The organism is Arthrobacter sp. MYb227 (assembly GCF_002975435.1).
Taxonomy (GTDB): domain Bacteria; phylum Actinomycetota; class Actinomycetes; order Actinomycetales; family Micrococcaceae; genus Paeniglutamicibacter.
In genome coordinates this window covers 632,859-689,031 of the sequence record NZ_PCPT01000002.1, presented here as the reverse complement: position 1 = coordinate 689,031, position 56,173 = coordinate 632,859, and the positions used below count along the sequence as shown (strand labels likewise).

The window sequence follows — 56,173 nt, the reverse complement described above, 5'->3', positions numbered from 1 at the left end:
TTAAGACTCGACGATGGCCGCAGGTTCTTGTCCAAGACCGTTGTTTCAACCGTCGATCCCCAAACCAATGCGGACCTGCTTTCAGCAGAATTGGACACGGCCGATCTCGAAGAAATAGCCCAGAACTGGAAGCTCGACCCGACAGGTCCATTCATCTCTCACTATGGCATCAAAGGCATTCCGCATGAGGATCTAAATCCGGCGACGAATGCTTTTCTTCACATCATCGGATTCGATGACGAACACGAGGTAACGGATCACTTCATGACGGCCGAACGCGGTGAGCTTCCGAGTAGGGTTGCCGGGCATGTCTCTTTCACTTCCCTCCACGACCCGTTTCAAGCCTCCCCCGGCCCCTACGGGCCTCTACACACGCTGCGGTTCGAGACTCATGCCCCGTTAGAACATCCTTCTGGCCAGTCATGGACCCGCAAGCGCGTTGAGTACCGCCAGCAGATATGGGAGATGCTCAAGCAGACATTCGCCCCGCTGGCCGACGTGACGTTGTTGTTCCAATTCGCAGACAGCCCCGCTGACATCTCCAAGCGCTTCCCTACTGCTCGGAACGGCTCAGTACGACAGGGGTCCCTGGCGGCAGAGCAGACTTTCACCCAGCGTCCGGCTCCGGCTTGGTCCAGCACTCGGACTCCGGTCAAGGGTTTTTACGTCGGTGGTGGATCGGTCCATCCTGGCATCTCTGGTTCTCTTGGCAGCGGCTATTTGGTCGCAGGCACCGTGGCCGAGGACATTGGTCTTGAACGTTGGTGGTCCGCACCCGAGCTCTGATGCCCGACCGCTAAACAGCACCGAGTAGTTGTCTGTGTTCCCCCCACCCGGCTGGTTTGATTGGCACTTCGACTGGCATTGCCGCCTAGAGTCGTTCCAATCAAACCAGCCGTCTTGGTTCATGAGCGTCTTTATCCTCAATCCGAAAGTTTTACAACAACTTCATCGAATCCTGCGCCAGCCACTGATCGACCTTGGCGACGGACCACCGAACGAAATTTTCTCTCTTTGCTCATCCAAAAGAACAGTGATTTCGGTGGATTTCAGCATGGAAAAAATCGTCAACGCCGTTGAGCAAACGAGGACCATAGGCTGCTGACGGCTTGAACAGGCCAGACCATGCTCGTTGGACCTGTGGATCATCGTCCACGTGGCATGTACATCGGCGGCTGGCAGCGGTAAGACACTTCCCGTTACAGACCTAATGCCTAGGCCGAGGCCAGTGCGGCGGTTGGTGCGGTACGTGAGGCACGCACCGCCGGCAACACCCCGGCCAGTGCCCCCACGGCAATGGTGACCAATACCCCGGCGAACAACACCGCCGGCGGAATCGAGACGGCCCAGCCATTGGAGCGTGCCGCGATCGCGGTGACCAGCCAGCCCAGGAGCGTTCCGGCTAATCCGCCCAGGGCCGAGAGCAGCATCGCTTCAAAGAGGAACTGCAGCCTGATGTGTCGGCGCGTGGCACCTAGGGCGCGGCGCAAACCGATCTCGCTGCGGCGTTCAAGTACCGAAATGACCATGGTATTTGCCACCCCGATCCCGCCGACCAGCAGCGCGATGGAGCCCACGCCCACCAGTAGCCCGGTGAAGGCCTGGTCCACGGTGTTCTTTGCTGCCAATGCGTCGGATGGACGCGAGACCTTGACCGAGGTGGGCGCCTGCGGGTTAATCGTTGGCGGCAGTAGCTCGCGCACCGCCGCCACGCGCTCCTCGGAGGAGCGTTCAAAGATCATCGTTGGGGTACCGGTGTAACCCAGCAGGTCGCGGGCTATCGGTTCCCCCACCAGCGCGACCGAATCAAGTTCCGGGGCCAAGGGGGTGGAATCAAGGATGCCCACCACGGTGAATTGTTGCCCACCGAGCCACACCATGGATCCGGCACGCTGGATGCCCAAGCGTTCGGCGGTGGTGCGTCCCAGCACCGTGGTTGGGAACTTGGAGGTGGCCTCGTTGAACCAGCTGCCGTGCATGAGATTGGCACCGGTGGCCGTGAGCAGGTCGCCATCGGCCACCGCAACGCTCAACCCGCCGGTGCGTGAGGCATCGATCTGGTCATTGCGGTAAATGTTCACACCATCAATGGCGCCGATCGAACCCACGTGCTCCACACCGGGGATGCGGCGAATATTGGCTACCGATTCCTTGGGCAGGTCAACGTCTTGCCCGAGCATGTCGGTACCACCGGAGACAGTGAGCATATTTGTGCCCAGCACCGAGAGTTTCTCCTTGACCAATGCCTGGCTGGAGGTGGAAATGCCGATCACGGCGATCATCGCGGCAATACCAATGGCGATGCCCAGCGAGGAAAGTACCGCGCGCATGGGCCGGGCACGGAGCCCGTGGAAGCCTAGGGAAAGCAGGTCCCCGGAGCGGAGCTTTGAACGTTTTAGCTGGCCCATGAGGCTTCCTTCCGTTGATCGGCGAGTATCTGTCCGTCACTAATGCGGACCTGGCGTGGCATTTGTTGGGCAAGCTCGTTATCGTGCGTGATTACCACAACAGCGGTGCCCGCGGCATTGAGTTCACGCAGGATGGCCACCACCTCGGCACCGGATGCGGTATCGAGGCTACCGGTGGGCTCATCGGCCAGGATTAGCCGTGGATTGCCCACCACGGCGCGGGCGATGGCCACGCGCTGGCGCTCGCCGCCGGAGAGCTGGCGCGGGTGATGCCCCATGCGGTGTCCCAGTCCCACGCGCTTGAGTGCCACTTCGGCACGTTCCTTGCGTTCGCGCGGCGGAATACCGGTGTACAGCAGACCGGTCGCAACGTTATCCAACGCGCTGACGCCGTCGGAAAGGTGGAATTGCTGGAAGATAAAGCCAATGGTGTGGGCGCGCAGGGCCGAAAGCTGCGCGTCATCAAGCGTGGCGAGGTCGTGCCCGGCAATATAAGCCTCCCCGGAGCTGGCTTGGTCCAGTGAGCCAATGATGTTGAGCATCGTTGATTTACCGGAACCGGAGGTGCCCACGATGGCCAGCATTTCACCTTCCTCGATGACCAGGTCGATGCCGGCCAGTGCGGTGGTTGGTGGGGAACCATAGGTTCGAGTGACCCCGCGTAGTTCAATAATGGGCGCACTCACTTGGCGACCACCACGGTGTCCCCGGCTTTCAGATCCGACTCGAGTACCTCAACCAGGCCGTTGGCGAAGACGCCGGTCTTCAGCGGAACCAGCGTGATCGTTTCTCCCTCACTCACCTCGACGGCAAATCCACCACCTGGCTGAGCAAGCAGCGCAGAAACTGGAACCTGGATGACATCTTTGGCCTTGGTCTGCTTGAATTCCACACCGACCGGCATATCTTGTAGCGCCGCCGCTGCTTCCGGCTTATCGAGTACTACGGTGACCGGGATCTTAGCTCCGCCACCCTCCTCTTCAACCGGGGCGCCTACAGAAGAAATCGTGCCCGGTTCGTTGATGCCGCCGGGCAGCGAAACACTGACCTTGGCACCCTTCTTCGCCAGCGAACGAGCAGAGGTATCAAGTTTCACGCCAACTTCCTTGTTTACTCCTGTCACGGAAATGATTTCACCGCTGGCGGCCGAACCGGACTTGGCTTTGACGCCCTGAATGCGTACGTCGTTGGGAGCGAAGATGATCCGGCCGTGTTCAATGACCCCGTCCTGCTTCAGACCCACGGACTTCTGCCAGTACTTGATGGCGGTTTTGGTGGCAGGGGTGAATTTTGTATCTGCGGTGAGCTTGAAGAACCCAAGGGATTTCAAGGATTTTTCTAGCTGCAAGACGTCATTGCCGTTGCTCATGCCCTCGGAGAAGGCACGCCAGGCCGGCAACTTGCCGCGCATCAGCGTCACTGGTTTGTCATCGATGCGGAAGAGTTCGTCGCCGACCGAGACCACGGTGCCGCTGCCACGGGTAGAGGTGACGATGCCTTCCAGGGTCGTACCCATGTCTCGGGATGCTCCATGGCCCAGGTTGCCTTGGACTCGCACCGTTTCCACCAGGTCCCCACGTTTCGCTTGGGTACGTTCAATGTTTAAGGGAGTGGGTCCGTCGGCTTCGCTAGCTGGCGGCTGGACCAGCACGATGATGCCGGCGACAAGTGCCGCGCTGGCTAGTCCTAAACCGGAAATCAGGAGTGTGCGTTTGGTTTTGCGTGGACGGGTCATGGTTGTTTCGTCGTTTTCAATACTCATGTTGTTCTCGCTCACTTACCATTTACCTGGCTGTTGGCCTTCTGCTCACACTTGTCAAAAACGGCCATGTCGGTTTCCGGGCCGAAGGCACCGGTGGCCGAGGGCTGGCCCTTGACCGGGTCCGGGACGTCGTATCCGGCTTCACGCATGCAGGATGCGAAGGCCAGCTGTGAATCAAACATTTCCTGCTCGCTCGGCTGGTTTGCATCCACCGGTGGATCGCCAATCTCTTGTGCGCACTTCGCGTAGGCCGCATCGAAGGCCACCATGTCGTACTGGGACATATCTACCGAGCTGGTCATGCCGCCTGGTGCGTCGTTCGGGCCGGTGAGGGGGAAACCGGCAGTCAGCATGCAGTCATCGGTTTTCTGGCGCCAGTCCATCATCGAGAGCTGATGATTGTCGGTCTTCAATTCGGTGCTCTGCGGCTGTGCCGGGGAGCAGGCCGTCAGGCCCAGCACCAGGGCGATCCCGGTGAAAGCAGTGAGCCGGCGGGCAATGGAGCGTTTCTTCATGGTGCTGTCCTAACGTTCGAGGTGTGGGGGTCTTGAACCACTTGGGAACCATCACATCAGAAGCAAGGTTTAAGGAAGGTAAAGATCGATATTTACCTTTTTCCAACCCGATCCCTGATTGACTGGTAGGTGGCAGCTAGCAGCCACACCATGAAGGGAATAGGAATAAACACGTGCGCGTCCTAATCGTTGAAGACGAGGAGTTTTTGGCCGAGGCAATCCAAGATCGGTTGGCCATGGAATCTATCTCCGCGCAGGTGGTCGGTGACGGCGATTCGGCGCTGGAAATACTCATTGAGCAAGACTTTGATGTGGTGCTGCTTGATCGAGATATTCCTGAGGTGCACGGCGATGAGGTGTGCCGCCGATTGGCCGCCGATCCGCAGGGACCTGCCGTATTGATGCTCACCGCCGCCGGAGATTTGGAGGAGCGCGTGGCGGGTTTGGAGCTGGGTGCCGATGATTACATGTCTAAACCCTTCGAATTTGCAGAGTTGATCGCCCGGCTGCGGGCTCTGTCGCGCAGGAAATTTACCACGCTGCCACCGGTGCTAGAACGCGGCGGGATCCGGGTTGATTCGGCACGCCGTGAAGTTAGCCGTGATGGAATTCCCATCGTCCTGACACCCAAGGAATTTACGGTACTGGAATTGCTGATGCAGGCAGGAGGCGAGGCCCTGAGCGCCGAAACGCTGCTGGAGCGAGCCTGGGATGCGAATGCTAATCCTTTCACTCACGCCGTGAAGGTCACCATTAGCACGCTGCGTCGCAAGCTCGGCGATCCCAGCCCGATCAGAACTATTTCGGGTGCTGGTTATGTCTTTGTCTAAAACCCTCGAAGAGCAGTCCGGACTCCCCAGTATCCGTAAATACCGGGCCACGGTGCGAACGCGTCTTGCCCTCACATACTCCGCGCTACTCACCGGTTCGGGAATTGTTTTGCTCGGCTTGGTCTACGCATTCATGCGTTTTGTACCCACCTATGATCTGGCACCTTCGGTGACCCCAGCTGCCACAAGTATCCCCGGCCCAACGCACGGGTTAGAAACTCCGGAGACTTTATTCCCCGATGAAGGAGTGCCAGCTACCCCTTCGGGGCCCGCTTCAGAACTATTGGTGACTTCGACGGACCAATTGCTGAACCTGTTCTTGATGGTTTCCTTGGTGGTCTTGTCGATTTTAACGATCGTCGGGATAGCCGTGGGTTGGGCCGTGGCCGGGCGGGTACTCAAGCCTTTGACTTACATCAATACGGCAGTGCGTTCGGCAACTCAGGGAGATCTGAGCCAACGTATTGGCTTGGAAGGCCCTAGGGACGAGATTTCCGAACTTGCGGCAAACTTCGACACCATGCTCGAACGACTCGAACGTTCCTTTGCCGCATCCAAACGATTTGCTTCAAATGCTTCTCACGAATTGAGCACACCGCTGGCTACCAGCAGGGCCATGCTTGATGTGGCACTTGCCCAGCAGGAGGACCCTGCGGTGCGCAAGGTGTTGGGACGCTTGCAGATCATGAATGAGCGCAGCATTGAAATTACCGCGGCATTACTGGAACTTGCACGTGTGGATTCGGCGAGCACAGCCGCACAGGTCATTGACCTAGCAGAATCTGCTCGCGAGGTGGCAAGAACTTGCCAGGCCGAGGCCGCTGAGCGTGGTGTGAAGATTCAGCTCTTGCTGGAGCCCTCCCGGGTGAGTGGTGATCCGGTATTAATCCGCCAATTGCTTAGCAATCTGGTGCAGAACGCGATTCGGCATAATCTGCCTCAGGGCGGACAACTGAGCATCCAAACGTCAACCAATGTCCAGGGGCAGGCCAATCTGCGGGTAACCAATACCGGTGCGTTGTTAGAACCAACGGTGGTACAGAATCTTACCGAGCCGTTTTATCGGGCCGCAGGGCGCACCTCAGCCTCGGGAACGAAAGGCCACGGGCTGGGATTGTCGATCGTCGCCGCCATTGTGGAACGGCACCAAGGGACTCTTGAACTACGTGCCGTGCCGACCGGAGGGTTGAGTGTTTCGGTTAGTTTTCCCAGCGTTTCACCGGAATCGGTCTAAACTCTCTGACTCCGGATCCGAGGTGCCTCACGATACGCCCAGCGTGATTATGCCGCCTTGGAAGTAACGAACCTACATGTTCATTTCGATCTTTGCGTCCTTGCGCAGTTTTTCAACATAGCTTTTGACAACCGAAGCTTCCTTTTGCAGTTTGAGTTGTTGGCTCAGCTCGGCTTTGATCTCATCAAAGCCGGGAATGTTTTTGGCTGTGGCCGGGTCCTTTTCAGCCTGCTTCTTGACCGTATCGTAGGCAGCTTTCAGGTCCTTTTCATCAGGCGTGAAATCCCCGACCTCCGTGGCAATCAGACGTTCAACTTCAAGCTGGGTGCGTAGCTGTGCGCGCACCGCCGTTTCGTCGAGCCCCTGCTTGGCCATAGCCTCCAAGAAGCCCTTGGTATCTAGCTTGTTGGACTTGGCAACATCGGCGAGCGCCTTCTCCTGATCTTTGGCCGTGGCAAAGATCTTTTTCTTGGCTGCCTGTTGGATCAGCAGCTCGGTGTTGACCAGGCCTTCGGCGGTCTGCTGACGTAGCTGTGCCTGGTCTAGGGTTTGTCCTGCCATTTGGGCTTGCAGTGCGATCTGCTGGAATTGGCCTTCATAGATGCGCGTGAAGTCTGCTTTGGTGATCTTTTCACCGTTGACGATGGCAACGATGTCAGGCACGTCGCCGAGATCGGGCTTGGGAAGCTGTCCACTGGGATTCGCAGCACTTGGGTCAGCGCTTGGATCGCTTGTCGTCGCGCTGGGGCCTGCCGATGAAGAGCTCGCCGCATCCGGCGCCTTATCATTTTGAGCACTGCAGGCGCTGGTGAGCGTCAAGGCGGCAACGATTGCCAAGGACGCGATCCACTTTTTATTCAAAACTTTTCTCCACACTTTTGCTTAGATCCTTGTGAACACTAACAGGTTCCGCTGTTTGCAAGCTGTGCGAGGGCTAGCTGCCCTTTGACGTAACGAAGCAATCACATATTGCACCGTTGGCTAGGCATCGGCGATACAAACCGAAATACTCATCTCATGAGGATCATCAGCAGAAGTGCAGGTCTTGGTGCAATTTGTATTGGCTTAGTGCTTGTTTCTGCAGCATGCGCTCAAGGACCGGCGAGTTCGGGAGATTCCCAACCATGCCCTCCACCTCAATATTCGCTCGGATCCAGCTCCGTAAGTGCCGGTGGGGAACTGAAAATTTCGGCGCAGGACGCCACCTGCGATCCGCGCTACGGGCAGGATGCACAGATTCAGCTCCAGCTGCTTGATTCTGCAAATCAGGTACTCGAGACCAAACTCGCCCCCATGGCCGATGCCGGCTCCTTCGATTACACCTTGAAGCTTCCGGCATCGTTGAAGCCAGGAACTTATGGAATTTCGGCAACCCCGCACAATCTTGATTGGTGCGATGACACCGGGGTCAATAACCGCATTGAGAACCCCAGCTTTGGGACTACCGGACTGGTGATGGTGCGCGCATCGTGCATGATGCCGTTGGAACAGTTCACGCTCACCAAGTAATCGCTGCCTGAGTAGGTACGAACCTATGAACTGGTGCGTCACGCAGCGAAAAGTGTAAGCATCGCGTAGGGGTTTGCCAGTAGCGCGTGAGGATTTCGTAAGGATCGGGTGCACGAGTCATCCGCGGGTATCTGATGGAAATGTCATCATCATTTCTTCATCGGAGGGACGGCATCACCGTCATGCTCGACATCATTTTTCTATTGACAGTTCTTGCCATTTTTGGCATCCTGGGCCTCACGCTGCAGGCGGTGGAAAAGCTGTGATCGTTTTTGAGATCATCGCCGCCGCGTTGGCAATTGCGGGCATCACCTACCTGTTGCTTGCTTTGTTGAAACCCGAGCGATTCTAATGTGGTTTTTCATCGCGCAGGTGGCATCGCTGGGGCTTGTGCTCGCAGTGTTGTATCGCCCGCTAGGCGACTACATGGCCCGGATCTACACCACAAGAAAGGATCTGAAAGTCGAGCGCGGCATCTACCGGCTCATCGGCGTAGATCCGGCATCATCCCAAACATGGCAGGCCTATGCACGTGCAGTGCTTGGCTTCTCACTGGTGGGGGTCTTGCTGCTCTATGGGCTGCAACGACTCCAAGAATGGCTGCCTCTTGCGTTGGGTCTTGGCCCGGTCGCCCCGGGGATCGCCTTCAATACAGCCGTCTCCTTCGTGACAAACACCAACTGGCAGTCCTATGCCGGTGAATCAACGATGGGCTACCTGGTACAGGCGGCGGGGCTCGGTGTACAAAACTTTGCCTCGGCAGCCGTCGGGCTGGCCGTGGCAGTCACCTTGATTCGGGCCTTGGCCGCGCGCCGTGCGGCAACCCTTGGAAACTTTTGGGTGGATTTGATCCGCGGGATCGTCCGGTTGCTGCTACCGCTATCAATCGTTGCCGCGGTGCTCCTGCTGGCGTCCGGGGTGATCCAAAACTTCAACGAATTCACCCACATCACCACGCTAGTGGGTGGAACCCAAAGCATTCCCGGTGGACCGGTTGCATCTCAGGAGGCAATCAAGCTGTTGGGTACAAATGGTGGAGGGTTCTTCAATGTAAATTCCGCTCATCCCTTTGAGAACCCCACACCGCTGAGCAACCTGTTTGAATGCGTGCTGATGCTGGTAATCCCCTTCTCACTGACCCGTACGTTCGGGGTGATTGTGGGGAACAAAAAGCAGGGCTACACGATCCTTGCCGTGATGGCCGGGCTGTTCTTGATCTCGCTCACCGCACTTACCCTGCTCGAATATGCGGGTGCTGGAAGCGGTCCACAGGGCGCCGGCGCCGCCATGGAGGGCAAGGAGATGCGTTTTGGCATCGGCGGATCCACACTCTTTGGAACTTCAAGCACGCTGACATCCACCGGGGCAGTAAATTCAATGTTTGATTCGTTCACAGCACTGGGCGGGATGTTGCCGCTGCTGAACATGATGCTCGGTGAGGTGGCGCCGGGCGGCGTTGGTTCCGGGCTCTACGGAATGCTTGTCCTTGCCATCATCACCGTGTTCATCGCCGGCCTGCTGGTGGGGCGTACTCCCGAGTACCTTGGCAAGAAGATCGGGGCGCGGGAGATCAAACTCGTCTCGCTCTACCTGCTCATCACCCCCACGCTGATCCTTTCATTCACGGCGCTGAGCTTTGCTATCGCGCCGGTGCGTGCCGAGATTGAATCGGTGTCAATGCTGAATCCCGGACCGCACGGTTTCTCCGAGGTGCTTTATGCCTTTACCTCGGCGGCAAACAACAACGGATCTGCCTTCGCAGGGCTAAGCGCCAACACCCCGTGGCTCAACACCACGCTGGGCATCACCATGTTGCTGGGTAGGTTCCTGCCGATGCTCATGGTTCTAGCCTTGGCCGGGGCGCTTGCGGCCCAGGACCGCATCCCGGTCACCGCCGGAACGCTGCCAACTCACAAACCCCAGTTCTCGGTGCTGCTGGGCAGCATCACGCTCATCGTCACCGCGTTGACGTTCTTCCCGGTCCTGGTTTTGGGACCACTAGCCGAAGGGCTCCGCTAAGTCATCATGTCTATTCTCATTAAAGATGCAACAGAACCTCCTACGGGTTCCGCTCCTCACGGCCACGAGCACACTCCGCGCAGTAGTGCACTGAGTCTGGCTCAAGTCAGGGCAGCGGTCCCCGGTGCCTTCAAGAAACTTGATCCACGGCTGATGTGGCATTCCCCGGTGATGTTCATAGTGCTCATTGGCGCGTTGCTGACCACCGCGTTGGCCGTTGCAGAGCCCTTCCTCGCCGCATCTTCCGGCGCCGAAAATTCGGCGGAGCCCGCCGGTTTTACCGCGGCGGTTGCCGGCTGGCTGTGGCTGACTGTGCTTTTTGCAAACCTTGCCGAGTCTGTTGCGGAGGGCCGCGGCAAGGCTCAGGCTGCATCGTTGCGGGCTTCGCGAACTTCAACCATGGCGACAGTGCTGCAAGGCTATGACCCAAGCAACGATCCCACCGGCAACAAGCTGGCAACAACACAAATCCCTTCAACCGACCTGCGCATCGGAGATTACGTACGGATCATCGCCGGTGAACTGGTGCCGGGCGACGGTGAAATCGTCAATGGCATCGCAGCCATCGACGAATCGGCAATCACCGGAGAATCTGCCCCGGTGATCCGTGAATCCGGTGGCGATCGATCGGCTGTCACAGGAGGTACAAAGGTGATCTCCGATGCCATCATCGTGCGGATCACCACGGCCGTGGGAGATTCACTGGTTGACCGGATGATCAAGTTGGTCGAGGGTGCCCAGCGTCAAAAGACCCCCAACGAGATTGCGCTAAATATCTTACTTGCCACGCTCTCGATCATTTTTGTGGTTATAGTGCTTGCCTTGAATCCGATTGCCGCATACTCAAACGCCCAGGTGTCCCTGCCGGTACTCATTGCGCTGCTGGTCTGCCTGATCCCGACAACCATTGGTGCGTTGCTTTCGGCGATCGGCATTGCTGGCATGGACAGGCTGATCCAACACAATGTGCTGGCGTTATCCGGGCGGGCGGTGGAGGCGGCCGGAGATATCACCACGCTGCTGCTTGATAAGACCGGCACCATTACCTATGGCAATCGGCAGGCAGCCGAGTTCCATCCGCTTTCCGGGGTGACCCAAACCCAGTTGGCACGGGCCGCTGCCGATGCTTCGGTTGCCGATGCAACACCGGAAGGCCAATCGATTCTCACCCTCGCTTCTTCCTTGGGTGTGCAGGCCGATCGGAACCCTGACGGAGTGAGCGTGGAATTCACCGCGCAAACACGCATGAGCGGCATCGACTTCACCGACGGAAGCTCGCTGCGCAAGGGCACCGGTTCCGCGATCCTGGCCTGGGTGGCAGAGTCTGCGCCGCTTGAGTCCGGGCGCCAGCAGGAACTAGGGACGATCATCGAGAAGATCTCTACAGTCGGTGGCACCCCGCTGGTGGTCGCCACCCGCACCGCAGATAGTGCCTCGGTGCTGGGCGTCGTCTACCTGAAGGATGTGGTCAAGCAGGGTCTCAAGGAGCGCTTTGCGCAACTACGTGCCATGGGCATTCGTACCGTGATGATCACCGGGGATAATCCGCGCACCGCCGCCGCGATTGCCGCCGAGGCGGGCGTGGATGATTTTCTGGCCGAGGCCACCCCGGAAGACAAGATGGAGTTGATCAAGGCCGAGCAGGCAGGCGGCAACTTGGTGGCTATGACCGGCGATGGCACAAACGATGCCCCGGCGTTGGCGCAGGCCGATGTTGGAATGGCGATGAATTCGGGTACCTCCGCGGCGAAGGAGGCCGGGAACATGGTTGATCTGGATTCGGATCCAACCAAGCTGATCGACGTGGTGCGCATCGGCAAACAATTGCTGATCACCCGTGGCGCGCTGACAACGTTCTCGATCGCCAACGACGTTGCCAAGTACTTCGCGATCATCCCGGCAATGTTCTCGATAGCTTTCCCAGGTCTGGCGGTGCTTAACATTATGGGGCTTTCCACCCCGGCCTCCGCAATCCTTTCGGCGGTGATTTTCAATGCGCTGGTGATCGTCTTTTTGATTCCCTTGGCACTGCGCGGGGTGAAATACCATCCGCGTTCGGCCGCCGCAACGCTTAACCGCAACCTGCTGATTTACGGTCTGGGTGGAGTCATTGTTCCGTTTATCGGAATCAAGCTCATCGACATGTTGATCTCACTGATTCCGGGGTTCTGATGCGCACCGCAACCTCCTGAGTGTTCGGCACTTTCGCTGATTTCTCCCCTATTTTCCGCTCTTCAAAGGATTGATATACGCCATGGCTACAACCCGTTCGGTTTCCCGCACACTTTGGGTGTCGGTGCGTTCAATGCTCATTCTCACTTTGGTCCTGGGTGTGCTCTTTCCCGCGGCCATTTTGGGTATTGGGCAGCTAGCTTTCCCCGCCCAGGCCAACGGTTCAATGCTCCAGTCCCCCGGACATACGGGCCCGGTGGGTTCGGCCCTGCTGGGGCAAACTTTCACTAGGCCCGACGGTACTCCGGACCCGGCCTATTTTCAGCCGCGTCCCTCGGCAGCCGGCACCGGCTATGACGGCACAGCATCCTCCGGATCCAACCTGGGTCCGGAAAACCCGGTACTGCTCAAGGAGATCGCCGCGCGCAAGGCAGCTTATCTTGCGCAAAACCCCGGAACTATTGTGGTGCCACCGGATGCACTGACAGCTTCCGCCTCCGGACTTGACCCGGATATCTCGGTCGCAAACGCTCTTGATCAGGCTCCACGAGTGGCTAAAGCCCGCTCACTGGATCTGGCTAAGGTTCTCGCGCTGGTGCACCAGCAAACAACGGGCCGTGACCTAGGATTTTTGGGAGAAGAAAGAATCAACGTGTTGGAGCTAAACATTGCCCTTTCACGGTTGGAGAATTAGCCACATGAGACGTGGAACGTTAAGGGTCTTACTCGGCGCGGCCCCCGGCGTCGGCAAGACCTACGCAATGCTCCAAGAAGGCCACCAGCTGCTTTCCGAGGGCAAAGACGTGGTTTTGGCCCTCGTGGAAACCCATGAGCGGGAACCCACCGCCGCGCTGGTTTCCGGACTTGAGCTAATTCCACGAAAGCATCTTACCCATCGCGGGGTGCAACTTTCCGATATGGATCTTGCCTCAGTGTTAGTCCGCGCACCACAGATCGCGCTCGTTGATGAGCTGGCGCATTCAAATGTTGGCAGCGGAGGCAATGCCAAGCGATGGCAGGATGTTGATGAATTACTTACCGCCGGGATCGATGTAATTTCTACCTTGAACGTCCAACACATCGAATCGCTGGCCGACGTGGTGCAGGAAATCACCGGGGTTGCCCAACGCGAGATGATTCCCGATGCCGTGTTGCGGGCCGCAGATGCCATCGAACTGATTGATCTAACGCCGCAGGGCCTTCGTGAGCGGCTCGGGGAAGGGCTGATCTATCCGCCGGGGCGCATCGATGCCGCACTCTCAAACTATTTCCGGCTTGGAAACCTCACGGCACTGAGAGAATTGGCGCTGCTCTGGCTTGCCGACGAGGTGGATTCCGCGCTGGAAAAATACCGCGCCGAACACGGGATATCAACCCGTTGGGAAACACGTGAACGAGTCATGGTTGCCTTGACCGGTGGTGAGGAAGGCGAGACGCTGTTGCGTCGCGGGGCCAGAATTGCAGCACGTTCAGGTGGCGGGGAGCTAAGCGCCGTGCACGTAGCCGCACCCAACGGGCTACTCGAAGCTCACCCCAAACTCTTGGCAGACCAATGGTTACTTGTTGAACGGCTCGGCGGGAGCTTTCATCAGGTAATTGGCGAGGATATCCCCGCAGCACTTGTTGAGTTTGCGCGCGCCGAAAACGCTACCCAGCTGGTGGTTGGTGCCTCGCGGCGTTCAAAGCTAGCTGCGGCGCTCAGCGGCCCGGGCATCGGTGCCGGGATTGTGCGCCTGAGCGGGGACATCGATGTACACATGGTTAATCATGCCGCGGCCGCCGGCGGGCACCGTTTGCCACGCGCCGGTGGCGCGCTGAGCGTACATCGCACCCTTACCGGATTTATTCTCGCGTTACTTGGCGGGCCGCTGCTTACATGGTTTCTTCACACGCTACCCAATAGCGATGATTCAATTACCGTCGATGTGCTTGCCTACCAAATGTTGGTGGTAATCGTCGCCTTGGTCGGTGGGCTGTTTCCAGCAGTCTTTGCCGCGCTGCTTTCCGGGCTCAGTCTTGACTTTTTCTTTATTGAACCGCTCTACACGATCACCATTGCCGAGCCCACACACCTTGTGGTGCTGGTTTTATACATTCTCATTGCCGGGTTGGTCTCAGTTGTCGTTGATCAGGCTGCCCGGCGGCATCGCACCGCAACGCGAGCCGTCGCCGAATCCGCGCTCTTGGCAACGGTTTCGGGTTCGGTGTTGCGCGGTACCGATGCACTGAGTGCCTTGATTGATCAAACGCGTGAGGCTTTTGGCCTGACCGGGGTGCGTTTGGTTGATCCGGCGGGAGAAAACTATCAGGCCGGGGTGCTGAGCCGGGATCCTGTGAGTCTACCCGTGGGTGAAAAAGCACGCCTTGAACTCTATGGCAGGGAGCTTGCCGTCTCCGACCGGCGAGCGCTTGGTGCAATTATTTCCCAGCTGGAAGCTGTGCTGGATTTTCGAGCGGTCTCGGCAACTGCAGATGAACTTGGGCCGTTGGCTCGAGCAGATAAATTGCGTAGTGCATTGCTTCAGGCGCTGGGTCATGATCTGCGCCGGCCGCTGACCGCCGCAACTACTGCGCTGAGCGCGCTTGGTTCAACCGAAGTTTCCTATTCGCCAGCGGATCGGACCGAGCTATTGGAAACCGCAACCGAATCGGTTCATTCTCTTTCCTTGCTTGTCACCGATCTTTTGGATGTTTCGCGGCTTCAGGCGGGAATGTTGGGGGTGCATATGGTTACCACTGGGGTGGAGGACATGTTGTTGCCTGCTCTTGAAGAGGCTGGGTTGGGTCCGGATGCACTTGAGCTGGAGATCCCGGTGGGGTTGGCGATGGTTCAGGCCGATCCGGTGCTCTTTCAGCGCATCGTGGTGAATCTGTTGCTCAACGCGGTGCGGCATGGAGCTGGTTCACGGACGCCGATTCTTGCTGCAAGCCAATTTGGTGGGCGTACAGAGATCAGGGTTATAGATTTTGGTCCCGGGATTCCTGCAGAACTCAGGGAGTCGGTTTTTGTTCCGTTCCAGCGTCGTGGGGATACCGATAATCTAACCGGGTTGGGGTTGGGGCTTGCGCTGTCTCGTGGCTTTGCCGAGGCAATGGGTGGGTCGCTACTTCCGGAAGATACCCCGGGTGGAGGATTAACCATTGTGCTTTCCCTGCCCGGCTCGGCTGTGGAGCCCGGGTCTGTGGCGGAACCGCGTGAGGGAGAAACTAGATGAAAATTTTGTTGGCCGATGACGATCCGCAGATTTTACGTGCCCTGCGCATTACCCTTGCTGCCTACGGTTATGAGGTAATCCCGGCTGCCGATGGTGCGGCGGCCGTGCGGTTGGCCGTTGAACGTCACCCGGATTTGTTGTTGCTGGATTTGGGGATGCCAAAGCTTGATGGGATTGAAGTGATTAGTGCCGTGCGTGGCTGGTCATCGATGCCGATCTTGGTGCTTTCCGGGCGCAGCGATGCAACTGACAAGGTCGCTGCCCTAGATGCTGGTGCCGATGACTATGTCACCAAGCCTTTTTCCACCGAGGAATTATTGGCGCGGATTCGTGCACTATCAAGGCGCACCCCGAGCGCTGCAGGAACCACCAGCACTGCAGGACCAGCGGTGATTCGCTTTGGTCAGGTGAGCGTCGATATGGCAGCCAAGGTCGTCACGCGTGGACCGGACCAGCGGGTGCTGCGTTTGACGCCCACCGAATGGCAGGTGCTGGAGGTGTTGCTCAATGCCCCTGGCAAGCTTGTCACTCAACAATTCTTACTTGAACAGGTGTGGGGACCGCATTTACTCAAGGAGACCGGGTATCTGCGTCTTTATGTGGGGCAATTGCGTAAGAAGCTTGAGCCGGTTCCTTCAACGCCACGGTATCTCATCACCGAGCCTGGCATGGGGTACAGGTTTGTTCCCGATGAAGGATCCTAGAGGCTGACTTCACCGCGAACACAGCTGGACACATTTCCACCAACCCAGATGTCGTCCCCATCGGCGGTGATGTGCACTCGTCCGTGGTAGCCAATGACCGTGCCTTGGGCAGCAGTATAGTGCCTGTCGATGTTTGTAGTATCGAAGATCCAACGTGCCAATCCGGCATTCAGGCTTCCGGTCACCGGGTCTTCCCATACCGGATCGTCCCCAAGGAATGCGCGCACCTCAAAGCGGGCGTCGTGCCCGGGTGAATGCTCACCGATCACTCCCACACAGAAGGTGCCAAGATTTGCGGGATCTGGGCGCAGGGCAAGCACTTCTTGGGCGTTAGCGAGTTTGACCCCAATCCATTCCGGACCGTTGACCAGCCAGGAGCAGTCGAGGATGGTTTCGCGGGTAATGCCAAGAGCTACAGCAATCTCATGTATCTGTGCTTCGGCCACCGGTTCATAGCGAGTCAGCGGTGGGGCTTTGAAGGCAAGTGATTGGTCATCGACTCGGACGTTGATCAGTCCGGCACCGCACTCCTGAATGACCTCGTGTTCGTTCTTGGCCTTTCCCCCACGATCCAGCCAAGAAAATGCCGTGCCGAGTGTTGGGTGACCGGCGAAGGGGAACTCTTGGGTGGCGGAGAAGATGCGAACCCGGTAGTCGGCCAGCGGGTTGGTGGGGGTGAGTAGGAACGTGGTTTCGGCAAGGTTCGTCCATTTGGCGAAGCGTTGCATCTGCTCGGTGCTCAGCTCATCTGCATCATGCACCACCGCCAGTGGGTTGCCTTGGTATGCAAGCGGGGAGAAAACATCGACTTCGCTATATCTATGGATCTTCACGTATTCAACGTAGCAGGGGGGCAGCTATTATTATCGCCCAAGCCGAGCAAGTTCTGAGCGCCACGCGATATTGTGACTGAAGCTAGCTTCTTGCTGTCCTCATCGCCTGAGCCCCGGGCTCGGCGTCGACTTGCTCGAGAGCTTGGGGCAGATGTTTGCGGGAGTTCAGCGCGATAACAGCCAAGGAGATCATGCACAGGATGATGGTGCCTCCCATGATCCACAGGTTGCTGACCCATTGGGCGATGAAGGCAATAATAGTTGGTGCCAGGAATCCGGCGTAGGCAAGGGTGTAGAAGAAGCCGGTAAGGGTACCTAGCTCGTTGGGGTCTGCAGCCCGCTGAAGTTCAAGTAGTCCACTGACCATCAATAGCCCGTTTCCGCAGCCAAGCAGGGCCGATGTCACCAGACCAAGTATTGGGCTATTGAGCAGGATCGCGCTTAGTCCTACGCTCATGCCTAGCAATACGACAGTAACTCCACAGAGCAGGGATCGGGCGTTGCTGACAGTATCTAAGCGTCGGGCCAGTGGCTGAATCAGCACTCCGAAGCCCATGGTGATTCCAACTGTCACCGTTGTGTAGATCAGGCGTTCTTCGCGCATGGCTGGGACCATTTCCGGGATGACAACAAAACCCATGGTTGCCGCCGCAAAAACCCAAGGTGCCGCGGGTGCAATGACCGCCCAGAAGCGTTTGCGTCCGCCAGCATGGGCCACCGCGGCAACGCTAGCGGCCTTTGGACCTGCATTGATCTGCGCGGAAGCACCTTGCCGTTCGCGAGTTTCTGGCAGTTTGAGCAGAATAAAGAGTAGCGGGATGCACAATAAGATATGCACAGCATAGGGAACGAAGTCTGGACCCGGGACTGCGGCTACAAGGATTCCGCCAATGACCGGTCCGAGGCAGAATCCTGCGCTGGTCAGCAGCGAGGCACGACGGGCACCCGAGCCTGGCACCGCGTGGGCATCCCAAGGCCGCTGGGAGAGTTCCTTGACCCAGCTTGTCGCCGCGGCCATTGCCAATCCTGTGGCGGCTCCGGCCAAGAGTCTTCCCACGAAGAGGGGCGCCGGTCCCCAGGCCACGCCCATCAGCGTCAGGCTCGCGGCCATGGAGAGAGATACAGCGATGATTGTTAGCTTTTTACGCCCGGTTTTATCCGAATATCTTCCGCCGATGAGCAGTGCCGGGACTAGTGCCACTACGTAGACACCTAACAGCGAGGTGACGAGCAGTTCGGAGAATCCGTGGTCTTGTTTGTAGTGCACCAGTAACGCAACATACTGATTCGCTCCCCACCCGACAACCATCAGGCTCAGTGCTGCGGGGAACCAATATTTGACCGAGCTGGACATGGTGGTGGGCTCTCCGACTTTCACTTGGGATGTTATTTCACGTTGCTGGCAAGTGTTTCATGTTTGTTCATGTGGGCCTGGATTGATGACGCTGCAAGTTTACGCAGCAGATACCGACGTATAGATGGTCGATAGACTGGGCGGTGTGACCGATCTACATGCCCAGTCCCCCGAAACAGCTCTTACTCCGGCCAAGCGCGGACGTCCAAGAGACGCGGCCAAGGATCAATTGATCCTGCAGGCTGCCCAGGAGTTGTTGGCCGAGGTCGGTTATGAACAGTTCACTATGGAAGCGATTGCCACGCGCGTGGGGGCATCGAAAGCGACGCTGTACCGGCGTTGGGCTTCAAAGGCAGAGCTGGTGGCCGGGGTGATTGGTGATCTTGAATGGAGTGCTCCCGCCCCGGATACCGGGTCGCTGCGTGAAGATCTTTTGGAGCTGACCGGGGTGTGGTTTGCCGAAGATAAGATGCGCGATCAGATCTTCATGAACCTTTTGGCTGCGTTGCCCCGCGATGAGAAGCTGCGTGAACTCTTTATGACCAGGGTGTCGATTCCTCGCGGTATCGCCATTGAGGCGGTGATTAGCCGCGCGATCAAACGTGGCGAGCTGAGCGGCGGAGCGGGGTTGGAACCATTGCGCGGTGCTTTGCCCGCCTTGGTGTTCCATCGTTTGGCGGTCGAGGCACGTCCGGTTGATAAGAAATATATTGCTTCGGTGATTGATGCGGTTATTATTCCGGCGCTGCGTGCCGCGGCAAATCCTCAGGCATAAATCAGCTTGTGGCACCGTATTTAGGTGGGTGCCGAGGATCACGGGGATGACACATTGCCATTAACGGTACGGTTACGTACTGTTAATGGTGGCGGTAGCGTTCACGCCCTCAGTCGCACCCACCGAAACGAGATAACAGCAGAGCCATGGATGCAACTCTGTCCGCAGCCCGCGAGAAAGTTCAGGCTCCAGCCTTCAAGCTGGTCTTTGCCGGCCTGATCCTGGCGGTGCTACTCAACGCCCTAGACCAAACCATCGTCGCCACCGCATTACCCACCATCGTGGGCGAACTCGACGGCTTCAACCAGCTCGCTTGGGTCATCACCGCCTACATTTTGGCCTCCACCATCGGGCTGCCGATCTACGGCAAGCTCGGCGATCAATTCGGTCGCAAACCCGTCTTCGTCTTCGCAATTCTGCTTTTCCTGGCCGGCTCGGTCTTCAGCGGCATGGCCACCTCCATGCCACTGCTCATCGCCTTCCGCGCATTGCAGGGTCTTGGCGGCGGCGGATTGATGATCGGCGCGCAGGGCATCATTGCCGACATGGTCCCACCCCGTGACCGAGGAAAATACATGGGCCTGCTCGGCGCGGCATTCGCGGTGGCGTCAATCAGCGGCCCACTGCTGGGCGGAATCATCACCGAGTCTTGGGGCTGGCGCTGGATCTTCTACATCAACGTGCCACTCGGTGCCATCGCGCTCTTCTTCATTCTCAAATACCTGAAGCTACCCAAGACCCCTAAATCCACTGGTTCCCTTGATTATGCCGGCATGGCGCTGCTCTCTTCGGCCTCGGTTCTGCTGGTCCTGATCACCAGCCAGGGCGGCACCCACGGATGGACTTCCCCGCTGATCCTTGGCCAGAGCGCAGCACTACTAACCCTCGTGGCACTTTTCATTGTTGTTGAACGCCGCGCAAGCTCCCCGGTACTACCTGGATATCTCTTCAAAAACCGTCAGGTGCTTATAGCAACCATTGCCGGGATCTTGGTGGGCGTAACCATGTTCTCCACCATCTCCTACCTGCCAACCTTCTTCCAGCTGGTCAACGGCGCCACCGCAGTAGGATCGGGCCTCATGATGATCCCGATGACACTTGGCAACGTCTTTGGTTCAATGGGCAGCGGCGCAATGGTCTCCAAGACCGGACGCTACAAAATCTTCTTGATCACCGGCCCCATCCTTACCCTCGGCGGCCTTGGACTACTGGGCTTCATGGACGCCCACACCCCGTACCTCATGGCAGCTGCAGGCATGTTCATGGTAGGCATCGGCATCGGTGTGATGATGCAAAACCTCGTGGTCATCGTCCAGGCCCAGGTATCGCGCGCAGATCTAGGCGTCGCCACAAGCGCCACCAACTACTTCCGCATGATCGGTGCCTCGGTAGGCATCGCGGTCTTCGGCTCGATCTTCGTCTCCTCATTCACCACCAAGATCGCCGGCAGCGGCATCGAGATTGCTCCGGGCGGCGAAGGCGGGCTGGGCTCGCTGACCCCAGAATTCGTCCACTCACTTCCCGCCAGCAGCCAGGCCCTGATCGCCGACGCAATGGCGGGCTCCATGCCACAGATCTTCATCATTTCCATCTTCCTCGCCGTAGGCGCCTTGATACTTGGCTTTATGATCAAGGAAACCCCGTTGGCAACCACACGCGGCTAACCGGAGGCCTTCGGCAAACGGTACGCTTGATATCTGCTTCAACGACAGGCTCCCGAGTCTCACCCGACACGCAATGCAACGGGTACGACCTCCGGGAGCCTTGTCGCTGTCTCAGCGCACCAATGACTCACAAACGAGGAAAATTACATGAGCCACAGCACCGATTCCCGACCCTTCTTCCTAGACTGCGATACCGGGATCGATGATGCGCTGGCTCTTGTCTACCTCTTGGGCGCCGGTACCAATCTGGTTGGTATCGGATCGGTCTCCGGAAACACCAGTGCGGCACAGGGCGCCAGCAATACCCAAGCCCTGCTGGCGCTCGCCGGACGTACAGATATTCCTGTCGCTGTGGGCGGCCATGATCCATTGGAGGGTAGCTACCACGGCGGCACCACCCACGTGCATGGCCACAATGGAATCGGCGATGTCCAGCTACCGGAAATCACCGGCACGCCGGAAGCCATGAGCGCCGCCGAACTCTTGGTGACCATGGCACGCAAGTACCCCGGTGAATTGCGGGTCATCGCGATCGGACCGCTGACCAACATTGCCGCGGCATTACGTCTGGAGCCAAACCTTCCGGCGCTGATTGCCGAACTGACCATCATGGGTGGTGCAGCTATCGCGCCGGGAAATATCACAGCCGTCGCCGAAGCCAACATCCACGGGGATCCACTGGCAGCTGCCGAGGTCTTTGCGGCGAACTGGGAAATTGTGTTGGTACCGCTTGATGTCACCATGCACCACGTGCTCGAGGAAGATGACAGGCTACGGCTGCTGGCAAGCGAGCACCCTGCGTTGAGCGCCGTCGGAGACATGCTCGGCTACTACTTCGATTTCTACATCGGTGTCTTTGGACGTCCGTGTTCCGCGATGCATGATCCGTTGGCAGCAGCCATCGCCATTGGACGGGTAGAAGCACTCAGCGCCCCCTATGCACGAGTCATCGTTGATGCAACCGATGGTCCGGGTCGCGGGCAAACCATCTGCGATATGCGTGGGCTCTACAAGGGTTATCCCAAGCCGGCCGGGGCCACCTGTCGCGTGGTGCTCATCGCTCAGGAGTGCGCCATGGATGAAATTATGCACAGCACCCTAGCCTTAGCAACCAACATTTCGGCCTAAACGCATTAAAAGCAGGTGGTGTGCTTCTTCCCGGGCCAGGGAAGAAGCACACCACCTGAGCAAAGCAAGTGAACCAATTTCAGAACCTGAAATGTTACTCCTTACGTTTGCCAGTCACCATGCCCCAAATCAGCAGCACCACAATTGAGCCACCGGTGGCCAGCAGCCAGGTTTGGAGTGAGAAGAAGTTCTGTAGTCCGCCGCCGAAAACGGCATTGCCAATGAAACCACCAACCATGGCTCCCACGACGCCAAGCACCAAAGTAGCGATCCAGCCACCACCTTGTTTTCCGGGAAGAATCGCCTTGGCCAGTGCGCCCGCGATGAGACCGATAAGGATCCATCCAAAGATAGTCATGATTACTTCTTTCCTTGTCGCATTATGTTGATTTCTTGAGTATTCGTTCGAGCCTTATGAGCTGCGGTCAACGCGTTTGCTGGCATTGCGGCGTTGAACTCGACCGCGCAGCCAACCTAAGGCCCACACGCCCAAGGCCAGCAATATCCGGTTTCTCATTTCCGCCCCACTTTCGGTTCCGCACTACTAGCCATGCCACGGTGCGCTACCTGTTGTTGCTTGCGTGCCACCGAGAATTCGATGGCCGTGTCCTCTGCCTCCACACCCAACGACAGCTCGAGAGCTTGCTGAAGCCGTTCGGAAAGGCTGCGGCTCAGATCCGGCAATCGTGCCCAAGGTTCGGCAGTGATGCGTAGCAGTAACCCCGGAAAATTAGCGCTCCCATGCAGCGCCACCTGGGCAGACTGTACTGCGGGGTCGTCCTCCGCCATGTGCTTCAAGGCGCCCTCTAGGACGCTTGGTTGCATCGTGGTGGTCCCGTTAGCCACATCATCTTCGAGCTTCAGCGTTCCCGCACGGGGGGTTCGGGGCAACTGCCTGATGAGCCAAGACACCGCAAGAACTAGGAGCAACAGCCCCAGTACTATCACCGCCGCGGCAAACCAGTCGGCAAAGGCAATCCCGCCGGGAAAATCCAAGACGCGCCGGGCGCCATCGGCACCCCAATAACGGGTGGTATTGGCCGCGTCTTCGTTCCACAACAGCCCCACCAATGCCGGCCACAGTACCCAGCTTGCGGCGGCGAGCAGTCCGAGTCCCCACAAGGCGAGCGCCACGCGGTTCCAGGTCCCTTCCGAATGCCTCATGACAGGCTCCTCACCTGAATGTTAATACGTGGGAGCGGGGCTTCAAGGGTATCTTCTAGCACCTCGGTGGCCGCGCTCAGTGCCTTGTTGTGAACCGTCTCGGTAGCGCGTAAAGGTGTGCTGACGCGCACCTCGACGCGCACGCGGCGCAAATTTGCGCGCACCGCAGAGACGCCATCGATCGAATCGATGCGATGTTCAACCAGCCTAGCGATTCCGGAACCGTTGATCCGCACGTCACGTGAATTTTCGGTGGCCACGGCAAAATGCTTCCGTGGTCCGGGAATCAGTGCGCTGAGCAGCAGGATCAACCCCAGTATCGCCAGCAGGCTAGCCACGGCAATGACCAGCGGGCTTGAGCCGGTCAGCGACCGGTCACTAGCCACGAAGAGCACGAACTCGGGCCATTGACCGGTTCTGATTCGGCTAAATCCGGCCGCGATCATCGTGATGGCAACTGCACCAATCAGTATTGCGGTGATCGTGGCCGCAAGCCCGCGGGTAGAACGTGTTCTGGCAACGGGTGCGGGGGAATTGACGCGCGTGCCGGCCGTAACTTCGCTGTTCACAGGATCCTCCTTGCCGCAGGTGCGTTCTCGAGCCACTGCACCTCGATGTCCACGGGGGCCGCGGTGATATCTGCAAGGGTCCGCAGGTCGGTGACCACCGCCTCACGGATCTGGGCTGTGATGGCCCGCAGATCCGTGGGGAAGCGCAGCGCGACTTTCAGGCTAATAGAAGCGACGTTGCCGGCGAGTGACACGTTGACAGGTGGCAGGGCCCCGAAATCGTTCGTCTCTCCGATGCCGAGCACCCCGCCACTTCTGGCTCCGACCTGCGGGTGCCGCGCCGCCGATTTGGCGGCGATACGTTCAACTACCCGTTCGTTGACGCTCAGGCTCCCCCGATGTGCCGGGTCATTCGATTCGCGCTCCATGCTCAGCGCCGCCCTTGTAGTCGAGAGACCACTTCATGCAGGTCTACGCGTCCTTCCAAGACGTGGCCGATCCAGAAAGCTGCCAACGCCACGAGGGCCACCAACAGCATTGAGAAGAATCCGCCAAAGACCCACACGGAGCCCAGCACCAGCCCCACCGCAACGCTGAATCGGGTGGTTGTCATGGCCTTACTCCAAGCGATCTGAGCGGTCGGTGGACTCGTCGTCATCTTCGGGAAGATGAACGTCGCTGACATTCACGTTGACTTCCAGAACTTCCAGAGATGTTCCGTGTTCGACGGCTTGGATGACATTGCGACGGATTTCTTCGGCGACTTCGGCGATCGCCGCACCGTATTCAACAACCACATTGACATCGATTGCGGTCTGACGTTCGCCCTTTTCGACGCTGACGCCGCCGCTGACGTTGGTCTGCGAACCGGGGATGCGTTCGGCCAGGGAATTCAGTGCACGTCGGGCAGCATTGCCCATGGCGTATACGCCGGGGACTTCGCGGGTTGCGATGCCTGCAAGTTTCTGCACCACGGTGTCGGCGATGGTCGTGGATCCGAATTCTGTGTGCAGCGGACCCTTCGGGGTTTCGTCCTTGGTTGCTGCTTCGGCCGCCTGCGCCTCTTCGGTTGTCTTGGGAAGGGTTCGGTTGTTGTTCTCTGACATTGTCTATCCATCCGTTTCTTCAAGAGCTTTGGTGCATTACACAGATACAGACGTGTGAGGTCCCCAAATCGTCACGGAAACTTTTGGTAAATTTGAAACAAATTTTTGACGTCGGATGACGGCAGGGGTTTTCAGGACGCTATTTACCTCGTAGGTTATAGACCTACTACCGAGTAATAAGCCCGATTTGGTTGGGCGGCTAGGAGCGCATATGTCGGGTCCGGAAAAACCAGACCAACACGAGCTACGCACCTTAGTTGCTCGGGCACAATCAGGTGATCCTCGCGCCTTCGAAAATATTCTGGTGCTCTACCAGCATGGTTTGCTCAGATTCTGCAGGAGTATGATTAATTCGTCGGGTGAAGCCGAGGATGTTTTGCAAGAGGTCTATCTGAGCGCTTGGCGCCAGCTATCGACCTTGCAATCCCCCGAAGCTTTGAGCGTTTGGCTCTACCGCATCGCTCGACACCGCTGCATCGACCACCTGCGAAAGCGCACCCCGCTCCCGCAGGATTTCCACGATGAGGAGGGCAACCCCGGTCCCCGTCAGGTCTTAGAGCCACGTGCCAACGCATCTTTGGAATCGAGCGCTGAGACGCGTGCAGCAATTGTGGAACTGCGACGATTTGTCAACGAGTTACCCGCAACCCAACGAGAGTGTTGGGTCTTGAAAGAGGTTCACGATCTCTCCTACTCAGATATCTCCAAGATAGTTTCCGCACCGCTTACCACGGTGCGTGGCCGAATTGCCCGTGCCCGTGTCACCCTCGCAGAAAGGATGCAGCCTTGGAAATAACACAGGTCTCTGACCTGCCTTACAGTTGCGGCCGCAGCGAGGATGAACTCTGGTCACGATTGAGTATGCCTCCAGATCAGCACGAACTCGGTTGCCCCTATTGCCAAGCTCAACGCCAGCGTTTAGCTCCCTTGGCCAAGGCAACCACACAATGGAAAATCGGCAATGACTCCGAGAATGAAGCCGATACGGCTCTCTTAGGAAGCATCCGTGGCCGAGTCATGGATGGCATCAAAGCCGAAATTCGGCGTGGCACACGGTTCACCCTACGCATTACGACGTTAGGCACCCTCCGAATCAGCGGCTATGTGCTCTTGGAAACCTTACGTGAGGTAGTCGATTCGATACGCGGAGTTGCGTTACGGACCCACAAAATCCTTCCCGGAAGCCATCCCGAGTCCATTTCCATGTCCATCAATCTGGCACTGGAAGCCGGAGAAGATGGCGTTCGATTGACCAACGGGATCAGAGACGCGCTGCGCGCCCGCTTTGCCCAAGCCATTGGGATCTCCCTAGACGACATTGATATCAATCTGGAGGACGTTTTCCATGACTTCTAGTTCCCAGAGCATCCCGGCGAAGATTCGTATGCTGGCGATTCAGGCCGCGCGTCAAGAACCCGGGGTGCGAGAAATTTACGCACCAACCCACAGCATTTGGAAAGAGCTGGCGGGAAAAAAGGTACCCGAGCACGACCTACTTCGACTGAGTTGGCGTGGTGATTCGGTGAGCGCACAACTAGACATTGGTCTGCTCAAGGACGCAAATGCGCTTGAGGTTGCGGGCATGGTCCAACAGCGAATCCATGCGGTACTCGCCGACTACCTCGAAAACCCGGATGCACTCAACGTAGACGTTACGGTGCTGTAGCGGCTCCTCGCCAACCAAGGACTCCTCCAGGGTGGATAGCACCCATCGATGCTGTCTCCTGACATCCGTAGCTGACTGACAGCTTGCCGAATACTCGTTTAGGGAATCAGGTACGCACTATCCTTGGCGTCGGTGATGAGCATGTACCCCGGTGCGTGGCCGATGGCTAGTACGGGTTTGGATTCCATGACGGCTGCCTGTGGGGTGACCCCGCAGGCCCAGAACACCGGAATGTGCCCGGTAGGGATGTCCACCGGGTCCCCGAAATCAGGCTTGGACAAATCCGCAATCCCCAATTCTTCAGGATTGCCAATGTGCACCGGTGCCCCGTGCACCGCCGGGTAGCGTGAGGTAATGCGCACAGCATCGGACACCTGCGAGGCGGGGATCGGGCGCATCGAGACCACCATGGGCCCGGACATGGACCCGGCCGAGGCGCTGCGAATGTTTGATTTGTACATCGGCACGTTGACGCCCTGATCGATGTGCGCGATCTTGATTCCGCCTTCCATCAAAGCCGTTTCGAACGTGAACGAACAGCCAACGATGAAGGTGACAAGGTCATCACGCCAGTATTCGGTCAGATCCCGGGGCTCTGCAACCTTCACCCCGTTTTCGTACACGATGTACCCTGGCACGTCGGTGCGAATATCGCCGCCGGCCAGCAAGTCTCCGCTGGTCTCCCCGGCATCCAGCACACCTAAGATAGGACAGGACTTGGGGTTGCGTTGGGCGAAGAGCAACACGTCGAACGCCTGTTCCTTGGGCACGATGATCAAGTTCGCCTGTGCGTAGCCCAACGAGAAACCCGCGGTGGGAACGGCCAGCCCATTGCGGAAGAGTTCACGGGCTTGTGCAGGGGAAAGCTCTGCACGATCTTCTGGCAGGATTGACTGCATATCCTTGACGTTCATGGCCGATGATTCCTTTCAGCGGATGGTACTAAAGTTTCTTGTCGTTAGGCCCAGAGCTTGGCCAGACCCGCCAGCGAGTTCCAGCCCAAGAAGAGCGTCAGCAGCCAAGTCACAACACCAATAATGAGCAGCCACTTGGGGTAAACATAGCCCTGCAGCAGATCACGGCGGCGCCATGCCGCGTAGAGCAGAACCGCGAAGCCCACCGGGAGGATCAGGCCGTTGAAGGCACCGGCGAAGATCAGCAGGGTTTGTGGTGCCTGGCCTAGGAAGAGATAGATGACCGCGCAAACGGCGATAAATGCGACGGTGATCAGGTTGCGGGTGCGTTCGGGTGTGGTCGACTTGGTGACGAAGGAAACCGAGGTGTAGGCGGCGCCGATCACGGATGTCAGTGCTGCGGCCCAGAGGATCACGCCGAAGGAACGCATGCCAATATCGCCTGCCGCGTGGCCGAAGGCCTCGGCTGCTTTGTTATCGCTGGTGAGTACAACTCCCCCGGCTACCACGCCGAGGATCGCCAGGAAGAGCAGCACGCGCATGATGCCGGTGACGATGATGCTCAGGATTGAAGTTTTGGTGATGTCCTTGACGTTTTCGATGCCCGCGGCACCGGAGTCGAGCATGCGGTGGGCTCCGGCGTAGGTAATGTAACCGCCGACGGTGCCACCGATCAAGGTAGTGATGATCAAAAAGTCGATGTTCTCTGGCAGTACCGAGTTTTTCAGTGCTTCACCAACGGGTGGCGCCGCGACGATTGCCACGTAGAGCATCAGCAGGATCATGATCGCGCCGAGCATCACCACAATCTTGTCCAGGGCCATGCCGGCCTTCTTGGACAGGAAGATCAAGATAGCAACGATGGCGGAAATAATGCCGCCGATCTTGGGGTCGATGCCCATCATGGCGTTTGCGCCCAGACCGGTACCTGCAATATTGCCGATATTGAAGACCATGCCACCGATGAAGACAAGCGCAGCGAGCAACCAGCCAACACCGGGAAGCACCTTGTTGCCCAGTTCTTGGGCGCGTAGACCGGAGACCCCAATGACGCGCCAGACATTTAGCTGCACGGCAATATCAACGAGGATGGAGACGACGATCGCGAAGGCGAAGGAAGCACCGATCTTTACAGTGAACTCGGTGGTCTGGGTGATAAACCCGGGGCCGATGGCGCTGGTGGCCATGAGGAACATGGCACCGAGCATTGCTGTGCGCCGGGCTGAAGCACTGAGCTTCGGTTTAATGCTGGGAGTAGCCATGATTCCATCCATCAAGAGTGTGGGTGACAGCTGTCACAAGAAGGGGAGCAATGAAAGGTACATTACATGTTGTTGAACAATCATGGCAAGGGGTTGTTCAACAATTTGCTGTATTGGGGGGTCCCCGGGCAAGAAAACATTCCAGCGGCAGGAGCCAAAACAGGGCAAGAATCTTTCATCAAACCCTGCCAAACTCGCATGACTTCCGCGAAGCCCCGACCGCCACACCAGGCGGCCGGGCACCCCGGGAACAACAGCTCGCCTTGAGGGCTCAGATTACCGGGTTGGCTAGTCCTGATGCGCGTATGTTAAACAATCGGCATTATCCGCTCCGGGTCCAACACGCACCTCTGTGGCACCGCAGAGCAGATGATCGTTGTGAATGCATTCGGTGCGTTGACAGGCACCCACCGAAGCCAAGATCTTTGGAAGTCCCCCGTGAACACCCGTGTCGATAAATGTTGCGCACTGGGCGTGGTCGGTATGACCGCCGATGGTGATCCCCGCGGCACCGCAATGCGAGTGATCGTTGAACGAGCAATTTGCTACGGCACATTCAGTGACCGGAACCGTGACCGTCATGATTCTCTCCGTCGTTCAAGGCGATCACACTGGGTTCGGATCGCGCTTGATCACCACGGTACGCCCGTTGCCCCAAATAAATTAGTGCCACTTTTACATCCTATTTAGCATCCGCACGTGACATGGAGCACTTAATGCCGGCGCTTGAGCTGTAGCCTGAAGACGTGCGATTTCTCAATGATGTTCAGCCTGCCCATGATCTGACCTACAACGACACTTTTATGGTGCCATCACGTTCTGCGGTGCTCTCGCGCACCGCCGTCGATCTAAGAACCCCGGATTCCGTGGGCACCACCATCCCGCTGGTGGTCTCCAACATGACTGCCGTTGCGGGAAAACGTATGGCAGAGACGATTGCAAGGCGCGGCGGGATTGCTATTTTGCCCCAGGATATTTCCTTGACTGCGCTCACCGACATGATCTCGCGCATCAAGTCCGCCCATCCGGTTTTCGAAACCCCCATTACGGTCAGTCCCACCGACAGTGTTTCAAGCGTGCTTGCCCTTCTGGGTAAGCGCGCTCATGGAGCTGCCGTAGTACTCGAGGGACAACGCCCGGTGGGCATCATTGCAGAAAAAGATTGCCTAAACGTCGACAGGTTTACCCCGGTAGCCCAGGTGATGACCGAAGACATCGTCACGGTCAGCCACGATGCGGGCATGGATTCAATATTTGAAACCCTCACCAATATGCATCTGGGTTTGGTGCCGGTTCTTGACGGAGAAAATCTCGTCGGTGTGCTGACCCGAAAATCCGTGTTGCGTTCCTCGATCTACACTCCAGCGCTGGATCCCGACGGCCGGCTCATGGTCGGTGCCGCGGTGGGCATCAATGGGGATGTTGCGGCAAAGACCACTGCCCTACTGAACATTGGTGTGGATGTCATTGTTGTTGATACGGCACACGGACATCAAGAAAAAATGCTTGACGCACTACCGCCGGTGGTTGCCGCGCGTGATGACTTTGCCCAACGCACCGGGCGGCGGATTCCCATTGCCGCTGGCAACGTGGTTTCGGCCGCCGGAACCCGAGATTTAGTGGCGGCGGGTGCAGATATTGTGAAGGTCGGGGTGGGTCCCGGGGCCATGTGTACAACTCGAATGATGACGGGCGTGGGCAGACCACAATTTTCAGCGGTCCTCGAATGCGTCCAGGCGGCCCAAGAACTAGGTGCTTCGGTGTGGGCGGATGGTGGTGTGAAATATCCACGCGATGTCGCACTTGCACTGGCTGCCGGGGCTGCATCTGTCATGATTGGTTCGTGGTTTGCCGGTACCTACGAATCGGCAGGCGACTTGGCAAGCGATGGTCAAGGAAGACTGTACAAGGAGAGCTTTGGAATGGCCTCGGCGCGCGCTGTACAGCAGCGAACCCGCCACCAGAGCGCGTTCGAGCGAGCACGTGCGGCGCTCTTTGAGGAAGGCATCTCACATTCACGGATGTTCCTTGATCCGCAGCGCCCGGGCGTTGAGGACTTGATCGACTCGATCATTTCCGGCGTTCGCTCATCCTTCAGCTATGCCGGCGCAAATTCAATTCCCGAGTTCCACGACCGTGCCATCGTCGGGGTGCAGTCGGCTGCTGGTTACGAGGAGGGTCGAGCACGGGAAACGTCCTGGTAGCATTTCCCCGAGCACGCGGTGAAGCCCACCGTCTAAAGCCAGGGAACGGCGCCCTGACTATGTTCGAAGACCAGTGAGGTCTGGGTGGTTGCCACAGCCGGGTTTGCCGACAGATTATCGAGAACAAATTGGCGCACATCATTTGAATCGCGCACCGCAACGTGAATCAAGAAGTCATCGGCCCCACCCAGGAAGAACAGCTGGGTAACTCCGGGCTTGGCACGCATTTCTTCGGCAAATGTGGACATGAGATGGCGGGCCCCGGGGCGAATCTTCACAAAAATCAGAGCTTCGAGCGCGTGCCCCAGCACTACCGGATCAATTTCTAGGGTGAAGCGTCGGATCACCCCGGCAGAGCGTAGCGCATTGAGTCGCGCCAGACAGGTGGAAGGAGCAATCCCAAGCTCCTCGGCCAGCGAGTTGTTAGTGCGTCGCGCATTCTCGGTCAGCATGCGCAACAGACCCCTGTCGATGTCGTCCAATTCGACAGGACCGGAATCCCGAAGATTTTTCGCTGCAATGGCCACCGCGGCACCCAACTTTCGCAAATAGTACTTGGTTCATCCGATAGTACCGATGAAAATTTGCAAAAGTGCCCAACGCGCCGCAAGAAGCCCTACGCTAGCCACCGCACATCACTGCGGGCGATAACAGGGAAGAAAGACAGGAGTGTTAACCCTCGCGGCGGCGGTAGCGAATCCAGGCGTAGGTAGTAATGCCGATGACCAAGGCACCGGCGATAATCCATTGCCAGCCAATAGCAATCCACGCGTAGACAACAGCCATACCCACGGTTGAATAGATGGTGGCCCAGATCAGACATCCGACGATGACGGATGGAATATAGCGAATCAACGGCATGCGCGCAACTCCGGCACTTGCATTGACCGCAGTTTGAATGCCAACGGTCATGAAGGAGAGTGGGATAGCAAAGATGCCCCAACGCTGGATGAAGCGTTCGGCGCGCTGATAGATGGGGCCTGTCATCACGTGCTGGAATCTGGTGTGCTTGACTCCCGCTGCCAACCCACGGCCTACCCAATAGGTGGTGTTAGCGCGCGCCATGGCCAGCAGGAACATAAATGCAAACGCCCAACCGAAAGATGCATCCCGTAACCAGTCCATCCCTAAATCCTAACGTTGGTATCGAAGTGATGAGACTTTTAGTGATCTACCAGACACCGCGTGGTTATCGTGATTTAAAGTCGACTCTTGGCAAGCAGCAGGGACAAGTCTGGCACGGCCTTGACCCAGGTGGATTACGGGACTGAACGAATATTGCGCACCAGGAATGCTCCAACAAGTCCAATGCCCGCAGCAACAACAAACAGGGCTGTGTAGCTGCCTAAAACAGTGACGGCAAAGAGTGCAAGTGCCGGAGCAATAACTTGTGGCAAGGAGTTGGCTATATTGATGACTCCCATGTCCTTGGCCCGTTCGCGCGCCGAGGGAAGCACCATGGTCAGCAGGGCAAAGTCAACGGCAAGGTAAGCACCGAACCCGAACCCGAGAACCGCTGCTCCCACCATGGCGCCGGGGAAGGTTTGGAAAATCGCAATGATCAGGGCCGAAGAGGAGACAACCACCGATGAGAAAATCACGTAGATTTTCCGCTTGCCGCTCTTATCGCTCATCGGCCCAAAAATGATTGCACTGATGATGACCATGACTGCGTAGGTGCCCGTCAAAATGAGCACTCCCCCGGCGGGATCCGGATATTTCACCACATCCGTGAGATAGAACAAGAGGTAAACGATTGTCATCTGGTTGCCAACATTCATGATGAGTCGGGTCAACCAGGCCCAGCCGAAGTCGGGGTGTTTGGCTGGGTTTATCCAGAAACTCTTGAAAAATGTGCCAAGGGCAAACGGCTTCCGGTATTCCTTGGGCAGGTGCGGATCATTGGGTTTGAGCAAATATGGAATAACGGAAACAGCAAGGGCTGCGGCACAGATTATGTAGCCAGCCGAGATGTTCCCAAAAATGACAAACCCGACAACTGCTCCAAGCAGGATGCCAACCGTTTGTCCCATGGCGGCTAATCCGCCAATCGCCCCACGCTTGGCTTGTGGGACCCGGTCAGGGATCGTTGCAGTAACTGATGAGTACGCGGCATTGATCGATGCTTGAAGTGCGCACCAACCAATGAGCATCAGCCCCACGGTTGTGGCTCCGGAGAGAATTAAGAGTGAAGCTACGCCAAGTATCGCTCCGGCAAGAATCCATGGAGAACGCCGGCCCATGGCCGATGTGGTGCGATCCGAAAGCGCACCAAAGAGTGGGTTGGAAACCAACGCCACAGCCGCTCCGCAGGCAGTGACAAGTGAGAGAATGGCTTCCTTGTTCGCCGGGTCGATGGCCGTTGCTTGGAGACCAAGGAGCACATTGATAGGGGCGAAGATAACGACGTTGATGCCAAGATTGACCAGGACAACCGAACTGACCCATCGCTTGGTGACGGGTGTTGTTGGCTCCTTGAGCGCTTCGGGTGCCGAACCGGTTCCGGCATCATCGTCAATCATTAGACGAGTCCGGACAGCAGCCCGGCTCCGGTGCCCACCACCAATGCACCAATGAGGCACCAGGTAATGAGTTTTGTACGTTTACGTATTGATTCCATGATGCGTTCATCGTAAGCGAGTTTTCCAGCAAATGCGTATTTCTTCGGTTAATCAGCCCAAAGGTTTAGTTACTTAGTTGACGTGCCGGATTAAGCTATTGATATGAGTGAATCGGGACGCGGGTCGTCTATGTGGAGACCTCGACACCGAGGCTGGAACCTTGCCCACCATTTATTGCCAACATTCCTCTTGATCCTTTTCCTCAGTGGCGCAGGAATCTACGCCTTCTGGCATGGGCGGCCAGCACTTTCAACAGCACTTTTGGCCAGCGCACTGAGCCTCGTTTTGGTGGTGTTCTCGACTTTTCGTCGACCCACGGTAGATACCAGGGTGGGAAACGCTGCAGTAGAAACGAGTACGGGGCAGCGTGCCGCCACGTGGTTCCCGATATTTAGAACCTCAACGACTCTTGCCGCGCTCATGGTGGGTTTGGCCGTGGTGGTGCTTGTAGCAAGCATTGCGCTGAGCTCCAAGCTGCTTTTCATGCACGATAATGTTCCAACAGTTATTGCGGCTATTGCCGGGGCCTTGCTCATAGGTTGCGCAATATTTTTGATTGGTCGAGGGCTGCGCATGGCCAAAATTGCAGCTGTTGACCAGGCCCCAGGGGTCTATCTAACGCGCAGCAGAGTGGTGCAATATGATTCGCACGGCATGGCCGAAATCTATTGGAATGAAATTTCGGCCATCGAGGCGGCCGACCCACCGGGGCGTCACCCGTTGGGCCGCCGCGGGCCGGCATGGATTCGGATCGAACGCTTCAACCAAGCACGGGCCGAGCAAAGCTCCAAAGACACAGCAGTGTTGATCCAGGTTCACGAACTTTCGGCTAACCCAGACTTATTGCTACGCACGCTAGCTCATTACTTACAGCACCCGGCTGCGCGTGCAGAGTTAGGTACCGATGCGGCGATTGAGACGCTCGATGCGCTTCGCGATGATGCTTAGCGGGCCAGCTTTTTAAGCGGAATGTTCGGGTCGGCAAGGGCCACCGGGTCAACAATGATCCCGCGATCGATGATGCGCCGTGCCGCCCTGATCGTGAGTCCCCCATCGATGGCAGCTGCGCCCACAAGTTTCCCATGTTCGCCGAGCCTAAATGCTGCCACGGGGGAATCATCAATGAACCGCAGGATGGTGGTGCCTTGGGCGTTCATTTCCCCCACGCCTTCCACATGGACGCCGTGGCGATCGGACCAGAACCATGAGGCTCCGTGTTGAGGGAGTTCCTGGTTACTGAGCGATGCGGCCGCCGTTGCACCGGTATTCATTGCGTATTCCCAGTGTTCTGCACGGCGCAGTAATTCACCGGTTGTAGTGCGGGTACGTGAAGCATCGCCCACCGCATAGATGTGCGAATCACTGGTGCGTTGGTGTTCATCGACGATGATCCCGTGATCTGTTTCTAGGCCGGCGACCTGCGCCATCGAGGTATTGGGCACCATACCGATGCCGACGAGGACCTCATGCGCGGTGATCAGTGTTCCATCAACAAGTTCTACCGTGTGCATCCCCTGAGCACAGCTTATGCGCGCCGGAGTACCCTGCACCGTGGTGATGCCAGCGGGGGTGTGCATGTCATGGAGTTTGCGGGCCAGTTCTTGGCCCACCGCCGGAATCAGGGGTGGGTCGATGGGGTCAATCAGGCTTACCGTGGCGCCTAGTTTCAGCGCCGCGGAGGCAACCTCGGCACCGATTAGCCCGGCGCCAATGATGGCCAGATGAGTTCCGGGGTGAAGTTTGCTGCGTAATTTATCTGCGTCTGCTCGATCCCGCAGCACCAGCACCGAGTCAAGATCACCGCCTTCGATGGGCAGTGTTCTGGCCTGACCGCCCAGTGCCAACACGATACGATCCGCGTAAAGTTCCCTGTCATCGGTCAGCCGTACACCGATACCTTGGGCATCGGGGCCTTTACTTTCCGCGAGTAAAAGCTCCCTGGCTGTACCGGTGATGATCTCGACATCGTGTTGGGTGTACCAGGATTCTGGGGCCAGCGCGATGCCCCCGGCATCCTTCTGCCCCAGCAGGTAGGCCTTTGACAGCGGTGGACGGTCGTAGGGAATCCCGTCGGGATCAACGATACCCAGGGTTCCGTCGTAGCCGCGCGTGCGCAGGTTTTGTGCCACGGTGAACCCGGACAGGCCCCCGCCAATAATGAGGATTGAGTTGATATCCATGAGGGGCGGGAGCACGACTTTCTGCTGGGTGTGTTCTTGGCCTTGAACCTGAGGCTTGAGCCATAGGCCCTAAGAGGAAATGCCGGGGACGGCAAGGAATTAGACGACGGGGGTATCCGGGTAGAGCAACAAGTCCCCGTCCTGAACCTCAATCTTGTACGTGCGTGCCGCAACAGTTGCCGGAAGGCACAGTGCCGCACCCGATTTGAGGCAGAACTTCGCGGCGTGAACCGGGCATTCTACCTCGGTGCCTTCGATCCACCCATCGGCAAGCGAGGCCGTCTCATGGGTGCATTCATCGTTGATTGCGTAGAAGTTTCCATCTTCTGCGTGGAATACCGCGATATCGTCCTTGGTGCCGTTATCTTCGGCGGGGATGACTAGTGCTTCGCCTTCGTCGATGTCATCGACCGAACCGATATTGATTGCCTCACGCATGAGGTGGCCTCCTGAGGTGTGTAGTTGCCATCGTTTGATTCTCGGTGGCAAAAGACTGATTGCTTTCCCCTCCATCATCCCGCTTTTCGAGCCGCGACCCAACTGCCGAACCAAAATGCGTCGATTGAGGGAAGCATCTGCACCAAAATAACTTATATGCGTTTCTTTCTGCCGATAACACCCGATATTGAGTGGATAACTTTTATCATTGTGCTCACATTGTTCTCGAAGATCGGTGAACGTTTTGCATGAAATTCGATCGTGAATCAATGTGAGACGCCGTCGAGTATCACAATGTCGTAACACCGCTATTACCGCGCGGACATGGGGAAATAAGGGTTTTACACCGAGCTAAAAAACAAGATTATGTGACTTTCTTCTCCTTTTTTCGTGAAGCTGCTGTTAGCGTGAGGGTTCTAAGTCTCATCCGTTGCGAGGGGCTCACCCGCCGATCGCAACGGCTCTGTGATCCAGAAAGCACAAATCGTGAGGCCGGATCTTCCGCGCTCCACGTGGATGGAACTACCCATGAAATCAGCACCCGGGGCAGCACCGCCGGCCCTACGTGTCGCAAACGCCTTCAAGGTGTTCGGGCGTAGACCGCAAGAAGCAGTGAAAGCGCTCCAAGAGGGTCAGACCCGTGAGGATGTGGCACCGCTGGGAACCGCGGCAGTCATCGATGCGTCGTTTGAGGTGCGACCCGGAGAGATCTTCGTTGTCATGGGTCTATCCGGCTCCGGCAAGTCAACGTTGATCCGGATGCTCAACGGACTGTGGCCCATGACCAGCGGGTCGGTTCACATTGGAGATGTAGACATTTCCAAGATCTCCGGAAAGCGGCTGCGCGAGGTCCGGCAAAAAAGCATTTCCATGGTCTTCCAGCACTTTGCGTTGTTGCCACACCGCACGGTATTGGAAAACGCCGCCTATGCGTTGGAGATTCAGGGCGTAGATAAGAAAAAACGTACCGACCTAGCCACCAAGATGCTCGACACCGTCGGGCTGACCGGTTGGGGAGATAAGTACCCCTCGCAGCTCTCCGGTGGCATGCAGCAACGCGTCGGCCTTGCCCGTGCGCTGTGCTCGGAAACAGACATCCTCCTGATGGACGAGGCATTCTCCGCGCTTGACCCGTTAATCCGCCGCGATATGCAGGAGCAGCTTGCCGCTCTACAAGCGGATCTGGGCAAGACCATCATTTTTATTACCCACGATTTGAACGAGGCAATGTTCCTCGGTGACCGAATCGCCGTCATGCGCGATGGAGAGATCGTGCAGATCGGCACCCCCGATGAGATCCTTACGCACCCTGCCAACGATTATGTTTCGGCCTTTGTCAGGGATGTTGACCGCACGCGCGTGCTCACCGCCGGTGCCGTGATGCAGAATCCGCGTGCCGTGGTCTCGATCAGCGGTGGTGCCCGCGCCGCATTGTTGACGATGCGTGAGCAGCAGACCTCCGGCGCCTTCGTCGTCGACAGGCACCGGAACTTCCGCGGGATCGTCACCGACCGCGAAACCCAGGCGCTAGCCGATCGGGGAGGATCTGATCTCACAGAGATCTTGACCCGTGCCGATGATGCAGTTTCCTCTGAAACTCCACTCAACGATCTTTTTGGACGTGCAGTGGAAAGCAGTACCCCGCTGCCTGTCATCGATGAACGTGGAAGGTTGGTCGGCGCTGTGGCTCGTGCAACGTTACTTGCAGCTCTGGGTAACGTGCCATCGACGACTAGCTCCCTGGACGTATTGCCCCCGGGGCAGAGTGCCGGAAGTGATGATGGCAGTCAGAAACCACGGATATTTACCCAGGAACCATTTGGTGAAGAGGGAGGCGCACTCTAATGGACAATTTGTTCCGCATTCCCGTGGGTAAGTGGGCGGAAACAGCCCTTGACTGGATCATCGCCAACCTTGGAGCGTTCTTCGATGGTGTCAAGGTCTTCTTCGCGAAATTCTACGCAGGGCTTGATTGGGTCCTGACGACTCCACCTTTCTGGGTCATCATCATCGTGCTTGCCGCCCTTGCATTTTGGCTCAAGGGCTGGAAGCTCGCTGTGGGTAGCGTCCTTGGCTTCTTGCTGATCTACGGTATGAACCAGTGGACAAACGCCATGAACTCATTAGCGCTCGTGCTCGTGGCATCGCTGGTCGCTGTGGTCATCTCTGTGCCGCTGGGCATCGCCGCTGCCAAGTCCTCTGTGGTCTCCAGCATCGTCAAACCGGTCTTGGACTTCCTACAGACTATGCCGGCCTTCGTGTACCTGATTCCGATGTTGTTGCTGCTGGGCCTCGGACCAGTTCCCGGCATCGTGGCGACCATCGCCTTTGCGCTGGCTCCGGGAGCTCGCTTCACCGAGCTGGGAATTCGTTCAGTGGATAAAGAAGTAGTCGAAGCGGGACAGGCTTTCGGTGCCTCACCGATGCGTATCCTGCGCCAGATCCAGATCCCGCTGGCGATGCCCACCATCATGGCCGGCATCAACCAAATCATTATGCTTTCCCTCTCCATGGTCGTCATCGCCGGCATGATCGGCGCCGGCGGCCTCGGTGGTGCCGTCTATGGGGCTTTGACCAGTTTGAATACACCGTTGGGTGTGGAATCTGGCCTCGCTGTTGTCATCTTGGCGATCTTCCTAGATCGCATCACTGCTTCGCTGAGCCATGCCAAGAAGCACGTGGCGGCGTAGGCAGTCACCAATATATGAGGCACCCATTCAGCCGGGAGCCACCGTTGAAAGGAAATTTTCATGAAAAAGAAACTCATATCGCTGATGGCCGTTGCCGCGGCGTCCGCGCTAGCCCTGACGGCCTGCGGATCGGGCGACGGCAATGATCCGGCAGCTTCGCCCACGGTTGAGCGACTCGACAACGGCGACAAAAAGGAACTGACCATTGGCGTGTTCGCCGGCTGGGACGAAGGCATTGCCGTCTCCAATCTCTGGGAGCGCATTCTGGACAAGAAGGGTTACGATGTAACCCTGACCAGCGCCGATGCGGCACCGGTCTTCACAGGTGTCAGCACCGGCGACTTCGACATGACCATGGACGTCTGGCTTCCGGACACCCACGCTCAGTACTTAGAAAAGTACGGCGACAAAATGCAGGAACTGGGCACGTGGAACGAAAACGCCAAGCTGACAGTTGCTGTCAATAAGGACGCTGACATCACGTCCTTGGACGAGCTCGCCGCCAAGGCAGACATGTTCGGCAACCGTATCGTAGGCATCGACCCGGGTGCAGGGTTGACTGCTGCTATGAAGGATCGGGTCAGCCCGGACTACGGCTTGGAGAAGATGGACTTCGTGACTTCCTCAACCACGGCGATGTTGACCGAGTTGAAGAAGGCCACCACAGCCGGGGACAACATCGTTGTCACGTTGTGGCGCCCGCACTGGGCCTATGATGCCTTCCCCATCAAGGACCTCGAAGATCCCAAGGGTGCATTGGGTACCGCCGAGCACATCAGCTCCTACGGCAGCCTGACATTCAAGGACGACTTCCCCACCCTCACGGGCTGGATGGCGGGCTTCAAGATGGATGACGACAAGCTCTTCTCCTTGGAAAACGCCATGTTCAACCAGGACGAAACCCAGGACTACGGTCCGATCGTCGATAAGTGGATCACCGAGAATCAGGAATGGGTCGATTCGTTGACCGCTGCTAAGTAGTCACACAGTAGCTTCCCAAGGGCCCGGGCCGCTTGGGATACCGGTAGTACCGGTATCCCAAGCGGCCCGGGCTTTTTTCTTGGCGTTGAGCAGTGCCCTTCCGTGCCGGTGTTAGTGCAGATTAGACTCGTGGCCATGACGGCTCTTGGGCCCGCGGCCGGCCCCCGGATGGATCGCCGCACGGTGTTGATCCTTGGTGGTGCCCTAGGTTTGAGCGCCATGACAGGGTGTTCCACCGAGAATCAACCGAGTGCCACGGCAACACCCGAGCAGAGCGGGAGCAGCACCGCTGCTCACATCACAACCAGGGCCACCGGCCTTGATACTCCATGGTCAATGGCCCGCACCGGGGATGGCAGCATGCTGATTTCCGAACGCGACACCGCGCGAATTTTGCGGCTAGCCACCGATGGGACACTTACCCCGCTGGTTCATCTACCCCAAGTAGTCCCCGGCGGTGAAGCCGGGCTGCTGGGTCTGGCGGTTATTTCCGATTCCGGAACGCAACAGTGGCTCTACGCCTTCATGAGTACCGAGAGCGATAACCGGGTGGTGCGCATGGAGCTACAAGGTTCAACGGTGGGCCCCGTAGAAAATATCTTGACGGGGATTCCTCGGGCCACTATTCACAATGGTGGGCGTATAAAACAAGGCCCCGATGGGCTGCTATATATCGGTACCGGGGATGCCACCGATCAGCCAGCGGCCCAGGAAATCTCTCGACTCAACGGAAAAATCCTGCGTATCAATCCCGATGGGAGTACCCCGGAATCCAATCCTTTTACCGGCTCCCCGGTGTATTCCCATGGGCACCGCAACGTCCAAGGCCTCGTCTGGGACTCGGTGGATCGTCTGTGGGCTACCGAGTTGGGTCCGGATCGTGATGATGAAGTGAATCTGATCCGACCCGGCGCAAATTATGGATGGCCACGGGTGACCGGTGCACCACACAGCGAAGGACTCGTCGATGCCGCGTACGTATGGCCATCAACGGCAGATGCTTCACCGAGCGGAATGGCAATTGTTGGAGGCGCCGCCTATATTACGGCTCTCCGTGGTGAACGGCTTTGGCGGCTAGAGCTGCCCGCTGCCAGCTCGGGCAATGGGGCCGTGGTGTCCGCAGCCCGGATTGCTCTAGACAAGCAGGGGCGATTACGAGATGTCATGGCTGTTTCGAAGAACGAAATATTAATTGCGACAAATGAGGGCACCGATTCACGGATCCTATCGCTGGCCCTCTAGGCGGACTCTGCAATCAATAGTTGCTGCATAATGAGCGGAACCACATTGCTCAAAACCCACAATGCCGTCATGGTCCAGGCAAGTACCAGCATGAATCGCACATTGGAGCGCGGCGGGACCAAACGGATCAGCAATGGTTCGTGCTGTTTGAAAAATACGCGTTCAGGAATGATGCTCGGTTCTTCGCCGTGTTCGAGTTCGGCGAGCACCCGACTATGGGCAACCCCGTCCTCGGTGTTCCAGACCACACAACGTTGTCCCTCCAACGAGGTCACCTCGCAGAGAGCTTCACGCCAGGTAGCATGACCACGCCTGGAAATTTTGGCCACTACAAAGAATCCGATGGCTCCAAGAAGTGCGAACCAACCGAAGAGTTCTAGTGCGGGACCCACAGCCCCGAGAATTTCACGCACACCCTCATGATATTGCCTTGAGCCCGAGAATTGCTCCGGGCCATTATTTGTCGTGGCGCAAAGCCGAGCGCCACTACATGCGCCAATGAAGTTTTCTTACCCGTTGTTCAAAGGATTTAGTGCCGTTGCATGCCCAAAACTTAACGAATCTTTGCCCTAAGTCGTTGAAACGCTGGGTCTTACTTGCTGACTTTGAACAGCCCATGCGCGCCACGTTCGGCATCAATCATCACGTGTGAAACGAAAGGATAGGAACCGGCCTCGGGGAATTCGAGCTCAACAAACCCGCCTTGAGCCACCGCTAATGCCAAGGCCTGACTGCCACCTTCACCGCCATCACGTCGGTCTAAAAGATACGCGCCCTCAAACCACGTGGTATCGAATTGTCCTCCAATGATATGGAACGAGGAAGCACGGTTTGGCCCGGCATCCAACAACCAAATGCGAACCCGTTGCCCCACCGTTGCTTCAAGCGGCCGGTGGTCATACTGGTTTGCATAGCCGTTAAAAACCACCATGTCGGGGGTTTCGATCGCGAGTTTATCAGCGTTCACTTCCTTGTCCCGGGCACCGAGGTAGAACTCGGATTGGGTCAGTACATAGGAACGGTCAGCCTCGGGCAGATCCTCGGGCTCGATAACCACGGTGCCAAACATGCCATTAGCAATGTGGGCACTCATCGGCATCGTGGAGCAGTGATACATCCAGATTCCGGCCTTGGTGGCGGTAAAGGTGTAGTTCAGTGACTCACCCGGGGCAATGGTTCGCATGGGCTTATCGGGGGCCAAGGCACCTGCATGGAAGTCAATCGAGTGGCCCATGGTGCCATCATTTTTCAGCGTCACCTCAAAGGTGTCACCCACTCGCCCGTGCAACAGGGGGCCCGGCGCTGTGCCATTGAAGGTCCAGAGTTTTTGCCGAACACCGGGTGCCACCTCGGTGATCATTTCCTGCGCGGTGAGCATGATCTTGTGGGTGGTGGGGCTGCCATCCTTATTTTTGGGTGCAAGTTGGGGCAAGCGGGCGTCGCGGGCCGTGAAATCCGTCGCTGGTTTGGCTTGGAAGTCGAGCTTGGGGGTGCCCTCGGTTGCCAAGGGCTGGGTGCCGTGCGTGGAGCCATGCATAGAGCTGAGACCGGTTGGCGCTTCATCGATTGCGCCGGATTGCGGTGTTGAGTCGGGATCGGATGATACCTCGCCAGTCACCTTGATCTCGAAGACCATGCCCATTTGTTTGTGGCCCACTATCGAGCACCAGCCAGCAACGTCCTGAGTGATCACCCCGGCATCGATGGTTGCAGATTGTCCCGGGGAGAGCCGCCCGCTGTCGGCCCCGGCGGCAAGCACCAGATCATGGGTATCTGCGGTGTCGGTATTAGTTAGTTCGATGACCAGTCGGGTTCCGGCTTCAACTTCTATTACTGCCGGGGTGAAACGCATATTTGCTGCCTCAACCTTGATGGTTTGAGTCTTCACATCTTCGGTTGGCGCCGCCAGTGATTGACTTGAGCTAGCTGCCGGTGGGGCAGCGATTCCGCTGGAGGCCGGATCCAGGGCAACACCGATGGCGATGGCAAGAACCACTGCAAGCAGCCCCACCATCGCCTGACCCGCGCGCTGACCGGCAGGTCGATCGCCTTCCGGAGCCACACGTTCACGCCGCAAACCGGGAGTCGGCGCAGGAGCAGCTGCAATTTCCCGCTTGGCGAGTTTGTGGGCCCGCATCGCAGCAAAGAGCAGGATCAAGAAGCTAGACATGGCAATGAGGTATAGCACCGAGCAGATCACTCGTACAAGTGAGGGCACCGGAAGCACGCAGGCAAGTAGTGCAAGGTTTGCGGTTACCACGCGCAGTACAGCGCCTTTGTCAAAGACCGTTGTTGCTGCACGCACCGGGCGTGGTCCCCCGCCAAGCACCACCGGAATCAGGTAGGAGAGTGCGCCCAAGAGAATCTGAGCAGCAAAGCCTGCCACCACGTATGGCACAACACTTCTAAAACCGCTGTACGCGACATTCATCTCTCCCGTGGAAACCAGCATGATAACCATGGCAATCAGGCAGCCTATCCACCAACCAACAGCAGCAAGTACCGAGAGCGTAGAAAAAGTCTTGGGTGGTTTATTGCGGGCCACCTGAATAAAGGATCCTGCCATGATTCCGAGGCCCACGACGTAGCCAACTAATCCAAGAACTGCCACCGGAAGCATATTGAACCCGGCACCCAGCGCCGCAATGACGGCGGACCCGGCAAGTATTGGCAAGGCTTGCTGGGAATTTCGGGCCGCGTGATCGGCAATCTTGGTACGCAGCATGGTGGGCCATAGGGTCACCAAGGTTCCTGCGACTGTCAGCCCCACCCAACCCAGGAGGTTGAGCATTGCGTGTGAAAGAGTCGTCTGTTGGTAGCCAGGTATTGCCGAGCCGCCGGCGAGGATCGCACCAAGCAGTGCCCCGACGGGCAAGAATGCTGCGGCGAAAATATAGTACTTGACGGTGGCACCAAAACGGGAAGGCAGTGCCTGTCGCATCCGTTGGAACAGACTTATCCCATGCCAGATTGCTGCAGCGGCAATCAATGCAGCGCCTGTAGCGGTAACTAACCACAGGTTTCCAAGCACTCCACTAAAGACTCCGAGGGTGCCAATATTTAGCAATAGCAAGCGATAGTTTTGGGTGATTCGATCTCGAGGGCTGCCCTGGGTACGTAGCAAGGCGAAGGCGAAGTATTGTGACCAGACGAGGATTGCGTGAGAGATGGCACCGAGCAGCATCAGGTGAATCATCAGCCAGCGCGGGGCCGGTAGCTCACGGTGAATCAGGGTGGTGAGCACCAGAACCATGAGCCAGATAGCAACGGGCAAATCCCTCATGGGCCAAAATCCTCTGGTTGGATTCTTACTCATCCGGTGTGTCCTTCGCTGGCACTAGTGGTTCTGTGGAAGATCGTGGCCTAGTTTCGAGGCCCTGTCCCGGGTTTTGAGATGGTCTTGGTTGTCCTTTGGGTCCGGCACTTAGACCGAGGCTAAGGCTACCGGGGCGAGCGCCAACACCAAGGCCACTTGCTGGTTTTGGCGCGTCTGGCCGTTGTCGCTGTGGCGTCTTGGACGGTACCTCACCGAGGGCGACGCTGAGGATGGCGAAGGCAAAGAAGAGTAGTAATGCGATGATGTTGATGACGCTTCCAATGATCCATGCACCGTGATATCCAAGCCCGTCACCAATCCATACGCGCAACAGTAATCCCGCATGTAGCAATATTGCCGGTGCCCACATCATCTTGCGGTAGGGCAAGGGGCGCCGTAAGACGGCGGGAAGAATCGTTGAGGAGTGGGCAATGATCATCGACATGGTGAAGCCCAGGAAGACAGCGTGAATCACCGTGTCATAGCGTGCCTGGGTGCTTGGAAATCCAAAGCACCAGGTAATTGCGGCAACGCTAAGCCAGGCGTAGCCGGCAAGCATGCAGGCTGCCATAAATCGGGTGGCCCCGGTGGCTTTAATGGTTCGTCGGGCAACATCGTTGGTGGCCAGAAATGCAGTGAGCACCACTAACGAGAGCCCAAAGGCGATAGACCCCCACTGTGGCCACAGCAGCGAGCCAACAACACCGAAGGTTACACCCCACGAAAGTTGGCCGATTCGTCGCCCGGCACGTGCACCCATGGTGATGCGTGCCAATTCAATGCGCTCCCCCGCAATGGTGAGCACCACGAATGCTACGAGCCATGGCAGCAAGAGGTTCATATCCAACCCACCGAGCCAGAGCAATGCGGCCCCGGTGCCGAGTCCAGCAGCAAGCATCTGCACCAATACCGCGTTGTCACGTTGCCTGCGCCAAAGCGGTATATAGACCCAGATAAGTCCGGCCATGCCCAAGAGCAGTCCGAGTTTTCCAAGGTTTTGGGGAAGCGAGGTCAGCAGGAGCAGCGAACCAATCCCGATCAGCAGCGGGCTGAGATAACCGACGCGTTTCCCCAATGCCACCGCGCGTTCTAGGGCAACGAGCGTGCCGACAAATCCTAGGGCCAAGACCATGCCGTGGACTTCGGACCAAGCAGCAACGTTGAAAAGTGCCGGAAGTTCAAGCAGCGTCAGTGCAGCGTTCAGTCCTGCTAGAAGGCTGAGTCCGGCTGGAAGCATGAGCAGGGTGCGCCATGGAAGTGGGCGCGGGGTACGGGTGGAAGTGCGCGGCCCGGCGCTCATGCCGAGCCGGTCTTTGCCCGGTTGAGCACGAGGTTCAGTGAGCATTGCCCGGGTGCGGAGAACGGAAGCAATACGCTGCCATCGGAGGTAAAGCCCATTGAGTCGGCAGCCCCCTCAATGATACCCAAATGTACGTTGCAGATAATCTCCGGGTGTTTATTGGCAGCTTCGATCAGTGGGCAACGGTTTAGGGTGATTTCTTCGGTTCTTGCATCGCTAGTTGGTTCAAAACCGATGCCATCAAGCACACCCATGACCCGTTCCTTGGCTTCGGCAACGCCTGCTACCGCTTCGCGGATTTCTGGAAGTGTGGACTGAAGTTGTTTGCCCCATTTTGCGCCGGCACGTTTTGCGTCGCGGGTCGGGTTATCGCTGGTTTCGTACAGAACCTCAGCAAGCGCCGAGGTGAGACCGGCGAAGGGTGAAGGTTCTAGTGGGGTTACGGCCGAGAACAGCCAGGCAGGTCGCCCGCGGCCTTGTGCTTCAGCTTTGGTTTTGCGTAGGTAGCCATCGCGGGTGAGTTCATCGAGGTGGGTCCTGACAGTATTTTCATGCAGTCCGCAGTTGCGCACGATGGCAGCGAGCGTTGTGGGGACGGGCTGGATCTCAACAAGTTCGAGAATATTCGCTCGAGTGGGCGAGAGCGGGCGCCCATAGGAAGTCCTGCGCACCGGCTGCGCGGTATTCTCGTTTGCCTGCTGCATAGGGCTTCCTCTCACCGATGCACCACTGTCATAATTGGCGCAGATTATTTTCCACGTAGTTAACTGTAATAAAATAAGTGGTGGCTTCCAAAACAGAGCGGCGATGGTCGTTCACAAAGCAAAGGATTCGATAAAAAATGGCCGATATCGTCATCTCTTCAAGCAAAGAAGAAGCACAGCAGCAGGCTCCGGTTCATGCGTGCGCCTGCGGCGATCACGACGCCGGATACCCCGAGCTCGATGCCCGCGTGATTCCACACGCGATTCGTCATGCGGCAATTTTTGGTGCCATTGATTCGATTGCCGTTGGCGGCGGGATCGTCCTGATTGCCCCGCACAACCCCTTGCCACTTCTTGAGCAGCTCGAGCAGCGCGCACCCTGGGCATTCGACATCATCTACCTGAAGCAGGATCCCGAGGAATGGCACTTGCAGCTAGTGCGCAAGGCCTAAGAAGTAGCACCGAACCAGCCCGGCCCTTAAAGTGTTGGGGGCAGTTCCACGGAACTGCCCCCAATACTTCTTAAATACCGCTGCGCCTATTGCCCCGACCCATCGATGTTCACCATCCAGTCAACGCCGAACTTGTCGGTCAGCATCCCAAACCAGTCGCCCCAGGGAGCCCGAGTCAGCTCTTGACCAATAACGGCATCCTGGCTGAGCCGGGCCCAGTGCTCCTGTAGTTCTTCACGATTCTCACCGGTCAGTGCGATAGAAATGGCGGTTCCACCCTTCCACTCCATGGAGTCGGGGGTATCGGCGGCCATTACATTCAGTCCCCCTGGCGCACGTAACTGCCCGTGCATAATTTTTGTATCTTCTGCCGAATTTCCGGTGCGAGCGAACTCGTATTCCCCAAAGGGGCGCAGGTCGAGCTCTCCACCGAAGATGCTCTGGTAGAACTCCAGGGCCGCACGCGCCTGATCGCGGAAGCTGATGTAGGGATTGAGAATCGTTGACATGATTTTCTCCTTCATTCCGGTTCACGAGCGCGAACCCACAGCCAAGTCTGACCCGACTCACCCACGGAGCAAATAGCGATAAGCCAAAAAGTTACTGAGAGTTCTCCGAAGATCAGCAGAAGTGCACCCGATCACATAAGGACTAAATTGGTTGACTTAGCGCAACCAATAATTTTATAGTTGACACAGATCAACCATCCAAATGCTTTTTGAGGACCCCTCTGTGTCTACACCCCAAACACTTCCCGGCGAGACGGCAAAAATGTCACATCGCCAGGTCATGCAATCGCTGACCGGCCTATTGATGGGCATGTTCGTGTCCATCCTTGCAGGAACCGTCGTTGCTAGCTCACTGCCGATCATCGTCTCCGACCTTGGCGGCAGCCAGACTTCCTACACCTGGGTAGTGACGGCAACCCTGCTGGCCACCACCATCTCAACCCCCATCTGGGGCAAACTTGCCGACCTCGGCAACCGCAAGCTGCTTCTGCAACTTTCGCTGGCAATCTTCGTCGTTGCCTCGGCAATCGCCGGTTTCTCGCAAGATACAAACATGCTCATCACCATGCGTGTCTTCCAGGGTCTTGGCGGCGGTGGCATGGCCGCCTTGAGCCAGGTCGTCATGGCCGACATCATTTCCCCCCGCGAGCGCGGTAAGTATATGGGCCTCTTCGGGGCCATCATGGCAGTGGGCACCGTGGCCGGACCACTGATCGGTGGATTCATCACCGACACTATCAACTGGCGCTGGAACTTCTTTGTTGCTCTCCCGGTGGCGGTCATTGCCATCCTGCTCATTCAGCGCACCTTGCACCTTCCCGCAGTTCCCAAGCGCAAGGTCAAGATCGACTACTTCGGCATCGTACTGCTCTCTACCGGCGTTTCGCTGCTGCTGATCTGGGTTTCCATGGCAGGGACCAACTTCGATTGGGTTTCACCCACCAGCGCATGGATGGTCGGCGGCTCGGTCCTGGCACTCATTGCCTTTGTGATTGTAGAAATCCGCGCAGAAGAACCACTGATCAACCTAGACCTCTTCAAGAACGCAACCTTCACCTTGGCAGTCATCGCCTCACTGTCCGTTGGCGTGACAATGTTTGGCACCTCGGTGTTCCTCTCGCAGTACATGATTATGGCTCGCGGAGCATCCGCAACCAATGCCGGACTTATGACACTGCCCATGATGGCAGGCGTGTTGGTCTTCTCAACCGTTGCCGGTGCACTGATTTCACGCACGGGTAAGTGGAAGATGTATGTGGTTGCCGGTTCGATCATGCAGACGGCGGGAATGTTCCTGCTAGGAACAATCCGCTATGACACCAACTTTGTCCTTGTCTCAACATTCATGTTCCTCCTTGGTGCAGGCGTTGGCATGGTCATGCAGAACATGGTGCTGGTAGTCCAGAACGCGGTTCCGCAGAAGGAGCTCGGCGTTGCCAGCTCCGCAGTTGCCTTCTTCCGCTCATTGGGCGGAACGGCCGGCGTTGCAGCACTTGGTGCTGTCCTTGCACTGAAGATTCCAGAAATGCTTGCGGCACGTAAGGATGAAATCGGCGCAGCAATTGCAGCATTGGGCGAGGGTGGCAAGGAAGTAGCCGCGGCCATGTCCTCCGGAACCATGCCAGCAATGGGTGCTCTGCCCGAATCGATCCGCCAAATCATCGAGTCAGTCTACGGCGACGCCGTGGCACACATCTTCGCCATCGCGGCCCCGCTGGGTCTGATCACGATCCTTGCGGTGATCTTCCTGCCGAACTTGCCATTGAGCAAGATGACGCGCACCGAACGCAGCGAGGTTGAAGAGAAGGCTGGTGGCATAGTCATCGATGCCAACGATCTAGATGCAGCACCAAGCCCCTCCGATGCATCCTTGGGCATCAAAGCCGAACCTAGGCCCGAGGCAAATGACGATGACCTTGAGCCGACCCAACGCCACTGATCATGAACGTTAATTCTCCTTGCTTCTCATCCGGGGTCAGCACCCCCGCCCCGGCACATGAAGATCCGGTGCTCAGTACCCTGATTCAAGATGTTGAAAATGAATTTTCAACGATGGTCTACAAGGCACGAATCGCTATCCGCAGGCGTGCTCAGTCAATCCACCCAGAATTACAACCGTTAGGCTACAAGGTTCTCTCGGTATTGGTTCGACAACCGGCTCACCAACAAATTGCACTTGCCGAAGAGCTCGAGGTAGATAAGGCAACGATGAGCCGAACTATCAAACAACTTGAGGTTCAGGGGCTGGTCACCCGCATCCCAGATCCCGCGGATGGGCGGGCCATGCTGGTGAGTATCACCGAATCGGCACGTAGTTCATTTGTTGCAGCTGGCATTGGTTCCCGGACCCTGATGCGGGAGCGGCTTGCTACATGGGAACCGGCGGAAATCAAGAGGTTTTCCGATCTTTTGGCACGCTTGAACGTTTCCTCGGTAATGCTCCACGAGCATCAGGTTCCACCCGCGAGCTAAGCCTCATTTATGCGTTCCGTGAGCACTATAGGCACCTGAGTGTTGATCTAGCTGGCCCCGCCCCGAGAGTTTGTGGGGCGGGGCCAGCGCATTTAATGGGCGATTTATGAGGCACCGCAAGGTATTGGTGATTCAAGGTGCTCAAGCTTTCGCCGTTGGGGCATAAAATAGGCTCATGACTACCCCGTTCGATGAAGAGCACCCGGCGATCCAAGACTCAGTGGTGCCGCAGAGCCTTGAACCTCTTATGGCCGAGGTTGAGAAGGAATTTTCAATCATGGTGGTCAATGCCCGCAATGCAATTCGCAGGCGAGCCCTTTCAATCCACCCGGAACTTCAACCCTTGGGCTACCGGGTGCTTTCAATTCTTGTTCGACAACAGGCCCAGCAGCAGATAGTGCTTGCCGATGAACTTCAGGTGGACAAGGCAACCATTAGCCGAACCATCAAACAACTTCAGGCTCAAGGCCTGGTGACCCGCGTGGCTGACCCCAACGATGGCCGCGCCATGCTGGTCAGCATCACAGACTCGGCAGCCGAGGCTTGGTTTGCTTCGGGCGCACAGGCACGCACGTTACTGCGTGAACGTCTTTCACAGTGGGACCCCGAAGAAATCCGCCGCTTCAGCGATCTTTTGGGCAGGCTGAATGCCTCAACTGATGCTTAGCAACGTGGTGGCACCTCTAGCTTCATGACGATTCATGAAGCATCGTATTTGTCCTCCACAGCACGCTCGGGCAAACTTTTATAAAGAATCACGAGTTCCAACCATTCACGGCTCTGGCCGGTTGGACGGCAACCCCCTTCGTCATAGTGGGGTGCTCCAGATGAAGATTCGACGCCGCCCAACCGGACCGGCGTAAGTATGGCGACGTGTCTGGCACGCGCCACCACGACAAGGATTCTTCTCATGTCCGAAACTCTTCTTGAAACCACCCCGGAGCTACTGCGCGCCGAAAAGCTCAATGCCGCGGGCAGTGCCTGGGGTGAACGCATCGCAGCAAACACGGCAAGCGCATCGCTAACCTTCAAAACCTCCGGCACCGCACAGGGCTCGGTAGCCACCCAGATCACCAGTGGCACGCACTCCTTCTTAGTTGATGAGCCGGTGGGCCTTGCCGGTGACGATGAGGCTGCGAGCCCCGTTGAATACGCGCTTGGTGCGTTGATCTCCTGCCAGGTTGTCGTTTACCGGCTCTATGCACACCAGTTGGGTATCAAGATTGATTCTCTGAAGATCGATGCGCAAGGCGATCTTGATGTGCGCGGACTCTTTGGCATCGATGAAAATACCCGTCCAGGGTTCTCCGGGGTGCGCCTAATCGTTCAGCTCACTGGCCCGGAAACCCCGGAACGCTACAGGGAACTGCAGGACACCGTCGATGCGCACTGCCCGGTCTTTGACATCATCGCCAATCCAACACCCATCAGCGTTGAACTGGTGCTAGCCAACTAGTTTTATAAGCACTTCCCAGATGGGACCGCCACACTGTGTGGCGGCCCCATCGTTGTTGTTTGGCACCAGCGAATACTCGAGTGTGCAGTACCTATTGGCTTGAAAGTCACCTCTGGGTAGTATCACCAACATGTGCGCCAGCGTTGACGCATGTAGTTGATGCTTGCGGCAATTCCACCTAGGCAATACGGAAGTTTAGGTCCCTCGGGGATGAATTTGAAGCCAATGGCAGCAGAGCTCAGAGCCAAGGGAGAAAACGTGTCCGAACAACACCGCAAGTACCGCCCCCTGCTGGTGGCGGCAGCAGCACTGGCACTGGTTGGCGCATCCGCGGCAGGACCTGCCAACGCTGCCCCAAAGCCCAAGGCGCCGGGGCAAGCACAAAAGGACAAGAACACCCCGGTGACCACCATCGAACTGGTGGGCATCAATGACTTCCATGGCCGCATCGAGGCCAACGGTGCCGAAGCCGGTGCCTCGGTACTGGCCGGGGCGGTCAAGGACTACAAGCAGCGCACTAAGAACACGCTCTTTGTTTCGGCCGGCGATAACATTGGGGCTTCAACTTTTACCTCGTTCTCGCAGCAGGATGACCCAACGATCGACGCGCTGGTCGCCGCGGGGCTTGATGTTTCGGCCGTGGGTAACCATGAGTTTGATCGTGGATTTGATGACCTGATCAACCGGGTGATCCCCCGCTACGGCCAGGGGGACGCTGCGGCTGGTGCCGACTACGCACTGGGAGCCAACGTTTATATAAAGGGCACCAAGACCCCCGCATTGCAGGAGTATGCGCTGCGCAAGCTCAATGGGGTCACCGTTGGCATCATTGGAACCGTGACCGACCAAACAGCAACGCTGGTGACGCCCGCCGGTATTTCCGGACTCGATTTTGGTGACCAGGTTGAAGCGGTGAATCGGGTTGCGACTCAGCTCAGTGACGGGAACAAGAAAAATGGTGAGGCAGATGTGATTGTGCTGCTGACCCATGAGGGATCCTCGAGTAGCAATTGTGCCTCGATTGGCACCGAAGACACCTCCTATGGTGATTTGATTCGTCAGGCATCTTCCAAGGTGGATGCGATTATTTCCGGACATACGCACATTGGCTACGCTTGCTCCTACCCGGTGGCCGGATGGACCAAGGGACTTGAACGTCCGGTATTACAGGCTCACCAATATGGAACCACTCTCGATACCCTGAAGATTGAGGTCTCCAAGGGGCAGAAGCAAGTGGTGGGACTCGAAGGCGGGCTGATCTCGCTAACCACCATTGGGCCAGATGGCAGCACAGTTCCACGCTTTACTCCGGTTCCCAAGGTGGCAAGCATTGTTGATGCCGCGGTCAAACAGGCCGAAGTTGTTGGCACACAAAAGATCGGAAATATTAGCGCAAGCGTTCTGCGTGGTGGCACCAATGGATCTGACCGAGGTGTTGAATCCTCGCTGGGTAACTTGGTCGCAGATATGCACCACTGGGCAACCTCTAACGAGTCATTTGGCGGAATTCCCACACAGATTGCTTTCATGAATCCCGGTGGGCTACGTGCCGATCTGCTCTACGGCACCGATGGAACGGTGACCTATAAGGATGCTGCATCGGTCCAACCGTTCGGCAATACGCTCTTCACCATGGATTTGACCGGCGCACAGATCAAATCGGTGCTCGAAGAACAGTGGCAGCCCGAGGGCTCTTCGCGTCCCAAACTGCATCTGGGTATTTCCGAGGGTTTCTCTTACACCTATGCTCCGAATGCTCCGCGCGGTGAACACATCCTCTCGATGAGTTACCAGGGACAACCGGTGGCAATGGATGCGACGTTCCGGATTGTCACCAACTCGTTCCTGGCAACCGGTGGAGATAACTTTGGAACCTTCACTCAGGGAACAAATAGCGCAGATTCGGGTCAGATTGACCTTGTCGCGGGCATTGAGTACTTCAAGGCTCACCCCATGGTCGATCCGGCGCCATTAGGCAGGGCACAGGCAGCTCAATAAGCACTGCGCTAAACACCGCTGCACAAATTTCATACAGGCAGGTGGGGAACCATTTCACAACAAATTATGAAACGGTTCCCCACCTGTTGTGTTCGTAACGTGAAGCAAATACCGCAAACTACACGCGGGGAACGATTTGTGTTGCCGGACACGATAGTCCGAAGCATGGCCAAATGCACCGATTCTGTCTTTATGACCCATGAGCGTCATAATGAACATTGTTGTTTCGATACCCGGGCATGATCTCTTAGCCGGTCATCCGATTCGACTCACCCGGGGATCGGGCCGATCCCCGTTTTAGATCAATGACAGCGGCATGGTCTTGATCCAGAATGATCAGCAGCGAGGAAGCTTCACCAATGCAGCAGAACAGCCAAGTCCCTGGCGACTTGCCCAGCGGAGCACCGGTAGCTCTTGATGAGCAGCCCTCAACACCGGGCACTACCACCCTGTCTATGGAGGGCAACGAACTCAAGCGTGGCCTCAGCAGCCGCCACATGCAGATGATCGCCATTGGTGGCGCCATCGGCACCGGCCTGTTCGTCGCTTCCGGCGGCACCATCTCCCAAGCGGGCCCGGGCGGCGCACTTGTCGCCTACGCGCTGGTTGGTCTCATGGTCTTCCTGCTCATGCAGTCACTGGGCGAAATGTCGGCAAAAATCCCTGTTGCCGGATCCTTCCAAACCTATGCGACACGCTTTGTCTCCCCCTCATTTGGCTTCGCCATTGGCTGGAACTACTGGTTCAACTGGGCCATTACCGTGGCAGCCGAACTTGTTGCCGCTGGCATCATCATGAGTTTCTGGCTACCAGATGTCCCCGGGTGGATCTGGGCCGGAGTATTTTTGGTGTTGCTCACCGGGCTCAACGCTTTGTCGGCCAAGGCCTTTGGTGAGTCCGAATTCTGGCTCTCAATGATCAAGGTCATTGCCGTGATTGCCTTCCTGATTGCCGGGGTACTGATGATCTTGGGCATTCTTGGAGATTCCTCCCCGGGAATGAGCAACTGGGAAAACCGTGAGGACGTATTCCACGGTGGTTGGATCTCAATTATTTCTGTCTTCATGATCGCCGGATTCTCCTTCCAAGGCACCGAACTTGTGGGTGTTGCCGCGGGTGAGGCAAAGAACCCTCGCCGCGAAGTACCCCGGGCTATTCGCACCGTCTTCTGGCGCATCATGCTCTTCTACATTGGCGCCATCTTCATCATTGGCACGCTTGTCTCCTTCAACGATCCAAGCCTGTTAGCCTCCGGCGAAGCCGATATTGCTGCCTCTCCATTCACCCTGGTCTTTGAACGTGCCGGGATTGCCTTTGCCGCTGCCCTCATGAATGCGGTGATCCTCACCGCGATCCTTTCGGCAGGCAACTCCGGCCTATATGCCTCAACACGCATGCTTTATGCCATGGCTCATGACGGCAAGGCACCGAAGATTTTTGGTCGTACCAATTCCCGTGGCGTTCCCATGGCAGCACTCTTGGCAACTGCAGCGGTTGGCCTCTTCGGTTTCCTCTCGGCAATCGTCGGACAAGGAGCCGCATATTCCTGGCTGCTAAATGTCTCGGGACTCTGCGGATTTATTGTGTGGGCGGGAATTGCGGTCTCGCACTATAGATTCCGTCGCGGTTTCCTGGCCCAGGGCAATAAGGTTAGCGACCTTCCCTACCGGGCTTCGTGGTTCCCGATCGGCCCAATCTTGGCCTTTGCTGTGCTGATTTTGGTGATTGCCGGTCAGAACTATGAGGCGGTCTTGGCGGGGCGGGGCATGGAGGTACTTTCCTCATACATTGGCCTGCCGATCTTCTTTGGCCTGTGGATCATCCATGCACGGATCACCAAGGACAAGGTAGTCCCGCTGGATCAAATGGACCTTTCTGGCCCGGCAGATCTTGAAGAAGAGGAAGCCCTGGCGAAGAACTAGGCCCCACGCGATTCGGTTTTCGGCCCCTTAGCGTCCTGCTTACAGGATGTTCAGGGGCCGAAGTTTTATGCCGCGCTGCGTCGTGGCGCATTCTTGCGGTAGGAGCTCGCTGCGATGCCAAGGCATAGCTGGATGCAGGCAACTCCAATGAGTAGCAGAATCGGTAGCGTCCACGATTCGGATGCAGCGTAGAGCAGTCCCATCCCGAACGGGCCGCTGGTAGCAACCAGGTAACCCACCGATTGGGCGAGGGTGCTCATGGCAGTGGTTTCTTCTGCAGTATCTCCGCTTTGGGAGATGATCAGTAATACCAGCGGGAAGATCGAGAAGCCGATGCCCATGGCCACCGCGCACAGCCAGGCAAGACCCAGCGGTAACACCAATAGACCCGCAAGCCCCAGTCCGACGCTGATCGAGCACATCATGATTGCCCCGCGGAGCATATTCCTTTTATTGACCATCCACAGCGAGAGCATTGTTGCCGGGATAGAGACAAGTTGGAGCACCCCAAGAATCACTCCGGCATCTGCCGGGGACATGGAGCGGGAAATCAGCACGCTGGGCAGCCAGCTCATAATCGCGTAAGCCATCAGGGATTGGACGCTAAAAAGCCCGGTGATGACCAGTCCGCGGCCGGTGCGCAGGAGCGCAAACGGGTTGATTCCCTTGCCCGTCGTAGTTTCAGTTGCCGCGGCTTTAGTCTTATCTGCCCGAGCCATCATCAGGAACGGAACAAAGGCCAGTGCACCGGCAAGCGCTAGGAAACCCCACGTTGCGAGTCCCAGTGTTGGCGATCCCGCAGCCAACGCCAGGGGGACGCTAAGCGAGGAGGCGGCGGTGGCACCCACGGACATGGTAACCGTGTAAACGCCTGTCATCATCGAGGTTTTTTCCGCGAAGTGCTGACGAATAAACGATGGCATTGCCACGTTGCACAGCGCGATG

Annotated in this window: 58 protein-coding genes and 1 riboswitch (2 of these 59 only partly in view); of the genes, 31 read left to right on the top strand and 27 right to left on the bottom strand. The window is 57.4% G+C overall.

Annotated features, from left to right (window positions below; genetic code table 11):
* Positions 1-786, top strand: the 3' portion of a protein-coding gene (locus tag CQ018_RS07050) for an NAD(P)/FAD-dependent oxidoreductase (protein WP_105549257.1). It extends 735 nt beyond the left edge of the window; only the last 786 of its 1,521 coding nucleotides appear in the window; the start codon falls outside the window, past its left edge; it ends in the stop codon at positions 784-786.
* 121 nt (positions 787-907) lie between these two features.
* Positions 908-1,105, top strand: coding sequence for a hypothetical protein (locus tag CQ018_RS19800; protein WP_146111835.1), 198 nt, complete (start codon positions 908-910; stop codon positions 1,103-1,105).
* A gap of 109 nt (positions 1,106-1,214) precedes the next feature.
* Here the strand turns inward: CQ018_RS19800 and CQ018_RS07045 are convergent, their stop codons facing one another.
* Genes CQ018_RS07045 through CQ018_RS07030 form a run of 4 tightly spaced genes read right to left on the bottom strand, consistent with a single transcriptional unit; the run spans position 1,215 to position 4,685 of the window.
* Positions 1,215-2,408, bottom strand: coding sequence for an ABC transporter permease (locus CQ018_RS07045; protein ID WP_105549256.1), 1,194 nt, complete (start codon positions 2,406-2,408; stop codon positions 1,215-1,217).
* Positions 2,396-3,094 (bottom strand): ABC transporter ATP-binding protein, encoded by a 699-nt coding sequence (locus tag CQ018_RS07040; protein ID WP_105549255.1) that lies wholly within the window; start codon positions 3,092-3,094, stop codon positions 2,396-2,398. Before CQ018_RS07040 ends, CQ018_RS07045 begins: the two co-directional genes overlap by 13 nt.
* A complete protein-coding gene (locus CQ018_RS07035) occupies positions 3,091-4,185 on the bottom strand; it encodes an efflux RND transporter periplasmic adaptor subunit (RefSeq protein WP_105549254.1) in 1,095 nt (364 codons plus the stop codon). The genes CQ018_RS07040 and CQ018_RS07035 overlap by 4 nt, the downstream gene beginning before the upstream one ends.
* Positions 4,182-4,685, bottom strand: coding sequence for a hypothetical protein (locus CQ018_RS07030; protein WP_105549253.1), 504 nt, complete (start codon positions 4,683-4,685; stop codon positions 4,182-4,184). Before CQ018_RS07030 ends, CQ018_RS07035 begins: the two co-directional genes overlap by 4 nt.
* A 173-nt stretch (positions 4,686-4,858) precedes the next feature.
* On the opposite strand from CQ018_RS07030, the gene CQ018_RS07025 reads away from it, so the two are divergent.
* Together CQ018_RS07025 and CQ018_RS07020 are read left to right on the top strand one after the other, a co-directional pair.
* Positions 4,859-5,515 carry a response regulator transcription factor gene (locus CQ018_RS07025; protein WP_105549252.1) on the top strand — a complete coding sequence of 219 codons (657 nt, stop codon included), beginning with the start codon at positions 4,859-4,861 and terminating at the stop codon, positions 5,513-5,515.
* On the top strand, positions 5,502-6,749 hold the full coding sequence (locus CQ018_RS07020; RefSeq protein WP_105549251.1) for a HAMP domain-containing sensor histidine kinase: 1,248 nt from the start codon (positions 5,502-5,504) through the stop codon (positions 6,747-6,749). Before CQ018_RS07025 ends, CQ018_RS07020 begins: the two co-directional genes overlap by 14 nt.
* 72 nt (positions 6,750-6,821) lie before the next feature.
* Here CQ018_RS07020 and CQ018_RS07015 read toward each other — a convergent pair whose 3' ends face one another.
* The gene (locus CQ018_RS07015) at positions 6,822-7,610 is read right to left on the bottom strand and encodes a SurA N-terminal domain-containing protein (RefSeq protein ID WP_181149771.1); all 789 of its coding nucleotides are present in this window, start codon (positions 7,608-7,610) and stop codon (positions 6,822-6,824) included.
* 156 nt (positions 7,611-7,766) lie between these two features.
* On the opposite strand from CQ018_RS07015, the gene CQ018_RS07010 reads away from it, so the two are divergent.
* The 8 genes from CQ018_RS07010 (at position 7,767) to CQ018_RS06980 (ending at position 16,368) form a co-directional block, all read left to right on the top strand.
* The gene (locus CQ018_RS07010; protein WP_105549249.1) at positions 7,767-8,258 is read left to right on the top strand and encodes a hypothetical protein; all 492 of its coding nucleotides are present in this window, start codon (positions 7,767-7,769) and stop codon (positions 8,256-8,258) included.
* Between the two features lie 140 nt (positions 8,259-8,398).
* A complete protein-coding gene (locus CQ018_RS20440) occupies positions 8,399-8,524 on the top strand; it encodes a hypothetical protein (protein ID WP_258142426.1) in 126 nt (41 codons plus the stop codon).
* Complete coding sequence (locus CQ018_RS07005; protein WP_105549248.1) at positions 8,521-8,610, top strand: potassium-transporting ATPase subunit F; 90 nt, start codon at positions 8,521-8,523, stop codon at positions 8,608-8,610. The genes CQ018_RS20440 and CQ018_RS07005 overlap by 4 nt, the downstream gene beginning before the upstream one ends.
* Positions 8,610-10,277: a potassium-transporting ATPase subunit KdpA gene (gene kdpA / locus CQ018_RS07000; RefSeq protein WP_105549247.1), complete on the top strand. Its 1,668-nt coding sequence runs from the start codon at positions 8,610-8,612 to the stop codon at positions 10,275-10,277. Before CQ018_RS07005 ends, kdpA begins: the two co-directional genes overlap by 1 nt.
* Positions 10,278-10,283: 6 nt before the next feature.
* Positions 10,284-12,449, top strand: coding sequence for a potassium-transporting ATPase subunit KdpB (kdpB, locus tag CQ018_RS06995; RefSeq protein WP_105549246.1), 2,166 nt, complete (start codon positions 10,284-10,286; stop codon positions 12,447-12,449).
* 82 nt (positions 12,450-12,531) lie between these two features.
* Positions 12,532-13,143, top strand: coding sequence for a K(+)-transporting ATPase subunit C (kdpC, locus tag CQ018_RS06990; protein WP_105549245.1), 612 nt, complete (start codon positions 12,532-12,534; stop codon positions 13,141-13,143).
* Positions 13,144-13,147: 4 nt separating this feature from the next.
* Entirely contained in the window at positions 13,148-15,664 is a 2,517-nt protein-coding gene (locus CQ018_RS06985; RefSeq protein ID WP_105549244.1) for a DUF4118 domain-containing protein, read from the top strand.
* Entirely contained in the window at positions 15,661-16,368 is a 708-nt protein-coding gene (locus tag CQ018_RS06980; RefSeq protein WP_105549243.1) for a response regulator, read from the top strand. The genes CQ018_RS06985 and CQ018_RS06980 overlap by 4 nt, the downstream gene beginning before the upstream one ends.
* Here CQ018_RS06980 and CQ018_RS06975 read toward each other — a convergent pair.
* The gene (locus CQ018_RS06975; RefSeq protein ID WP_105549242.1) at positions 16,365-17,201 is read right to left on the bottom strand and encodes a PhzF family phenazine biosynthesis protein; all 837 of its coding nucleotides are present in this window, start codon (positions 17,199-17,201) and stop codon (positions 16,365-16,367) included. The two genes, CQ018_RS06980 and CQ018_RS06975, sit on opposite strands and share 4 nt — an antisense overlap.
* A gap of 82 nt (positions 17,202-17,283) precedes the next feature.
* Positions 17,284-18,579, bottom strand: a complete 1,296-nt coding sequence (locus CQ018_RS06970) for an MFS transporter (protein ID WP_258142425.1) — start codon at positions 18,577-18,579, stop codon at positions 17,284-17,286.
* A gap of 121 nt (positions 18,580-18,700) precedes the next feature.
* Here CQ018_RS06970 and CQ018_RS06965 point away from each other — a divergent pair, with 121 nt between their 5' ends.
* The 3 genes from CQ018_RS06965 to CQ018_RS06955 all read left to right on the top strand — a co-directional run bounded on the left by CQ018_RS06965 (position 18,701) and on the right by CQ018_RS06955 (position 22,122).
* Positions 18,701-19,330: a TetR/AcrR family transcriptional regulator gene (locus CQ018_RS06965; RefSeq protein WP_181149770.1), complete on the top strand. Its 630-nt coding sequence runs from the start codon at positions 18,701-18,703 to the stop codon at positions 19,328-19,330.
* Positions 19,331-19,476: 146 nt separating this feature from the next.
* Positions 19,477-20,994, top strand: coding sequence for an MDR family MFS transporter (locus CQ018_RS06960; protein ID WP_105549240.1), 1,518 nt, complete (start codon positions 19,477-19,479; stop codon positions 20,992-20,994).
* Positions 20,995-21,141: 147 nt separating this feature from the next.
* Entirely contained in the window at positions 21,142-22,122 is a 981-nt protein-coding gene (locus CQ018_RS06955; protein WP_105549239.1) for a nucleoside hydrolase, read from the top strand.
* A 94-nt stretch (positions 22,123-22,216) separates the two neighbouring features.
* Here CQ018_RS06955 and CQ018_RS06950 read toward each other — a convergent pair whose 3' ends face one another.
* The 6 genes from CQ018_RS06950 to CQ018_RS06925 form a co-directional block, all read right to left on the bottom strand.
* On the bottom strand, positions 22,217-22,480 hold the full coding sequence (locus CQ018_RS06950) for a GlsB/YeaQ/YmgE family stress response membrane protein (RefSeq protein ID WP_105549238.1): 264 nt from the start codon (positions 22,478-22,480) through the stop codon (positions 22,217-22,219).
* Between the two features lie 155 nt (positions 22,481-22,635).
* Positions 22,636-23,286: a hypothetical protein gene (locus tag CQ018_RS06945; protein WP_105549237.1), complete on the bottom strand. Its 651-nt coding sequence runs from the start codon at positions 23,284-23,286 to the stop codon at positions 22,636-22,638.
* A complete protein-coding gene (locus tag CQ018_RS06940) occupies positions 23,283-23,855 on the bottom strand; it encodes a DUF6286 domain-containing protein (RefSeq protein WP_105549236.1) in 573 nt (190 codons plus the stop codon). The genes CQ018_RS06945 and CQ018_RS06940 overlap by 4 nt, the downstream gene beginning before the upstream one ends.
* The gene (locus tag CQ018_RS06935; RefSeq protein WP_105549235.1) at positions 23,852-24,223 is read right to left on the bottom strand and encodes an Asp23/Gls24 family envelope stress response protein; all 372 of its coding nucleotides are present in this window, start codon (positions 24,221-24,223) and stop codon (positions 23,852-23,854) included. Before CQ018_RS06935 ends, CQ018_RS06940 begins: the two co-directional genes overlap by 4 nt.
* 2 nt (positions 24,224-24,225) lie before the next feature.
* Positions 24,226-24,408, bottom strand: a complete 183-nt coding sequence (locus CQ018_RS06930) for a hypothetical protein (RefSeq protein WP_105549234.1) — start codon at positions 24,406-24,408, stop codon at positions 24,226-24,228.
* A 4-nt stretch (positions 24,409-24,412) separates the two neighbouring features.
* Positions 24,413-24,901 (bottom strand): Asp23/Gls24 family envelope stress response protein, encoded by a 489-nt coding sequence (locus tag CQ018_RS06925; RefSeq protein WP_105549233.1) that lies wholly within the window; start codon positions 24,899-24,901, stop codon positions 24,413-24,415.
* Positions 24,902-25,112: 211 nt separating this feature from the next.
* On the opposite strand from CQ018_RS06925, the gene CQ018_RS06920 reads away from it, so the two are divergent.
* Genes CQ018_RS06920 through CQ018_RS06910 form a run of 3 tightly spaced genes read left to right on the top strand, consistent with a single transcriptional unit; the run spans position 25,113 to position 26,567 of the window.
* On the top strand, positions 25,113-25,697 hold the full coding sequence (locus tag CQ018_RS06920) for an RNA polymerase sigma factor (RefSeq protein ID WP_105549232.1): 585 nt from the start codon (positions 25,113-25,115) through the stop codon (positions 25,695-25,697).
* On the top strand, positions 25,688-26,257 hold the full coding sequence (locus tag CQ018_RS06915; protein WP_146111834.1) for a hypothetical protein: 570 nt from the start codon (positions 25,688-25,690) through the stop codon (positions 26,255-26,257). The genes CQ018_RS06920 and CQ018_RS06915 overlap by 10 nt, the downstream gene beginning before the upstream one ends.
* Entirely contained in the window at positions 26,247-26,567 is a 321-nt protein-coding gene (locus tag CQ018_RS06910) for a hypothetical protein (protein WP_105549230.1), read from the top strand. The genes CQ018_RS06915 and CQ018_RS06910 overlap by 11 nt, the downstream gene beginning before the upstream one ends.
* 98 nt (positions 26,568-26,665) lie before the next feature.
* Here the strand turns inward: CQ018_RS06910 and CQ018_RS06905 are convergent, their stop codons facing one another.
* The 3 genes from CQ018_RS06905 to CQ018_RS06895 form a co-directional block, all read right to left on the bottom strand.
* On the bottom strand, positions 26,666-27,481 hold the full coding sequence (locus tag CQ018_RS06905) for a putative hydro-lyase (RefSeq protein ID WP_258142424.1): 816 nt from the start codon (positions 27,479-27,481) through the stop codon (positions 26,666-26,668).
* Between the two features lie 44 nt (positions 27,482-27,525).
* Positions 27,526-28,743 (bottom strand): NRAMP family divalent metal transporter, encoded by a 1,218-nt coding sequence (locus CQ018_RS06900; protein ID WP_258142423.1) that lies wholly within the window; start codon positions 28,741-28,743, stop codon positions 27,526-27,528.
* A 288-nt stretch (positions 28,744-29,031) separates the two neighbouring features.
* Positions 29,032-29,325 (bottom strand): DUF1540 domain-containing protein, encoded by a 294-nt coding sequence (locus CQ018_RS06895; RefSeq protein WP_105549229.1) that lies wholly within the window; start codon positions 29,323-29,325, stop codon positions 29,032-29,034.
* 164 nt (positions 29,326-29,489) lie between these two features.
* Between CQ018_RS06895 and CQ018_RS06890 the strand changes: the two genes are divergently transcribed.
* Positions 29,490-30,947 carry a GuaB1 family IMP dehydrogenase-related protein gene (locus CQ018_RS06890; RefSeq protein ID WP_105549228.1) on the top strand — a complete coding sequence of 486 codons (1,458 nt, stop codon included), beginning with the start codon at positions 29,490-29,492 and terminating at the stop codon, positions 30,945-30,947.
* A 32-nt stretch (positions 30,948-30,979) separates the two neighbouring features.
* Here the strand turns inward: CQ018_RS06890 and CQ018_RS06885 are convergent, their stop codons facing one another.
* The 3 genes from CQ018_RS06885 to CQ018_RS06875 form a co-directional block, all read right to left on the bottom strand.
* The gene (locus CQ018_RS06885) at positions 30,980-31,474 is read right to left on the bottom strand and encodes an Lrp/AsnC family transcriptional regulator (RefSeq protein ID WP_105549355.1); all 495 of its coding nucleotides are present in this window, start codon (positions 31,472-31,474) and stop codon (positions 30,980-30,982) included.
* 145 nt (positions 31,475-31,619) lie between these two features.
* Positions 31,620-32,072 (bottom strand): DedA family protein, encoded by a 453-nt coding sequence (locus tag CQ018_RS06880; RefSeq protein WP_105549227.1) that lies wholly within the window; start codon positions 32,070-32,072, stop codon positions 31,620-31,622.
* 134 nt (positions 32,073-32,206) lie between these two features.
* Complete coding sequence (locus tag CQ018_RS06875; RefSeq protein WP_105549226.1) at positions 32,207-33,469, bottom strand: MFS transporter; 1,263 nt, start codon at positions 33,467-33,469, stop codon at positions 32,207-32,209.
* A gap of 201 nt (positions 33,470-33,670) precedes the next feature.
* Between CQ018_RS06875 and CQ018_RS06870 the strand changes: the two genes are divergently transcribed.
* A complete protein-coding gene (locus CQ018_RS06870) occupies positions 33,671-34,516 on the top strand; it encodes a hypothetical protein (RefSeq protein WP_146111833.1) in 846 nt (281 codons plus the stop codon).
* On the opposite strand, the gene CQ018_RS06865 is transcribed toward CQ018_RS06870, so the two are convergent.
* Positions 34,513-35,748 carry an NAD(P)/FAD-dependent oxidoreductase gene (locus CQ018_RS06865; protein ID WP_105549224.1) on the bottom strand — a complete coding sequence of 412 codons (1,236 nt, stop codon included), beginning with the start codon at positions 35,746-35,748 and terminating at the stop codon, positions 34,513-34,515. The two genes, CQ018_RS06870 and CQ018_RS06865, sit on opposite strands and share 4 nt — an antisense overlap.
* A gap of 99 nt (positions 35,749-35,847) precedes the next feature.
* On the bottom strand, positions 35,848-36,186 hold the full coding sequence (locus CQ018_RS06860) for a bifunctional 3-phenylpropionate/cinnamic acid dioxygenase ferredoxin subunit (RefSeq protein ID WP_105549223.1): 339 nt from the start codon (positions 36,184-36,186) through the stop codon (positions 35,848-35,850).
* Between the two features lie 528 nt (positions 36,187-36,714).
* Between CQ018_RS06860 and CQ018_RS06855 the strand changes: the two genes are divergently transcribed.
* The 4 genes from CQ018_RS06855 to CQ018_RS06840 all read left to right on the top strand — a co-directional run bounded on the left by CQ018_RS06855 (position 36,715) and on the right by CQ018_RS06840 (position 41,099).
* Positions 36,715-38,031: a glycine betaine/L-proline ABC transporter ATP-binding protein gene (locus tag CQ018_RS06855; protein WP_258142422.1), complete on the top strand. Its 1,317-nt coding sequence runs from the start codon at positions 36,715-36,717 to the stop codon at positions 38,029-38,031.
* Positions 38,031-38,876: a proline/glycine betaine ABC transporter permease gene (locus CQ018_RS06850; RefSeq protein ID WP_105549222.1), complete on the top strand. Its 846-nt coding sequence runs from the start codon at positions 38,031-38,033 to the stop codon at positions 38,874-38,876. Before CQ018_RS06855 ends, CQ018_RS06850 begins: the two co-directional genes overlap by 1 nt.
* A 60-nt stretch (positions 38,877-38,936) precedes the next feature.
* Positions 38,937-39,857, top strand: a complete 921-nt coding sequence (locus tag CQ018_RS06845) for a glycine betaine ABC transporter substrate-binding protein (RefSeq protein WP_105549221.1) — start codon at positions 38,937-38,939, stop codon at positions 39,855-39,857.
* A gap of 135 nt (positions 39,858-39,992) precedes the next feature.
* A complete protein-coding gene (locus tag CQ018_RS06840) occupies positions 39,993-41,099 on the top strand; it encodes a sorbosone dehydrogenase family protein (protein WP_105549220.1) in 1,107 nt (368 codons plus the stop codon).
* Here the strand turns inward: CQ018_RS06840 and CQ018_RS06835 are convergent.
* From CQ018_RS06835 to CQ018_RS06820, 4 genes are all read right to left on the bottom strand, one after another.
* On the bottom strand, positions 41,096-41,512 hold the full coding sequence (locus CQ018_RS06835; RefSeq protein WP_105549219.1) for a hypothetical protein: 417 nt from the start codon (positions 41,510-41,512) through the stop codon (positions 41,096-41,098). The genes CQ018_RS06840 and CQ018_RS06835 overlap by 4 nt on opposite strands.
* 179 nt (positions 41,513-41,691) lie before the next feature.
* Positions 41,692-44,382 (bottom strand): multicopper oxidase domain-containing protein, encoded by a 2,691-nt coding sequence (locus tag CQ018_RS06830; RefSeq protein WP_105549218.1) that lies wholly within the window; start codon positions 44,380-44,382, stop codon positions 41,692-41,694.
* 25 nt (positions 44,383-44,407) lie between these two features.
* On the bottom strand, positions 44,408-45,715 hold the full coding sequence (locus tag CQ018_RS06825; protein WP_219844007.1) for a hypothetical protein: 1,308 nt from the start codon (positions 45,713-45,715) through the stop codon (positions 44,408-44,410).
* Complete coding sequence (locus CQ018_RS06820) at positions 45,712-46,419, bottom strand: metalloregulator ArsR/SmtB family transcription factor (RefSeq protein ID WP_105549217.1); 708 nt, start codon at positions 46,417-46,419, stop codon at positions 45,712-45,714. Before CQ018_RS06820 ends, CQ018_RS06825 begins: the two co-directional genes overlap by 4 nt.
* Before the next feature lie 137 nt (positions 46,420-46,556).
* Here CQ018_RS06820 and CQ018_RS06815 point away from each other — a divergent pair, with 137 nt between their 5' ends.
* On the top strand, positions 46,557-46,871 hold the full coding sequence (locus tag CQ018_RS06815) for a DUF2249 domain-containing protein (protein WP_105549216.1): 315 nt from the start codon (positions 46,557-46,559) through the stop codon (positions 46,869-46,871).
* 86 nt (positions 46,872-46,957) lie between these two features.
* On the opposite strand, the gene CQ018_RS06810 is transcribed toward CQ018_RS06815, so the two are convergent.
* Positions 46,958-47,380 (bottom strand): VOC family protein, encoded by a 423-nt coding sequence (locus CQ018_RS06810; RefSeq protein WP_105549215.1) that lies wholly within the window; start codon positions 47,378-47,380, stop codon positions 46,958-46,960.
* Positions 47,381-47,642: 262 nt separating this feature from the next.
* On the opposite strand from CQ018_RS06810, the gene CQ018_RS06805 reads away from it, so the two are divergent.
* From CQ018_RS06805 to CQ018_RS06780, 6 genes are all read left to right on the top strand, one after another.
* Positions 47,643-49,319 (top strand): MDR family MFS transporter, encoded by a 1,677-nt coding sequence (locus CQ018_RS06805; protein ID WP_105549214.1) that lies wholly within the window; start codon positions 47,643-47,645, stop codon positions 49,317-49,319.
* Positions 49,320-49,321: 2 nt separating this feature from the next.
* A complete protein-coding gene (locus CQ018_RS06800) occupies positions 49,322-49,852 on the top strand; it encodes a MarR family winged helix-turn-helix transcriptional regulator (RefSeq protein ID WP_105549213.1) in 531 nt (176 codons plus the stop codon).
* Between the two features lie 175 nt (positions 49,853-50,027).
* Positions 50,028-50,519, top strand: coding sequence for a MarR family winged helix-turn-helix transcriptional regulator (locus tag CQ018_RS06795; protein ID WP_105549212.1), 492 nt, complete (start codon positions 50,028-50,030; stop codon positions 50,517-50,519).
* Between the two features lie 86 nt (positions 50,520-50,605).
* Positions 50,606-50,724, top strand: a riboswitch (SAM riboswitch).
* Between the two features lie 38 nt (positions 50,725-50,762).
* Positions 50,763-51,308: an OsmC family protein gene (locus tag CQ018_RS06790; protein WP_105549211.1), complete on the top strand. Its 546-nt coding sequence runs from the start codon at positions 50,763-50,765 to the stop codon at positions 51,306-51,308.
* 210 nt (positions 51,309-51,518) lie between these two features.
* Positions 51,519-53,306 carry a bifunctional UDP-sugar hydrolase/5'-nucleotidase gene (locus CQ018_RS06785; RefSeq protein ID WP_258142421.1) on the top strand — a complete coding sequence of 596 codons (1,788 nt, stop codon included), beginning with the start codon at positions 51,519-51,521 and terminating at the stop codon, positions 53,304-53,306.
* 455 nt (positions 53,307-53,761) lie between these two features.
* Positions 53,762-55,228: an amino acid permease gene (locus CQ018_RS06780; RefSeq protein WP_105549353.1), complete on the top strand. Its 1,467-nt coding sequence runs from the start codon at positions 53,762-53,764 to the stop codon at positions 55,226-55,228.
* A gap of 65 nt (positions 55,229-55,293) precedes the next feature.
* Here the strand turns inward: CQ018_RS06780 and CQ018_RS06775 are convergent, their stop codons facing one another.
* Positions 55,294-56,173: the 3' portion of an MFS transporter gene (locus CQ018_RS06775; RefSeq protein ID WP_258142420.1), read on the bottom strand. The gene runs 359 nt beyond the window's last position; only the last 880 of its 1,239 coding nucleotides appear in the window; the start codon falls outside the window, past its right edge — the gene reads right to left on this strand; its stop codon occupies positions 55,294-55,296.

Excerpts from the sequence above, each read along its gene's own strand:
- CQ018_RS19800 (WP_146111835.1), top strand. The coding sequence starts at position 908 with ATGAGCGTCTTTATCCTCAATCCGAAAGTTTTACAACAACTTCATCGA.
- CQ018_RS07045 (WP_105549256.1), bottom strand. The coding sequence starts at position 2,408 with ATGGGCCAGCTAAAACGTTCAAAGCTCCGCTCCGGGGACCTGCTTTCC.
- CQ018_RS07030 (WP_105549253.1), bottom strand. The coding sequence starts at position 4,685 with ATGAAGAAACGCTCCATTGCCCGCCGGCTCACTGCTTTCACCGGGATC.
- CQ018_RS07020 (WP_105549251.1), top strand. The coding sequence starts at position 5,502 with ATGTCTTTGTCTAAAACCCTCGAAGAGCAGTCCGGACTCCCCAGTATC.
- CQ018_RS07010 (WP_105549249.1), top strand. The coding sequence starts at position 7,767 with ATGAGGATCATCAGCAGAAGTGCAGGTCTTGGTGCAATTTGTATTGGC.
- CQ018_RS20440 (WP_258142426.1), top strand. The coding sequence starts at position 8,399 with ATGTCATCATCATTTCTTCATCGGAGGGACGGCATCACCGTCATGCTC.
- kdpA (WP_105549247.1), top strand. The coding sequence starts at position 8,610 with ATGTGGTTTTTCATCGCGCAGGTGGCATCGCTGGGGCTTGTGCTCGCA.
- kdpB (WP_105549246.1), top strand. The coding sequence starts at position 10,284 with ATGTCTATTCTCATTAAAGATGCAACAGAACCTCCTACGGGTTCCGCT.
- kdpC (WP_105549245.1), top strand. The coding sequence starts at position 12,532 with ATGGCTACAACCCGTTCGGTTTCCCGCACACTTTGGGTGTCGGTGCGT.
- CQ018_RS06985 (WP_105549244.1), top strand. The coding sequence starts at position 13,148 with ATGAGACGTGGAACGTTAAGGGTCTTACTCGGCGCGGCCCCCGGCGTC.
- CQ018_RS06980 (WP_105549243.1), top strand. The coding sequence starts at position 15,661 with ATGAAAATTTTGTTGGCCGATGACGATCCGCAGATTTTACGTGCCCTG.
- CQ018_RS06960 (WP_105549240.1), top strand. The coding sequence starts at position 19,477 with ATGGATGCAACTCTGTCCGCAGCCCGCGAGAAAGTTCAGGCTCCAGCC.
- CQ018_RS06955 (WP_105549239.1), top strand. The coding sequence starts at position 21,142 with ATGAGCCACAGCACCGATTCCCGACCCTTCTTCCTAGACTGCGATACC.
- CQ018_RS06950 (WP_105549238.1), bottom strand. The coding sequence starts at position 22,480 with ATGACTATCTTTGGATGGATCCTTATCGGTCTCATCGCGGGCGCACTG.
- CQ018_RS06945 (WP_105549237.1), bottom strand. The coding sequence starts at position 23,286 with ATGAGGCATTCGGAAGGGACCTGGAACCGCGTGGCGCTCGCCTTGTGG.
- CQ018_RS06935 (WP_105549235.1), bottom strand. The coding sequence starts at position 24,223 with ATGGAGCGCGAATCGAATGACCCGGCACATCGGGGGAGCCTGAGCGTC.
- CQ018_RS06930 (WP_105549234.1), bottom strand. The coding sequence starts at position 24,408 with ATGACAACCACCCGATTCAGCGTTGCGGTGGGGCTGGTGCTGGGCTCC.
- CQ018_RS06925 (WP_105549233.1), bottom strand. The coding sequence starts at position 24,901 with ATGTCAGAGAACAACAACCGAACCCTTCCCAAGACAACCGAAGAGGCG.
- CQ018_RS06920 (WP_105549232.1), top strand. The coding sequence starts at position 25,113 with ATGTCGGGTCCGGAAAAACCAGACCAACACGAGCTACGCACCTTAGTT.
- CQ018_RS06910 (WP_105549230.1), top strand. The coding sequence starts at position 26,247 with ATGACTTCTAGTTCCCAGAGCATCCCGGCGAAGATTCGTATGCTGGCG.
- CQ018_RS06905 (WP_258142424.1), bottom strand. The coding sequence starts at position 27,481 with ATGAACGTCAAGGATATGCAGTCAATCCTGCCAGAAGATCGTGCAGAG.
- CQ018_RS06900 (WP_258142423.1), bottom strand. The coding sequence starts at position 28,743 with ATGGCTACTCCCAGCATTAAACCGAAGCTCAGTGCTTCAGCCCGGCGC.
- CQ018_RS06895 (WP_105549229.1), bottom strand. The coding sequence starts at position 29,325 with ATGACGGTCACGGTTCCGGTCACTGAATGTGCCGTAGCAAATTGCTCG.
- CQ018_RS06880 (WP_105549227.1), bottom strand. The coding sequence starts at position 32,072 with ATGGACTGGTTACGGGATGCATCTTTCGGTTGGGCGTTTGCATTTATG.
- CQ018_RS06875 (WP_105549226.1), bottom strand. The coding sequence starts at position 33,469 with ATGATTGACGATGATGCCGGAACCGGTTCGGCACCCGAAGCGCTCAAG.
- CQ018_RS06870 (WP_146111833.1), top strand. The coding sequence starts at position 33,671 with ATGAGTGAATCGGGACGCGGGTCGTCTATGTGGAGACCTCGACACCGA.
- CQ018_RS06865 (WP_105549224.1), bottom strand. The coding sequence starts at position 35,748 with ATGGATATCAACTCAATCCTCATTATTGGCGGGGGCCTGTCCGGGTTC.
- CQ018_RS06860 (WP_105549223.1), bottom strand. The coding sequence starts at position 36,186 with ATGCGTGAGGCAATCAATATCGGTTCGGTCGATGACATCGACGAAGGC.
- CQ018_RS06855 (WP_258142422.1), top strand. The coding sequence starts at position 36,715 with ATGAAATCAGCACCCGGGGCAGCACCGCCGGCCCTACGTGTCGCAAAC.
- CQ018_RS06850 (WP_105549222.1), top strand. The coding sequence starts at position 38,031 with ATGGACAATTTGTTCCGCATTCCCGTGGGTAAGTGGGCGGAAACAGCC.
- CQ018_RS06845 (WP_105549221.1), top strand. The coding sequence starts at position 38,937 with ATGAAAAAGAAACTCATATCGCTGATGGCCGTTGCCGCGGCGTCCGCG.
- CQ018_RS06840 (WP_105549220.1), top strand. The coding sequence starts at position 39,993 with ATGACGGCTCTTGGGCCCGCGGCCGGCCCCCGGATGGATCGCCGCACG.
- CQ018_RS06830 (WP_105549218.1), bottom strand. The coding sequence starts at position 44,382 with ATGAGGGATTTGCCCGTTGCTATCTGGCTCATGGTTCTGGTGCTCACC.
- CQ018_RS06825 (WP_219844007.1), bottom strand. The coding sequence starts at position 45,715 with ATGAGCGCCGGGCCGCGCACTTCCACCCGTACCCCGCGCCCACTTCCA.
- CQ018_RS06820 (WP_105549217.1), bottom strand. The coding sequence starts at position 46,419 with ATGCAGCAGGCAAACGAGAATACCGCGCAGCCGGTGCGCAGGACTTCC.
- CQ018_RS06815 (WP_105549216.1), top strand. The coding sequence starts at position 46,557 with ATGGCCGATATCGTCATCTCTTCAAGCAAAGAAGAAGCACAGCAGCAG.
- CQ018_RS06810 (WP_105549215.1), bottom strand. The coding sequence starts at position 47,380 with ATGTCAACGATTCTCAATCCCTACATCAGCTTCCGCGATCAGGCGCGT.
- CQ018_RS06805 (WP_105549214.1), top strand. The coding sequence starts at position 47,643 with ATGTCACATCGCCAGGTCATGCAATCGCTGACCGGCCTATTGATGGGC.
- CQ018_RS06800 (WP_105549213.1), top strand. The coding sequence starts at position 49,322 with ATGAACGTTAATTCTCCTTGCTTCTCATCCGGGGTCAGCACCCCCGCC.
- CQ018_RS06795 (WP_105549212.1), top strand. The coding sequence starts at position 50,028 with ATGACTACCCCGTTCGATGAAGAGCACCCGGCGATCCAAGACTCAGTG.
- CQ018_RS06790 (WP_105549211.1), top strand. The coding sequence starts at position 50,763 with ATGTCCGAAACTCTTCTTGAAACCACCCCGGAGCTACTGCGCGCCGAA.
- CQ018_RS06785 (WP_258142421.1), top strand. The coding sequence starts at position 51,519 with ATGAATTTGAAGCCAATGGCAGCAGAGCTCAGAGCCAAGGGAGAAAAC.
- CQ018_RS06780 (WP_105549353.1), top strand. The coding sequence starts at position 53,762 with ATGGAGGGCAACGAACTCAAGCGTGGCCTCAGCAGCCGCCACATGCAG.